The sequence below is a fragment of the Kitasatospora sp. NPDC051164 genome, from assembly GCF_044455625.1.
Lineage (GTDB): Bacteria > Actinomycetota > Actinomycetes > Streptomycetales > Streptomycetaceae > Kitasatospora.
In genome coordinates this window covers 280204-336051 of sequence record NZ_JBITFB010000006.1, presented here as the reverse complement: position 1 = coordinate 336051, position 55848 = coordinate 280204, and the positions used below count along the sequence as shown (strand labels likewise).

Below are 55848 nucleotides of genomic sequence, written 5' to 3'. Positions count from 1 at the left end.
ATGGTCAAGGGGAAGGCATCACCCGATGACCCCTCCCTGACTGACTATTGGGCAACTCGGCGCAAGAAGGTCAAGCCGCCGCTCGACAAGTACACGCTCCGCCTGCTCACCAAGCAGGAAGCGCGTTGTCCACTGTGCGGCGACCATCTCCTCTTCGCCGAACAACCCCCTGAGTCTCCTGAGCAATGGGAGCGATGGTGGCTGCGGATCGCCCGCCAGGCGATCACGGCCGACTACCTCGTTCACCATGGGAGACCAGGCTTGCGGTCAAACGATGACGGGACCCGGCTCGTACACGCTTCCTGTCGCCGCGGATATCTCATCCGCCAACGCAGGAGCACAGCACAGCTCTCCTGAATCGCCCCTGTGGGGCTTGCATGAGCCGTGTGCCGCGAGGAGTGGCTCGCACGGTTCTGAGGGGGGAGCGGCGGGGTGACCCGCCGCTCCTACCCGGCAATGCCTGCGGTCCGGAGCCGTGGTGGGTCTCCGGACCTGGCATCAGCCGCCGTGTATGGCGTGCAAATCGTTCAGACCTGTTCGAAGTGGAATGCCTTGATGAAGCAGTCGCGGGGCTGGGTGACTGCGAAGAGGATGCACTCCACGAGTGAGTGCGCGGTGAGGGCGTCCTTGGATTCGCGTGGGGTGGTTTCCCACTCCTCGGAGAGCGGGTCGGCGTTGTCGAAGTCGGGCGGGTAGAGAGATATCACCCGAACTCCTCGGGGTCGCAGGCGCTTGGAGAGGATCTCAGTGAAGCCTGCCTGGGCGCTCTTGGCGGCGTAGAAGGCGTCGTGAGCGTCCGACCGGTAGTGGCCCGGTGTTCCGCACGTGGAGACCATGGTCACGACATCTGGCATGTCCGAGTTGAGCAGGAGAGGGAGGAAGTTCTTCACGGTCAGGACTGTGCCGGTGACGCCGGAGGCGATGGTGTCGACAACGTCGGCGTCGGTTGCGGACAGCAGGTTCGGCCCTTCCAGCCAGCGGGCGCCGTTATTTATGAGCACGTCGACGCGGTCCGTGTGTTCCGCGACGCTGGAGGCGAAGTCGCGGATTGAGGCGGGGTCCGTCAGATTGCAGGCGAAGGCGTGCACCCGCTGATGGCCGCGGTCGCGAATCTCGTCGCGGACTCGTTGAGCGGCGGCGAGTTCGCGTGCTGAGAGGAAGACCTCAGCGCCGAGGTCCGCGAGGCGGACGGCCAGGGTTCGCCCGAAGTCGCGGCCGGCGGCCGTGATGACGACACGGTGGTTGTCCAATCTCATGATGTGGCTCCCGGTTCGTGGATCGATTGGTGCGGTGCATTGCGGTGGGTGACCTGCACCGTTGGTGCTGCTCCGCGGAAGTTCGTGGACGGGTGATGGTCAGATGGGGCGATCGGCTGAGGTGGAGGTCGCCTGCGCACGGCCGGCATGGTCGCGGCAGCCGCCGGCGCCCAGGTCCGAGTCAGTGGGCGTGACGACTCGCCGACGCCGCCGCAAGGCGTGGCAGCCGTAGGAGGCGGCGGCGAGGGCGGCTGTGAGGATCATGGCGAGGCCACAACCGCTCAGCAGGACCGGCGTGGCCACACGGTTCACGAGCAGCCCGCCGAGCGTGGCACCCAGTGGCGAGGCCGTGATGAGCACCGCGCTGCGAGCAGCGAGCACAGTGGTGAGCGAGCCGCTCGGCGCCCTGCTTTGGATCAGCGCGAGGGACAGCACGGAGTACGGTCCGTAGATGACCCCCGCCGCGGCGAAGCCGATCAGTGACGGCACGGCGGTGTGGGCGGCCGCGAAGGGCAGCAGGGCGATGCCGTGGCCCGCGACGATGGCGAGCATGGTCGGCCACAGTGGCAGTCGCCTGGCCACTCCGGCACCGAGCGCCCCGATGACGGCTCCTGCGCCGAACACGGCCCAGTAGGCGCCGAGCAGGCCCGCGCCGTCGTTCAGGGAGCGTACGACGAACAGCGGCAGCGCGACCTCGACCGGGCCGTAGGCGAGGTTGAACAGCCACGTCAGCAGCAGCAGTCCGAGCAGGTCCGGGTGGTGCCAGAGCACGCCCAGCCCCTGCCGCGCGGTGCCGGCAACGGACGGCCCGGCCGGTGCCGCCGGCAGGGCGATCCGGCCGGCCTGTACCGCGAGCACGGCGAAGGTGACCGCGTCCAGGCCGATGATCCACGCCGGCGACACCGTGCCCGCCAGCAGGCCCGCCAGCGCGGGGCCGAGCACAGTCGCACTCGACATGCTGGTGCTCAGCACGCTGTTCGCGGCCAGCCGCAGACCGTCGTCCAGCAGCGGGGCGAACAGCGCGTACTTGCCGGCCTTGCCCCAGGCGTGGAAGAGCGAGGAGACGGCCAGCAGTATGACGTAGCCGGTCGGGCTGAGCATGCCGGTCAGGCGCGCGACCGGGATCGCGCCCAGCAGCAGGGACCGCAGGACGGCGTCGGCGACCAGCAGCCGCTGTGCCGACAGCCGCCGCAGCCAGCGACCCAGTACCAGTGCGCCGAGCGCGCCCGGCAGCGTGTAGGCGGCGACGCTGATCCCGACCAGCGTGCCCTGCCCATCGTGCGGGGCCAGTGAAAGCGCCAGCCAGGCAACGGCAATGGTGCTCATGCCGTCCCCCAGGTCCGACAGAGCGAAGACGGGCAGCAGTTGGCGGAACGGGCGGACGGCGAGCAGCGGGCGGTAGGCCCCGGGCAGCACGCGCCCCAGAGATGAGAGCATGCACGTCACACTCGTGCTTCAAGCGCGCGTGAAGTCAAGCCGGCCAGGGGGAGCGTTGGCGTGCGGTATCTGGGGATCGGCGAACTGGCCCGAACAGCACGGGTGCGGGCGTCCGCGCTGCGCTACTGGGAGGAGCGCGGGCTGCTGCCGGGCGCCCGTCGCGAGGCGGGCCGACGGGTCTGGCCGGTCAGCACGGTCCGGCGGGTCGCGCTCATCCGGATGGCGCAGCGGGCCGGCTTCACCCTCGCCGAGATCGCCCGCCTGTTGAACGGTGACGCCTCACCAGGGGCCACCCGCCAGTGGCGCGAGCTGGCCGCTCGCAAACTCCCCGAACTCGACGAACACATCACCCGGACACAGGCGCTGCGCCGGGCGGTCGCGGACTGCATGGCGTGCGGCTGCATGAACTTCGATCAGTGCGTGCTCCTGGCGCTCTAGCCACTCGGGCGGCCCGGCTGCCAGGGGGGGTGACGTTCATGGCTGACGTGGTTCCGCAGTGTCGGCGAGGCCGCCGGCGCGCGCGGTGAGGTAGGTGGTCCAGTCGCGTTGAGCGTGACGGGCCCACTTCAGTGCGGTGTGGATGTGGACGTCGAGGAGATCGGCCAGCACTGGTGCGGGCAGGTCGGTGGCGAGGGCGATCAGGGCTGCGGTGCGCGCCGCTCTGGTGTGGACGCCCTGATGTACGAGCTGGTCGTTGGACGCTTTGCGGCTGAGTGGCTGGCCAGGCACGACGCCGGGGAACAGCCACGGGGTTTGGTCGGTGAGGGTTCGGGTCAGGGCAGAGCGCTGGCGTGGCGCGTCGGCGAGTTGGTGAAGGAGTTCGGCCAGGCGGGGTGGGATCCACAGTCTCGCTTGGCCGAGTTTGAGGAACGTCTTTCCCATTGTGGTGCCGTGGATCTGGTCGGTGGTCAGGTGTCGCAGGCGTTCGCCGGGGATGCCGTAGAGGAGGACGAGGGAGCCGGCGACGCGAACCTCCAGCGGTAGGGCGGTGTCGGTGAGGCAGTGGCGGAGCTGTTGCCAGCGTTCTTCCTCCGTGAGGACCGGGGCAGCGGTGGCGGTGGGTGGCGTGGCGACCGTGTGCGGGGCGGTGAGGCCGTGTTGGGCGGCCCAGTTGAGGAACGGTTTGATCTCGTAGCGGGAGCGATTCGCGGCGAGCCAGGTGTCCAGCTGGTCTTGGTCGAGGTGGAGCAGGTCGATGTGGTGGGCGTCGAGCCAGTCCAGGAATACGAGGACTTGGTGGACGCGGCGGCGGATCTGCTGGGCTGCGGAGGTGGTGTGCAGGCGGCCGGCGGCTTGGCGGCGGGCTCGGCGGAGTAGGACCCAGGTGGTGAACGGGCGGAGGAGTCGGCCGTGGTGCGGGGGTCTTTCGGCGAGCTGGGTGTCGAGCCAGACGGGGATGCGTTCAAGGTCGTCGTTGCGGGGCGGGAGGACGCCGGTGGCGATCAGGGTGTGGCGAAGGTGGCGTTCGGCGTGCCCGTGGGGCAGTTCGTCCAGCAGGTCGTGGCTGATCGGACGGGTTTCGGCGGCGAGGTGGGTCAGGAGTCGGGCGGGTAGCAGACCGAGTCCGCGATGTCGATCTCGCTGCCGTCGACCACGATGGGCATGCCGCCGAAGAGCTGCAGTTTCAGCCCCGTGGCGGTGACGATGATGTCCGCTTCCAGTTCCTCACCCGAGCTCAGCACGATGCCGCGGCTGCTGAACCGCGTGATCGTGTCGGTGACGACGGTCGCGGAACCCTTCTTGATCGCGTCGAAGAAGTCGCCGTCCGGCGCCAGACACAGCCGCTGGTCCCACGGGTCGTACGGCGGGTTGAAGTGCTTGTCGACGTCGAACCCCTTGGGCAGCCGCTTGAGGTTCTCGCGCCGGATCAACCGGCGCCCGGCCTTCGGGAACGTCCGCAGTCCCTTGACGACGGCGCGGTCGATCCAGATGTTCTTGAACCTCGTCACGGCGTACCCGCGCTTCTGCCCGACCACCTTCGTGAGCGCCAGGGCGACCCCGTCGACGCGAGGCAGCGCCAGGACGTACGTCGGGGTGCGCTGCAGCATCGTCACGTGCCGTGCGGCGCCCGGCCCGGCGGTCATCGCCGGCACCAGCGTGATCGCGGTCGCGCCGCTGCCGATGACGACGACCTTCTTGCCGCTGTAGTCGAGCGTCTCGGGCCAGTGCTGCGGATGGACGACCGTGCCTTCGAAGTCGTCGCGTCCCGGGAACTGCGGGGAGAACCCTTCGTCGTACCGGTAGTAGCCGGTGGCGGCGAACACCCATCCGGCACGGATCGTCTTGGTGACGGTCCCTCCGCCGGCGGGGTCGGCTGCCTCGACGGTGAGGGTCCACCGCGAGTCGCCCGAGGACCATTCGGCCCGGACGACCCGGTGGCGCAGCCTGATGAGACGCTCCAGGTGGTTCTCCTCGACCGTCTCCCGGAGGTAGTCGCGGATCAGCGGCGCATCGGCGATCGCGGCTTCGTGACGCCACGGCTTGAACTCGTAGCCGAACGTGTGGAGGTCCGAGTCCGAGCGGATGCCCGGGTAGCGGAAGAGATCCCACGTGCCGCCGATGTTGTCGCGGCCCTCGAGCACGAGCAGGGACTTGCCGGGGAGTTCTCGGCTGAAATGGCTGGCCGCACCGATTCCGGAGATCCCCGCTCCGATGACGACCACGTCGAACTCCTCGACGGCGTCAAGCACCTCAGTTGTCATGGCATTTCCTCGCTGTTCCCGCGGTGGTGACCTCACTGTCACCAGCTGTCGGCAACGGTTGAAACGAGGGCCACGGACGGCGGATCAAAAGCGGGTCACTTCGTGATCTCTTGATCATCCTGACTTCACTGGTACGGGAGTCAGGAGGGAAGAGGTGATTGGGGTGGAGGACTGGGCTGAGATCCGTCGGCTGCATCGAGCCGAGGGGTTGTCGGCGCGGGCTGTGGCCCGGCAGTTGGGGATCTCCCGGGGCACGGTGGCGCGGGCTCTGGCCTCGGACCGGCCACCGGTCTACCAGCGATCTCGTCTCCCGTGGCATCGCGCCCGACTTCGCCGGTGCCTGGCGTGTGGCACTGGGGATCGGATGGCGGCGGTGGCTGGAGGAATGCGCGGCGACTGCGCCGACCGTGACCTTCTCGTGGGCGTCCTGGACGTGTCGGCGCAGTCGCTGGTGCAGTACGCCCTCGACTCGGTCCTGGCCCTGCGCGAAGCCGGCCTCGCCGCTGCGATGGGCAATGCGGATGCCGAGGCGATCGCACTGATCCAGCTGATCGCCAGCGGGGCGCCGATGGCGGAGGATCTCGCCGAGGGGCGCCTGCACTACCGGATGGCGCGGTGGCACGTAGGTCTCGTGCTGTGGATCGATGATCCTCTGCAGGTCGACGCGCTGGACGAAGCGATCGCGGCCGTGCGCTCCGCCGCCGCAGGTCGAAGCGCCCTGGTGGCGCGTGCCGGCGCCACGTCGCGTTGGATCTGGCTCTCGGGGTCGGGTATCCCGGACCTTCACCACGTGGAGAAGGCCATGGCGACGGCTGACGAGGTCCGCGCGGCGGTGGGAAAGCCCGGACGCGGACTCGAAGGGTTCAGGTCGAGCCACCAGGACGCTCTCGCGGCGCAGGCGCTGGTCATCCGGCTCGGCTCCGACCGGCGATTCACCGCCTACGCCGACGTCGAGCTGATCGACGCGCTCACCAAGGACCGTGCCGGCGCACGCCGGTTCGTCATCGGCACTCTCGGGCCGCTGGCCGAAGCCGACATCCCCCTGCGGCGGGCGCTCCTCACCTACCTGCAGTGCGGCTTCAACACCACCCGCGCAGCCGCCAACCTCTACGCACATCGGAACACCGTCGAACGGCGGGTATCACGCGCCAACGAGCTCTCGGCGGTCAAGGTGGAGGACAACCCGACCCACGTGGCGGCGGCGCTCCTCGTGCTGGACATCGCGCCCGACATCATCGCGACCAGTCCGAGCTGAACTCGCAGCGCGGGGTCGTCCTGGTACTCGAGCTTCCTGAACCAGCGAAGTGCCGGGACGGCGAGCACGGTAGCGGCCAACAGGGCCGCGAACGCGATCGCCGGGCGGGTGACGAACAGTCCGACTGCCGTCGCCAGCAGTACTCCTCCCAGATTGCCCGCCATCCAGATGAGTCCGGCCGCCGTGCTCTCGGCTTCGGGCGACCACAAGGGCCGGACGCAGAAACCGGTCGAGCGCGATGCCGGCAGGGATGGCAAGGAGGACGTAGATCAGCGGGAAGACCTGGGACAGCCAGCCGATCCTCTTGTTGTTCAAATTAAAACCAGTAGCTATCGTCGAAGCGATTCAGTTCGAGTTTGAACCTCGCAAGGAGAAAGCCCATGCCGGTACGCCGCCTCAACCACGCGGTGCTCTACGTCCGCGACGTCGCGACCTCGGTCGCGTTCTACACCGAGGCGCTGGGCTTCAAGGTCGACACCGAGTTCCCCGGGCGGGCCGCCTTCCTCAGCGCCCAGGAGACGCTCAACGACCACGACCTCGGCCTGTTCGCGATCGGCGCCGACGCACCCGGCCCGCAGCCGGGCCGGGTCGGCCTCTACCACCTGGCCTGGGAGGTCGGGACGCTGGGCGAGCTGGCCGAGATCGGCCGGACACTCAGCGAGCGCGGGGCGCTGGTCGGCGCCACCGACCACCACCACTCCATGTCCTTCTACGCCAAGGACCCGGACGGCAACGAGTTCGAGGTGATGTGGCGAGTCCCGCGCGAGGACTGGTCGGCGGCCGGCGAAGCGCCGAAGACGGGCCCCCTGGACCTGGAGGCGGCCATCGCCCGCTGGGGCACCGACCTGGCCACCGGCGCTGCCGCCGGCTCCGCCACCTGAGGCCCGCCCCGGAACCGACGGGCTTGCCCGCCCGGGGTACCACGGAGGCACCAGGGTCTGCCCTCGGGGCCCTGGCGCCCCGGCCGCCGAGCGCGTAGGCAGGAAGGGTCGCTGGTCCTTCGCGGGAAGAGGCCCCATTTGCATGCCCCCTTGCACGCCCGAGAGAACGCCCGGGCCCAGGCCGCCGGACGCGCCGGTACACCGGCCCGCTCTCCCCGCGGCGGCGGCCGGAGCGCCCGGCCGGACCTGATGGGGGTGCAGGCCACCGCCGGGAACCGGGCCGTCCTCCAGATGCTCCGCCAGGCAGGGGCGGGAGGACCGGGCGGGCGGGCCGGCGGGGTGGGGCCCCGGCCGACGGTGCAGCGCTCCGCCGTCCACGACGTGCTGAGCACGCCCGGCCGTCCACTGGACGCCGCCGTCCGCTCCGAGATGGAGGGCCGGATGGGCGCCGACTTCTCCGACGTCCGCCTCCACGACGGCAGTGCCGCCCGCGCCTCCGCCGCCGAGGTCGGCGCCCGCGCCTATACCTCCGGCAACCACGTCGTCATCGGGGAGGGCGGCGGCGACCGGCACACCCTGGCCCACGAGCTCACCCATGTCCTCCAGCAGCGCCGGGGCCCGGTCGCGGGCGCCGACAACGGCTCCGGGCTCAGGGTCTCCGACCCGTCCGACCGGTTCGAGCGCGAGGCCGAGGCGAACGCCGTCCGGGTGATGCGCAGGGCGGTGGCCGGCGCCGGGCCCGCCACGGCGGAGCCGGCCGAGGAGCACGCGGACGGGCACGGCGCGTGCCCGCACACCGGGGAGGCCGTGCTGCAGCGGGCGGCCGCCTTCACGCCGTTCGCCACGATGACGCCCAGCGGCGCGACGCTCGGCAACCTCCAGACCGATGTGCTGAACGGGGCCGGCCTGGTCTACCCCGGAGGCGGCACCCTCGGGAACTCGCTGTACCTGGAGCGACTGCTCAACAACGGCGGTGGCGGTTCGTCACCCGGCGAGCCCTCGGACTTCACCGTCATGAAGGCGGCCGACCGCAACCTGGTGCGCGCCAACGGCCAGCAGAACGCGGCCACCGCGATGCACGCGATCAACGGAGACTTCGTCGCGGGCGCCAACGACACCGCCTGGAACATCTTCCTGGGCTCCGCCAAGTCCAACACCAACGAGCACTTCCACAAGGTCGAGAACCCCATCCGCACCGCGATGCAGAGCGGTACCAACGGCCTGGCCGCGGACTACGAGCAGTGGATCGCGGCCAACCATCCGATCGACCTCGGCGGCGACATGATCGGCTTCGCCGCCCCCGGGCAGCAGGTCCGGGGGACCGCCACGAGCGCGGCCGCGCTGAAGCCGTACCAGGACGCGCACCCGACCGTCACCCACGTCCTGGACAAGAAGGCGCCGCTGAAGAACCCCAACGCCGGGTGGCCCAAGCTGATCCACTACCGGGTGACACCGCACTACACGTACAGCAACGATCCCGCACAGTGGCCGCAGTTCCTGAAGGACAACCTCGCGGCGGCCCAGGCCCTGGTGGACGAGGAGAAAGCCAAGCCGGCGGCCGAACAGGACCAGCAGGGGCTGGCCAACGAGCTCGCGGCCATGGACATCCTGAGGCAGCGGGCGCACCAGCTGTTCCCCGAGACGTACACCTGCGAGGCGGACTACTACCTCGCCTCCTACGACCCGAAGGCCCCCTGGCACCACGGCCGCGACCAGGAAACGTACGAAGCGGAGATCTGAGGTACCGATGCACGACGACAAGCACCACGACAGGCACCACGACAGGCACGACGACAGGCACGGCGACACCGAGGGGCGGAAGCGCCCCGGGGTCTTCCTCGCCCACGCGCCCGCGGACGCCGACCGGGCCACCGACCTGGACGCCCGGCTGCGCGCCGGGGGTGCCCGGACCGCCCTGGACGAGTCCCGCGACCTCTCCGACGGCCTGCCCGCCGAGCCGGTACTGCAGGAGCTGGGGGCCTGCGACCTGTTCCTGCTCCTGTGGTCCCGGGACGCCGCCGAGGACCCGCACGTCCGGGCGCAGCGCGAGTACGCGGCCTCGTTCGACAAGCCCTGCCTGGTCTGGCCGCTCGACGCGACGGCCCTGCCGCCGGGGCAGGGCCGGGTGGAACAACTGCCGCCCGGCGATGACGCCCGGGAGGCGGACGCCGCGGTCCACCGGATGCTGGACACCCGGCCCGCCGACGCCCGGCCCGGCGGCCCCGGAGCGGACCCGTCGGGCGGTGCGGCGGTGGAGCCCGGCCGCTGGACGATCGAGAGCGACGCCCAGCACGGCGAGTCCCTGGACCTGGAGCTCACCCCCTCGGCCGGCCCGGCGGACGCGGCGGCACCGGACGGCTCCGTCGAGGGCGGCGACCTGACGGGCACCCACCTCCGGGCCGGCCTGAAGGGCAAGGTCACCGGCCACTGGTCGTTCGCCCGCACCGAGGGCCGGCTCGACCTGGAGCTGACGTCCTCCTTCGGGCTGCGCCCGGTGCACGAGCCGCGGCACCTGCGGATGCTCGGCGGCGACGGCGACACCCTCACCGCCGAGGACCTGCACGGCATCGCCGACCCCCGGCGCTACCGCCTCACCCGCGGCCGCACCGGCTGACCCGCCGTCGGCCCGTCCCGCCGTTCGGCTGACCGGTGGACTTTCCCGCCACACACCGTCAGCACGCCGACCGGTACCGAGAAGTACGTCGTCCGGGTTCCTACGATCCGCCCCATGAGCAGCCGGTCCGCAGCCGGTCCGCACCTGCCTGCGACGGGTCTGCCGAACCCCAGAGACGACGACGGGACGCACACATGAGACGAACGATCCGCGGCCGCCTGCTGGCCTGGGCCGCCGCCGGAGCGACGTTGGCCGCCGTGGCGGGCACCACCGCCGCGCCCCCGGCCGCGGCGCACGACGACGACCTCGGGCCCGCCATCGAGGCGATCATGCACAAGCCCGGATACGAGCACGCGCAGTGGGGCGTGCTGGAGACCGACCCCGCGACCGGCCAGGTGTTCCACTCCCGGTTCGCGAACCAGTTCTTCGTCCCCGGCTCGACCGTCAAGCTCGTCACCATCTCGGGCGCCTGGCACACGCTCGGCCCCGACCACCACTTCACCACCCCGCTCCTCGCCACCGGCACGCGCACCGGCTCGACCCTCGACGGCAACCTCGCGCTCGTCGCCCAGGGCGACCTCACGATGGGCGGCCGGACCAGGCCCGACGGGACCGTCGACTACACCGCCATCGACCACACCAGCGCCAACGATCTGCCCGGCGCCACCCTCACCCCCGAGGACCCGCTCGCCGGGCTGGACATGATCGCCCACCAGGTCCGCGACGCGGGCATCACGCGGGTCGACGGTGACGTCGTCGTCGACGCGAGGCTGTTCGCGCCCCCGGCGCTGGACCCGCAGCCCACCCCGCTGATCATCAACGACAACGTCATCGACCTCCTCACCACCCCCACCGCCCCCGGCCAGACCGCCCAGCTCACCTGGCGCCCCCAGGTCGCCCCCTACCGGGTCACCTCCACCGTGCAGACGGTGGCGGCCGGCGGCCCGACGAACATCCAGGTCTCCGCCTCCCCCGACGGCACGCAGATCACCCTCAGCGGCACCATCGCCGCCGACGCGCAGCCCGTCCTGCGCATCTCCGACGTCCAGGACCCGAACGCCTTCGGCCGCACCGCCCTGATCGAGGCGCTCGCCCGCGCCGGCGTCAGCGTCACCGCCGACCCGACCGGCCCGAACCCGGACGGCAAGCTGCCCGCCTCCTACGACGGCGACCCGCAGGTGGCCGCGTACGTCTCCCCGCCGTACAGCCAGTACGCCAAGCTGATCCTCAAGGTCAGCCACAACCTCGGCGCCAACCTGGCCCTGTGCAACATGGCCGTCACGCGCGGGAGCAAGGACTGCTTCGACGGCTTCGGCGTCGAACACGACTTCCTCGTCGACGTGGCGCACGTCGACCCGACCCAGTTCCAGCTCGCCGACGGACGCGGCGGTGTCTTCCAGGACCGCGCCACCCCCACCGGCCTCGACCAGCTCCTCGCCTACTGGCTGCACACCCCCGACGCGGACGCCTTCCGCCACTCCCTGCCGATCCTCGGCGTCGACGGCTCGCTCGCGATCTCCTGCGCGACCGACTGCCCGGCCAAGGGCAAGGTCTTCGCCAAGCCCGGCACCATCGTGGGTGCCGACGACCTCAACCAGCGGATCGCCTACAACGCCGAGAACCTGGCCGGCTACCTGGAGACGGACGACGGCTGTCTGCACCTGTTCTTCGTCGGCGTGAACGGCGCTTCGGCCACCGACATCAACGACGTCATCCGCATCTTCGACGACGTCAACCAGGTCGCCGCACTGCTCCAGGAGCAGGCCTCGGCCGGGCACCGCGCCCCGGAGGGCCGGAACGCCCCCTGATCCTGCCGCACTCCGGTCCTTCCGCACTCCGATCCTGCCGGACTCCGGCGCCCGGGGAGGCGCGTGGTCGACGCCGACCACGCGCCTCCCCGGCGTCTGCGACCTCCGGCCGATCGCCGCCGCGGGCCTGACGTCAGGCCGGTCCTTGCGCCCGCTGCGCCTGCTCGTACGCCGCCAGCACCGCGCGGTAGCGCCGCCGCACGTCCTCCCGGTCGGCCGGCTCGGTCACAGACTCCCGGCTGAGGCGCTCGATCATCCTGGCCTGGGCCAGGAGCACCTGCCGCTGCTGTTCGGTCCTCGTCTCGGCCATGATCTCCGCCAGCGCGTCGAGCTGGCGGATCAGCACGGCCGGCATCCCGGGAGCGGCCTGTCGGATCTTCTCGAACGCGCGCTGGACGAGCCGCTCGTAGCTGACGGGCACGGTCATCACCCGGATGTACCCGGCGTCGTCCCGGTGGACCGGGTTCGGGCTCCAGCGGGCGGCGATCCGGCACAGGCCCTCGCCGAGCCAGTCGATGCAGGTCAGGGCGGTGAAGGTGTCGTTCACCGCGGTGGACAGCGCGCGGATGGCGATCTCCACGAGCTGGTCGACCGCGAAGGCGATGTCCTGGGCGATCGTGCGCGTCGAGCCCGCGACGTGGGCGCGCGCGAAGCTGCGGGCCACCTCGGGCGCCGCGCCGGGGGGCCAGACGGTGGCCAGTTGGTGGCCCTGGACCAGGAAGTGCCCGGGCCGGTGGTCCAGCCGGATGACGGCGTCCAGCTCGGTCGCCATCCGCACCAGCGTGCGGTGCCGGACGAACTGGAGGTACCCGCTGGCCGGCGCCGGAACGGCCGCCCCCTCGGTGTCCAGCCGGACGCTCAGCTCCTCGGCCGTCGGCCCCCGCGCGGCGCCCGCCGGCTCCGCCCCGCCCGCGCTCGCCTCGATCGCCTCGGACAGCTCGGCCGCGATGCTCGCGATCACCCGGGGCAGCTGGATCGAGGTGGCGATGTGGTGGATGAAGAAGATCAGCACGGCGAGGTCGGCGAGCACCAGGACCATGCACACGGTGATCGACAGGTGCGGCACGAAGTCGCCGTACGGGCCCGGCCCGATGACGACCAGCGCGAGGATCGCGTAGACGAACGTCCCGACGAAGGTGCCCAGCGTGAGCTGCGTGGTGCGGTCGCGGATGAAGGTGCGCAGCATGCGCGGCCCGAACTGGGTGGAGGCCAGTGTCAGCGTCACGATCATGATCGAGAACACCACGCCCACCACCGTGATGAGCGACGCGGCGATCGCCGCCAGGACCTGCCGCGCCGCGTCCGCCGCCCCGCTGACCACCCACGACGGCAGCTCCAGGTCTCGGTGGTACGCCGCCTGGTCCAGCGACACGGTGATCGCGAACAGCGCCCCGGCGAGCACCACCTCCAGGATCGGCACGAGCCACAGATTCGTCCGAAGCGCCTCCTGCCGCCACTGCGCCTCCAGGTGGACCCCACGGATCACAGCGCCCACCTCCCGTACACCGGCCCGGATTCACCCCGTGCTCCCGCATACCAACCCTAAACAACCGAACCCGGATATCACGGTTGAAAGGCGGCACCGGCCTGCTCGCTCCGGCGCTCCGGGCAGCGGCCCGAGACCGGCACCAGCTCCGGTGCCGCCCCCTCGCCGGCCGGTGCGCGCGCCTCTGACGTCGATCAGCCGGTTCCGGCGTCGACCGGTGGCACCAGGTGCCGACGGGTGTCGGCCGGCGTCAACCGGCGTCCTGCGGCGCGGCGGTGGCCCGGGCGTACGCGGCGGCGCGGATCTGCGAGGGGCCACAGGCCCAGACCATGATCCGACCGCCGGTCCGCGCCAGCGGGCGGTCCCAGCAGGCGCGGACCAACCAGGGCCGCCGTACGCCGAGTTCGGCCCTGGCCCAGGACGGCAGCAGGTCGATCGAGGCGTTCGTCAGCACCCGGACGGCGGCACGCTCGCGGCGGCTGCGGCCGAAGCCGCGCAGCAGCCGGAGCACGTCCAGGGCCGGCGGCGTGACCCGCAACTGCGGCCGGATCCCGGCCAGGTAGGCCCCCACCTCGGCGCGGGACCGGGGGACGTCGCGCGCGCCCAGCCGTTCGGCGACGCGCCTCGCCTCGGCGTAGTAGCGGTCGCACTCGGCGGCGGACAGCGGGGTGGCGGCGTAGGCCTGGTAGCCGGTCAGGAAGCTGTACACCTCGGCCGTGTGCACCCAGGTGAGCAGTTCCGGATCGTCGGCGCGGTAGGGGCGGCCGTCCGGTGCCGTGCCGCTGATCCGGGGGTGGATCCTGCGTACGCCCGCGATCGCCTGCTCGGCCGCCGCCGTCGACCCGAGCGTGGTGGTGGTGACGAACCGGGCCGTCCGGTTCAGCCGCCCGGTCGGGTCGACCCGGAAGTCCGAGTGTGCGTCGACGGCGGCCATCGCGAGGGGGTGCAGGGACTGCAGCAGCAGCGCCGCGAAGCCGCCCACCAGCATCCCGGCCGGGTGCCCGTGCACCCGCCACACCACGCTGTCCGGGCCGAAGAGACCCGGGTCGCCGGCCGGGCGGTCGTAGCGTTCCAGGTGCAGGTCCTGGCCGTGCACGGTCGCGTTGATCTCGGCCAGCAGCCTGGCGCGCAGCGCGGCGAGCGGCGTCCGCCGCCCGGTCGGCCCGGTTTCCGTCCCCACCATGCCCACCCCTCCTCGCCCCGGCCACCACCGTACCGACGGGGCCCACCGCCTTCGACGCCGGACCCCGCCTCTACGGCGGGCCGCCCTCGCCGGTGCAGGCCCTCTGCCCGAACTTGTCTGACCAAGTTCCACCAACATTCTTCCGCCGGACAGCCCGACCCGATACCTATGTCCCACCCCATGGCGCACCGCCATGGCTCCCACCCTCACCACGACACGAGGTATCCCCATGGCACTGCGCTGGAGCACCCTCGGCGGGCTGCTCGCCACCCTCCCCCTCGTCGGCGCACTGACCGTCGCCACCCCCGGCACCGCCCAGGCGGCGGGCGGCAGCGGCAACCTGATCGTCAACGGCGACGCGGAGACCGGCGGTTACTGCACCAACGACTGGAGCGCGGCCAGTACCGTCCCCGGCTGGACGGTCCAGGCCGGTGGCATCGACTCCGTGTGCCATTCGGTGGGCTCCTTCGGCCTGCCGACCGACGGCCGGACGCCCGGCAAGGCCTTCTTCGGGCCGGGCAACTTCGGGGACGGCTCGATGGCGCAGACCGTCGACGTCTCCTCGGCGGCCACCGCGATCGACGGCGGCGCGGTGCACTACAACCTCTCCGGCTGGCTGGGCGGTTGGGCCGCCTACAGCGGCTACGTCGCCGTCAGCCTGCACTTCCGGGACAGCGGCGGCCGCCCGCTCGGCGCGACCGCCAAGCTGCCGACCGTCTCCGCGACCGACCGCGGCCTGAGCACCCAGTTCCTCTCCCGCAGCGCCACCGGGGCCGTCCCGGCCGGCACCCGGTCCGTCCAGGTCGAGGTCCAGTTCCTCTCCACCTCGAACGAGACCGGCTACCTGGACAACCTCTCGCTCACCCTCGACACCCCGGTCACCGCGCCCGCGCCGGTCACGCCGCCCGCCTCGGCCGTACCGGGCTACGACCACGTGTTCGTCGTCATGATGGAGAACACCGACTACTCCCAGATCATGAACGACCCGGCGGACACGCCGTTCATCCACAGCCTGATGTCCCAGGGCGCCACCCTCACCGACTCCCACGGCGTCTACCACCCGAGCGACGAGAACTACCTCGCCGTCGCCGGCGGCGACACCTACACCAAGGGCGCCACCTACTGGCCCAACATCAACTCACCCCAGCGCAACCTCGGTGACACCATCGAGGAGGCCGGCAAGAGCTGGAAGGCCTACGAGCAGGGCATGGTCACGCCCTGCAACACCAACAAGAACAACGACAGCTACTACGAGCCCGACGACGCGCCGTTCATCAACTACACGGACATCAGCGGCAATCCGGCCCGCTGCGCGGCGCACCTCTTCGACACCTCGCAGCTCACCACCGACCTGCAGTCGGCCGCCACCACCCCGAACTTCTCCTGGATCGCGGCCGACGACTACTACGACGGCGAGGCCTCCGGCAACGGCAACGCCACCAGCCTGAAGGCCCAGGACGGCTGGCTGAAGCAGACCCTCGCCCCCGTGCTCGCCTCCCCGGCCTGGACCCAGCAGCGCTCGCTGCTCCTGCTGACCTGGGACGAGAGCGAGAGCGAGGGCTACAACCACCTCGCCACCGTCGTCGTCGGCTCGCAGGGCACCGTCCCGGCCGCCACCAGCAGCCCGCTGCACTACGACCACTACGGCATCGGCCGCACCGTCGAGGCCGCCCTCGGGCTGCCGGGGCTGACCGGCAACGACACCTACGCGACGCCCCTCAACGCCGCCTTCGCGCCGTCCACCGCGACCCGGCCGACCCTGACCGGCGACCTCGCCGCCGTGACAAACGGAGGCAACGCCACCCTCCGCTACGCCCTGCCGAACACCTCGCAGGTCAGCGCGAAGAACTGGGTCGGCGTCTACCCGGCGGGCGTCATTCCCGGCTCGCGGTCCGCGCTGACCTGGGCCTACACGCCGAACCAGAGCGGCGCCGTCACCCTGTCCACCGGCAAGCTCAACGGCGCGGGCACGTACGACGCGTACTACCTCGCCAACGACGGCTACTCGGTGCTGGCCGGCCCGTTCCCCCTGACCGTCGGCTGACGCCCCCGGCGGCCGACGCCCCGGGCCGCCCCCGGCCCTCACTGGGCGTGCACGACGAACGGCGACGGCTCGGCGCGGTGATCGCGCCGAGCCGTCGCCGTCGGTGCGGGCGACGCGGTTTCAGCCGAGGGGCTTGTCGACGACGGCCTTGGCGTGGCTGAACGTCTCGATCGAGTACTCGCCGTGGTAGCGGCCCATGCCGCTCTCGCCGACACCGCCGAAAGGCAGGTCGGGCATCGCCAGGTGCGAGACCGGCAGGCCGAAGCTGAGCGCGCCCGAGGAGGTCTCCTCGGTCAGCCGCCGCTTGGTGTCCGCGGACTCGGTGAAGGCGTACAGGGCGAGCGGCTTGTCGCGCTCGTTGATGAACGCGATCGCCGCGTCGAGGTCGGGGACGGCCAGGACGGGCAGGATCGGGCCGAAGATCTCGGCGCTCATCACCGGGGCGGTCGCGGGGACCTCGGTGAGGACGGTCGGGGCGAGGTAGCGGGTGTCGCGGTCGTGCTCGCCACCGATGACGGTCCGCCCGTCGCCGAGCAGCGCGCTGAGGCGGTCGAAGTGGCGCTCGTTGACGATCCGCCCGTAGTCCGCGCTCTCGGCCGGGTTCTCGCCGAACAACTCCCGTACCGCGTCCGCCAGTTCCCGCTCCAGGGTGGCGGCCGTGTCGCCGACGGCGAGGACGTAGTCGGGGGCGACGCAGGTCTGGCCGGCGTTGAGGAACTTGCCGCGGGCGATCCGCCGGGCGGTGACGGCGAGGTCGGCGCCGGGATCGACCACGACCGGGCTCTTGCCGCCGAGCTCCAGGGTGACCGGGGTGAGGTGCTTGGCGGCGGCAGCCATGACGATCCGCCCGACCGCGCCGTTGCCGGTGTAGAAGATGTGGTCGAAGCGCTGCTCCAGCAGGGCGGTGGTCTCCGGGACGGCGCCCTCGACGACCGCGACGGTCTCCTCGCCGAGGTAGCGCGGCAGCAGCTCGGCGATGGCCGCGGAGGTCGCGGGGGCGAGCTCGCTGGGCTTGACGAGGACGGTGTTCCCGGCGGCCAGGGCGCCGACCACCGGGGCCAGGGCCAGCTGGAGCGGGTAGTTCCAGGGCGCGATGATCAGCACCACGCCCAGCGGGTCGCGGACGACCCGGGCGTCGGCCGGGCGGAAGACCTCCGGTACGGCGGCCGACCTCGGGTGCAGCCACTCCGCCAGGTGCGTCACGGTGTGGTCGAGTTCGTTGAGCGTGAAGCCGATCTCGGTGCGGTACGCCTCGGTGGCGCTCTTGCCGAGGTCGGCGTGGAGGGCCTGCTGGAAGACCTCGGCCTGCTCGGTGAGCAGGGCGCGCAGGGCGGCCAGCTTGTCCAGGCGCCAGGCGAGCGGCCTGGTCCGGCCGGAGTCGAACTCGGCCCGCAGTCGGGCGACCACTGAAGGAATGCTGTCGTGCATGGGGGGCTCGCGGTCCTTGAGGGGTGGTGCGCAACGTGCACACATGGAAGTTTCATCACCTGAAGCAATGAACAAGAGCGACACTAAGGATGGAAGGTTGAGTTTGTCAAGCATTTGCCCCGGCGCCGCACGGTGAATCCGGCGGATCCGGCGACTCCGGGCTCACCCGATTCGGGCTCACCCGCTCCTGCCTCACCGCTCCGGCTCACCGCTCGGGGAAGCTGAAGGTGTAGCCGTTGGCCTTGAGCCAGGGCAGGAGCTGCTCCAGGGCCTCCACGGTCTGCGTACGGTTGCCGCCGCCGTCGTGGAGGAGGATGGTTGGGCCGCGGCGCAGCTGCTCCTTGGCGGTCTCGACGATCCTGTCGGCGCCGGGACGTTCGAAGTCACGGGTGTCGACGTTCCAACCGAGCGGGCGCAGGCCGTTGGCCGCCGCTATCTGCCGGCTCTCGGGGGTGAACGCGCCACCGGGCGCCCGGTAGTAGTCCACCGCGGCACCACCGGTGGCCTCCCGGATCATCCGCAGGCCGTCGACGATCTCCTTCTCCTGATAGCCGACGTCCTTGTGGTCCATGGCCGTGTCGTGGCTGACGGAGTGGTCGCACAGCCGGTGCCCGGCCGCGACGACCTGCCAGGCGAGGTCGGGGTGGGCCAGGGCGTTGGGGCCCAGCATGCAGAAGACGGCCTTGGCGCCGTTGCGCGCCAGGACGTCCAGGACGCGGGGCGTCCACAGCGGGTCGGGGCCGTCGTCGATGGTGAGGCTCACCGCCCCCAGCGAACTGCGGCTGCTGGAGCCGGCCGCCTCCCCCGGGCGGGTGTTCAGCCGCGAGCACCTGCTCGAGTCGGTGTGGGGGCTGGGCCGCCGGGACGACATCCGCCTGGTCGACGCCGGGGTGAACCGGCTGCGCGCCAGGATCGAGGACAGCCCGTCCGCGCCCCGTGAACTCGACCGGCCGGCCGGGGAGTTGTCCGGCACCGGCGGCTTCCGCAATTGTTCCTCGCGGAGGACCGGACATGACCGCTCGCCCTCGCCTCCTGCCCCTGGCCGCTGCCGCCGCGCTGCTGCCGGTGCTGTCGCTGCTCGGCGGCTGCTCGATCGCCACCACCGACCCTGTGAAGAGCGGCCGGCCGGCCACCGGGATCCAGCCGGGGACCAGGCTCTACTTCCTCGACCAGCACGGCATCCGCCTGACCATCCGGCCCGGCGCCCAGCGCGAGAGCCTCCAGCAGACCCTCGACACCCTGGTCACCGGCCCCGACCGGGCCGAGCAGCACACCGGCCTCTACAGCGACCTGCCCCCCAACGCCCGTGTCCAGGCGACGGCCGCACCGGGCACCGTCACCCTGCGGCTGTCCTGGCCCGCCGCGCAGCTGTCCGCGCCCGCCATCCGGCAACTCGTCTGCACCGCCGAGGACGCCCCCGCGGAGGCCGGACCGCCGCCGAAGATCGCCATCGTCAGCAGCGACGCACCCTCCGCCTTCCAGCAGCAGTGCGACCTGCACCGCACCGGCTGACCGGCACCCGCGCCCGCACCGACGGGCCCGGCGCGCCGCCCGTTGCCCGGCGCCCGGCATGAGGCCGGGCCCCTCCCCCGCGGCAGGGGCCCGGCCGGCTCGGGCGGTCCGGGCCGGTCAGGCCAGCGCCCGGCGGGCCTCGGCGATCCGGCCCGGATCCCAGCCGCGGCGCGGGACGGAGTCCAACAGCAGCCGGGTGTAGGCGTGTTGCGGCTCGGTGAGCACCCGGACGGTCGGCCCGGTCTCGACGACCCGACCGGCCCGCAGGACGGCGACCTCGTCGGTCAGGTGCCGCACCACCGCGAGGTCGTGGCTGACGAACAGGAAGGCGATCCCGGACTCGCGGCGGATCCCGGCGAGCAGGTCCAGAATCTGCGCCTGGATCGACACGTCGAGCGCGGCCACCGCCTCGTCCAGGATCAGCACCCGCGGTTCGGCGGCCAACGCCCGTGCGATGGCGACGCGTTGGCGCTGTCCGCCGGAGAGCCGACGGGGCAGGGCGGCGGCCTCGCGCTCGCCGAGGCCGACCTGGTCGAGGAGTTCGGCGACCCGGCGGCGGCGGGCGGCCGGATCGAGCGCGCAGTGCAGCCGCAGCACCTCCTCGACGCAGGCGCCGACCGGGATCCGCGGGTCGAGGGACACGTACGGGTCCTGGAAGACCAGTTGGACGCCGCGGGCCCGGGCCAGTCGCTCGGCGCGGCCCCGGGGCCGCGCCGAGCGGTCCGCGCCGTCCAGGTGGACGGTGCCCCCGTCGGGTCGCTCCAGCCCGACGAGCATACGGGCGGTGGTGGTCTTGCCGCAGCCGGACTCCCCGACGATGCCGAGCGAGCCGCCGGGCGGCAGGGTGAAGGAGACTCCGTCCACCACCGCGCGGGCGCCGAAGTTCTTGCGAAGTCCCCTGACCACCAGGCCGGTCGAGTCGGTCACGGCAGGATCCCCTCGTCGGCGCGCAGGCAGGCGGCGAGGCCGTCGCCGCACGGGCGGAGCGCGGGCCGTTCGGCCGAGCAGCGCGGTTCGGCGAAGGCACAGCGCGCGGCGAACGCGCAGCCGGGTGGTGCCTCGGCGAGCGAGAGCGGGCGGCCGGGGACCGGTTCGGGGGGTGGGGCGTCGGGGTCGATCCGGGGGGTGCAGGCGAGCAGCCCGGCGGTGTAGGGGTGGCGGGGGTGCGCGAACAGGTCGTCGGTCGCCCGGGTCTCGACGATCCGGCCGGCGTACATGACGTGGATCCGGTCGCAGACGGCGGCGGCGAGTTCCAGGTCGTGGGTGACGAACAGCAGTCCGGTGCCGCGCTCGGCCTGCAGGCGGGTGAGGATGGCGATCACCTCGGCCTGGGTGGTGACGTCCAGGGCGGTGGTGGGTTCGTCGGCGATCAGCAGTTCGGGTTCGCCGGCGAGGGCGGCGGCGATGACGACCCGTTGGAGCATGCCGCCGGAGAACTCGTGCGGGTGGCGGCGCAGGGCGCCGCGCGGGTCCTCGATGCCGACGGCGTCGAGGAGTTGCTCGGCCCGGGCGGTGGCCCGGTCGGTGGGGGTGCCCGCGGCGCGCAGGCCCTCGGTGAGGAAGTCGCCGATCCGGCGCAGCGGGTTGACGGCGGCGCGCGGGTCCTGGAACACCATGGCGACCTGGCGGGCTCGGAGTTCGCGCAGGCCGGGGCGGTCCAGGGTGAGCACGTCGCGGCCGCGGACCCGGACCTGTCCCTCGGCGCGGGCGCCTTCGGGCAGCAGGCCGAGGATGCTGCGGCAGGCGACGGACTTGCCGGAGCCGGACTCGCCGACCAGGCCGACGGTTTCCCCCGCGGCGACGTGCAGCGAGACGCCGTCCAGGATCGGCCGGGCGGCCCGGCCGGCGGGCAGCAGGACGCTCAGGCCGTCGATCTCCAGCAGCGGGCGGTCCTGCCGAGACGTCACGTCAGCGTTCCTCATGTCAGCGTTCCTGATGTCAGCGCTCCTCATGTCGGCGCTCCTCATGTCAGCGCTCCCGTCGGGCGAGCCGGTCGGCGATGCCCTCGCCGACGATGCCGAAGGCGACGACGGCCAGCACGATGCACACCGATGGTGCGAGTGCGGGCAGCATGGCGCCCTGCTGGAGCGCGGCCTCGCCGTCGTTGATCATCGCGCCCCAGTCGGCGGCGGGCGGCTGAACGCCGAAGCCGAGGAAGGAGAGTGCGGCGAGGTCCATCAGGGCGTAGCCGAAGTTGATCGCCGACTGCGCGAGCACGGTCGGCGCGATGTTGGGCAGCAGGTGCCGGGTGCAGATCGTCCACCCGGACCAGCCCTGCACCCGGTAGGACTCCAGGTACGGCCGGGCCTTCTCCTGCCGGGCGAGCCCGCGCACCAGGCGGCCCACGTACGGGGTGTAAGCGACGGACATGGCGATCACGGGCGCGGTCAGGCCCGTTCCGCCGACGGCCACGAACATGATCGCGAGCAGCAGCCCGGGGACCGAGAAGACCAGGTCCAGCGCCCGGGACAGCAGGGCGTCGACCCAGCCGCCACGCCAGCCGGCCACCGTGCCGAGCAGCAGGCCGAGCGCCGTGGAGAGGCCGACGACCAGCAGCGGGCCGAGCAGTCCGGTGCGCGCGCCGTACAGCAGGCGGGAGAGTACGTCCCGCCCCGACTGGTCGGTGCCGAGCAGGTGGTCGGCACTGCTGCCGAGCAGCGAGGACTGCAGGTCCAGCGCCTCCGGGTCGTACGGGGCGATCAGCGGCGCCAGGGCGGTGACCAGGACGAGCGCGCCGAGCAGGAGTACGGCGGCGGTGAACAGCGGTCCGTTGCCGAGGAGTTGCAGGCGGCGCGGCCACGGGCGGCGCAGCGGTCGGACGGGCGCGGTGGCGGTCATGCGGCACCTCCTCGGGCCAGGGACACGCGCGGGTCGATCAGCGGGGCGAGCAGGTCGACCACCAGGTTGACGAGGACGAAGCCGAGGACGGTCAGCAGGGTGACGGCCTGGACGACCGGGAAGTCCTTGGCCGTCACCGACTGCACCAGCAGCTGGCCGACGCCGGTCACGTTGAAGGCGGTCTCCACGATCGACGTGCTGACCAGCAGCCCGGCCAGCGTCGTCCCGCCGACGGTGACGATCGGCCCGAGGGCGCCTCGCAGCACGTGCCGACGGATCACCGTGGGCTCGGGGACGCCGCGCGAGCGGGCCACCTCCACGTGCTCGCGGCCGAGTTCGTCCAGCATCGCCGAGCGGGTCACCCGGGCGAGCAGTCCGGCGAGGGTGACGGCGAGGGCGACGGCGGGCAGGGTCAGGTGGTAGAGCCGGTCACCGAACCCGGTGCCGGTGGAGCCCGGGCCGGGGAACCAGCCGAGCTGCACGGCGAACAGCGAGACCAGGCCGATCGCGGTGACGAACGGCGGGGTGGCGGTGGCCACGCCGGTGCCGATCAGTACCACCCGGTCGGCGACGCCGGGCCGCAGCGCCGCCAGCACGCCGGTCAGCACGCCGCCGACGCAGACCAGCACCGCCGCGTACCCGACCAGCAGCGCGGTGCCGGGCAGCCGGGAGCCGATCAGCGAGCCGACGTCCTGGCGGAACTGGACCGAGCGGCCGAAGTCGCCGTGCAGCACGTTGCCGAGCCACTTCAGGTACTGCACGAGGAAGGGCTCGTCCAGGTGGTACTGGGCGGCGATGGCGGCCCTGGCCTCCGGTGTCGCCGGATGGCCCTTGAGCAGGAAGGACACCGGGTCCCCGGGGGCGAGGTGCACGGCACTGAAGACCAGGAAGGAGGTCACCAGCAGCACCGCCGCCAGCCCGAGGAGCCGGCCGAGCAGGTATCCGGTCATCAGCGCGCGGAGCCGATCGTCGCGGCCCACGGGTAGTAGAGCTGGGCGATGCCGGCCGGGGCGCCGGTGATCCGGCTGCCGAGGAAGACGGAGAACGGCGCCTCGTACAGCGGGATGGAGGGCAGTTCGCGGACGGCGATCTGCTGCAGCTTGGCGGTGAGGTCGGCGCGGGCGCCGGGGTCGGTCGCGGCGACGGCCTGGTCGTAGAGGGCGTCGAACTCGGGGTCCGACCAGTTGGCGTAGTTGCCGAAGTCCCCGGTGTGCAGGGACTGGTAGAACTCCAGCGGGTCCGGGGTGTTGTCGTAGCCGTTGGTGACGACCAGGTCGAGGCCGGCCCGGGCGGCGGGGTCGGTGAACAGCGCCGAGTAGGCGTCCGGCGAGACCGGCCGCAGTTCGACGTCCAGGCCGATCTGCCGGCCGGCGGCCTGTACGGCGTTGCCGACGACGCTGATCTCGGGGGCGAGCGAACTGGTCGCCATCACCACCTTCTTGCCGCTCGCGCCGGCGTCCCGGACGAGCTTGCGGGCGCCGTCCACGTCGTGGACCGGGGCGGGCAGGGCGGCGAAGTAGCCGGCCGTACGCTCCGGCGCGATCCCCCAAGCCCCTTGTGCGGCCGGGGCCTTGGCGGGAACGCCGATGCCGCCGGCGGCGGACTTGATGATGCCGTCGCGGTCCAGCGCCATGGAGAGTGCCTGGCGGACCCTCAGATCGCCGAGTGTGCCATGGAGGTCGAGCACGGCGAGGTCGGCGGCAGCGGTGTTGGGGCCGAAGTAGACCTTGCCTCGGGAGGAGCCCTGGATCTGCACCAGCGAGCTGGACGGCACCATGTAGCCGCCGTCCACGGCGCCGGAGAGCCAGCCGCTCGCGCGGGCGGAGGCGTCCGCGATGAACACGAACTTCACGCTGTCGGCCTTCGGGGCAAGGGAGTTGTCCCAGTAGGCCGGGTTCCTCTTCAGGGTGATGCTCTCGCCCTGGGCCCAGGTGTCGATCGCGTACGGGCCGGTGCAGTCCACCCCGCCCTTCGGGCTGCCGTAGTCCTTGCCGGCCCTGGCGAGGTAGGCGGCGCTCTCGATGGTGCCGGGCGAGGCGGCGAGCAGTTCGTTGAGCAGCACGTCGGGCTTGGTGAGCGTGATGGTGACTTCCAGCGGCCCGGACTTGGTGATCGAGGCGACGTTCTTGAAGGCGCTGGCCCAGGAGGAGCCGGTGGCCGGGTCCATCTGCCGGGTCAGCGAGGCGACCACGTCGTCGGCGGTCATCGTCGCGCCGTCGTGGAACTTCACGCCCTCGCGCAGGGTGTACACCCAGGTCAGCGGATCCGGGTTGGCGGACTTCAGGGCGAGGCCGGGCTCGATCTTCATGTCCGGTGTGACGCGGAAGAGTTGTTCGCAGACGTTGGCCAGCACGGTGTTCGGCGGGTAGTCGTAGGCGAGCGCGTAGTCGAGCGACTGCGGCTCGGCGTAGAGCGACCAACTGAACGACGGGAGCGAGCCCTTGGCCGGCGGGGTGAGGGCGGCGACCTGGTAGCCGGAGGTGCCGTCGGCGTTCGCGGCGTGCTTGGCGGTGGCGCCGGAACAGGCGGTCGCGGCCATCGCGACCAGGAGCGAACCGGCGGCGAGCAAGGTGGTGGATCTGGAGCGGCGCGGGAGAAGGCGCACGGCAAGCCCACCCCTTTCTGAGTCGTGGGGGCTGGGAGTTGCAGTGGAGTATTGATGCGGGAACGTTCCCGCACAAGCCTTTGCGGGAACGATTTTCCAAAGGTCGCGACTCTGAAGCGACCTGTGCCCGACCACTGACGCGACCACTGCCACGACCACTGACGCGACCACTGCCACGGCTACTGACGCGACTCTGCCGCGACTACTGCGTCGACTACTGACGAACGCCCGTCCGGACTGGCAGCATCGGCACATGACGCACACCCCGCGCGGCGGCGACCCGACCTCCGCACCCCGGATCCGCCTGGTCGATGTCGCCCGCGAGGCCGGCCTCTCCAAGACCACCGTCTCCGCCGCGCTCAACGGCACCGGCCGGATGTCCGACACCGTCCGCGAACGCGCCCGCGAGGCCGCCCGCCGCCTCGGCTACCGGCCCAACGCCGCCGCCCGACTGCTGCGCGCCGGCCACGCCCGGCTGATCGGCTACGCCGTCGGCGAGTACGCGCGCGACCCCGGGTCGTACATGAGCTCCCCCTACTTCGCCCAACTCACCAGCGCCACCGCCCACGCGGCGCTCCGGCACGGCTACGCCCTGGTCCTGCTGCCCGCCCGCTCCGCACCGGAGGAGTGGGCCGACCTGCCGCTCGACGCCGCCATCGTCGCCGACCCCCTCGACGACGACCCGCTCGTCGAGGACTTCATCGCCGCCCGCATCCCGCTGTGCACCGACCGCTCCGTCGAGGGCCGCCCCGGCGCCCACTGGGTCGACGTGGACGCCGACGGCGCGATCCGCGAAGTCCTCGACCACCTGCGGGAACAGGGCGCGCGCCGGATCGCCGTCGTCCTGCCCGGCACCGTCACCCGCTTCCACACCGCCGTCGCGGACACCTACCGGTGCTGGTGCGGCGAGCACGGCGCCGAGCCCCGGCTCGTGCGGACCGACGGGCCCGGGGACGGGCCGGTGGTCGCCGCCCTCGAACGGCTGCTGAACGGCCCCGGGCGGTCGACCGGCGCCGGGCCCGACGCCCTCTTCGTCCTCGCCGAGGCCACGCCGCCGCTCGTCCTCGACGCCGTCCGGCGGACCGGACTGACCGTCCCCGGCGACCTGCTGCTGGCCTGCGCGAGCGAGGAGGCCTCTGCCGCCCACACCCACCCGCCGGTCACCACGCTCAGCCTCAAACCCGCGCTCATCGCAGAGAAGGGCATCGAGCTGCTGATGGCCGCCCTGGAGAGCGGCAGCCGGGAACCCACCGGCGTGCTCGTCCCCACCCGGTTGGACATCCGCGCCTCCTCGCTGCTGCGCGACGGCGGTTGAGCCGGCGCCCCGCGTCCGCCCCGACACGGTCCGGCCCCGGGGAGACGCAGGCTCCACCGGGGCCAGACACGACAGCCGGCCGGTCGCCGGCCCGACTGTCACGGGTACTGCCGTCAGGGGCAGTGCTTCCAGGCGAGGTGGTAGACGGTGTTGATGTCGCCGTCCGTCGAGTCCATGGTCATGAAGCTGGTGGTGTGGTTCGGGTCCGAGCTCCCGGCCGCGACCCGCAGCTCGGTGTTGATGTTGAAGTTGCGCTCCTCGCCGCAGGGCGCGAAGACCAGGGCCGCGATGTCGACGGTGTCGGTCGCCTGCCAGCTGTCGTCCCTCGGGCCGGCGAAGCGGTGGTTCTGGTAGGTGGTCTCGGACTGGCCCTGGAAGTAGTAACTCGCCCGCTGGGTACCGGTCGAGCCCTTCTCCAGGTGGGCGAAGCCGCGGTAGTCGGCGGAGGCGATCGCGTAGGTGAAGCCCTGGGGTACGTGCACGCGGAGGTTGAGCTGGCAGTTCTTCCGGAAGTCGGTCGGCTTGGAGCCCACCCCCACCTGGGCGAGGTAGTCGCTGTAGGTGACGGTGAAGGCGGTGTTGTCCGGGGAGACGGCCACGGCGGCCGTTCCCGCCGGACAGCCGGAGCCGTTGACGGTGGCGACGTCGATGACGATCCGGTCCGGCGGGGTCGGGAGCGAGTCGACGCCGAAGGCCGACGGGCCGGACAGCGATGCGGCGACGGCGGTCGCGACGGCCAGCGCGCGGAGCAGCATGGGCTTCCCCTTCGATCGTGCACGGAGTCGGGGCCGGCGCGGTGCGGTGCGGGCCGAGCGGAGCCCCTGATTTGACATGGATATGTCAGCACATTCGAAGGCCGACGCCTAGGGTCGCGACACGGGCGTGCCCGACCATCCGGCACCGGCCGCCCCGCAGGGCGAACTCCGCCTCAGGAGCCCGAGTTGACGGACCAACGGCGCACGGTGGCGAGGTCCTCGGCGATCGCCGCGGCGGCCTCCCGCAGGGGCGGCAGGAAGGTGGCGAGCATCTCGGCCGGGGTGCCCCGGCCCGCGTGCAGCGCGAGGTTGACGGCGGCGACGACCCGGCCGCGCCCGTCGTGGACGGGGGCGGCGAGGGAGCGCAGCCCTTCCTCCAGCTCCTGGTCGACCAGGGCGTAGCCGTCGCGGGCGGCGGACCGGATGGCCGCGGTGAGTGCGCCGGGATCCGTCACGGTGCCCTCGGTGAACCGACTGAGCGTCACATGAGCGAGCTGGCGGGCCAGTTCCTCCTCACTCAAGGCGCCGAGCAGGACCCGCCCCATCGAGGTCGGGTACGCCGGGAGCCGGGTGCCGACGGCGAGGTCGAGGCGCATGATGCGGGTGGTGGGGACGCGGGCGACGTAGCGGATGTCCGGGCCGTCCAGGACGGCCATCGAGGCCGATTCGTGGACACGGCGCACCAGGTCGATCAGGTGCGGCTCGGCGATCTCGGCCGGAGCGAGGCCCGACAGTCTCGCGTAGCCGAGGTCGAGCACTCGCGGCAGGAGGCGGAACCCCTCGCCGTCGGCCGCCACGTAGCCGAGGTGCTGGAGGGTGATCAGGGACCGGCGGGCGGTGGCGCGCGGCAGGCCGGTCGCGCGGGCCACGGCGGCGAGCGGCCGGCCGCCGGGCGCGGTGCCGAGGGTGAGCAGCACGTCGAGCCCGCGGGCGAGTGACTGGAGGAAGCCGGAGCCGAGCTCCTCCTTGAGCCGACGGCCCGGCGGGAGCGGCGCGAGCACGGCCGCGACCGGCGCCGGTCGGACCAGTCGCTGCTCCATCTCCCGCGCCGAATCCAGGAGTTGGGGCTGGGCGTACGCAGCGAGCGAGTCGGCGTCGTGCCGGCTGGTGTGGCTGACGACGCTGACCGCGCAGACGACCGCACCGGCCGGGTCGAGGACCGGCACGGCGACGGCGACCAGCCCGGGTTCGATCAGCTGGTCGTCGACCGACCGGCCCCGCGCACCGGCGGACCGCGCCCGCTCCCGGAACTCGGCCTCGTCGACGTCCCGCGCGGGCACCACCGCGAAGCCCTCGCCGGCCGGAGCGGCCCCGTCGGCCGGACCGCCGCCGAAGGCCGGATCGCCCTGACGGCGCCGCAGCCACGCGTCCCACTGCGCGTCGTCCCACCCGGCGGCGAACAGCGCACCCGGGGCGCAGCGTTCGGCCGGCAGCAGGTCGCCGATGCGGAAGGAGACGGCCATGGTGCGGCGCCGGGTGGCCTGGACGACGAAGCGGGCGCCGTCCTGGTCGGGGACGGCGATCGAGACGGACTCGTCGAGGCGGTCGGCGAGTTCGACGGCGAGCGGGCCAAGGAGTTCCGGAAGGCGGCTGCCGGCCAGGTAGGCGTTGCCGAACTCGGCCGCCCGGGGCGCCAGGACGAGGTCGCGCCCGTCGGACCGCAGGTACCCGAGCCGGACCAGCGTGGTGGCGATCCGGTCGACGGTGGAACGGGCGAGGCCGGTGGCGCGGGCCAGATCGCTGGGGCGCTGACGCGGGGCCGGGTCGACGGCCATGGCGCGCAGCAGGGCGAGGCCGCGCTCCAGCGGGCCGACGGCCTCCTCGGGCGCGGCAGCGGGCGCGGCGGTGGGAGCGGCAGCGGAGGCGGTGGGCACAAAAGCAGGCTCGGAGGCGACTTCGGGCTGCAACGGATTCTCCTCACACGCCCATTGACAGGCATCGGACCCGGGCGCACACTCTGCGCACTCACAATTCCGAACGATAGTTCACCAGGCGAACAGGGGCAAGGAATGGACAAACTGGTGGCCTCACCCGAGGAGGCCGTCGCCGACATCGGGGACGGCGCCTCGCTCGCCGTCGGGGGCTTCGGCCTCAGCGGCGTCCCGGACGTCCTGATCCGGGCGCTGTACGCATGCGGCTTCGGCGGGCTGAGCGTGGTGTCCAACAACTGCGGCGTGGACGGCGGCGGCCTCGGCGTGCTGCTCGCGGCCGGGCGGATCGGCCGGGTCACCGGCTCGTACGTCGGCGACAACAAGGAGTTCGCCCGCCGCTACCTCAGCGGCGAGCTGGAGCTGGAGCTCACCCCGCAGGGCACCCTCGCCGAGCGGCTGCGCGCGGGCGGCAGCGGCATCCCCGCGTTCTTCACCCCGGCGGGCGTCGGCACCCTGGTCGCCGAGGGCGGCCTGCCGTGGCGCTACGCCCCGGACGGCGGCGTCGCCGTCGCCTCCCCGCCCAAGGAGGTGCGCGAGTACGACGGCCGCGCGTACGTGCTGGAGCGCGGCATCACCACCGACTTCGCCCTGGTCCGCGCGGCCCGGGGCGACCGGCACGGCAACCTCGTCTTCTCCAGGGCGGCCCGCAACTTCAACCCGCTCGCCGCGATGGCCGGCCGGGTGACCGTCGCCGAGGTCGAGGAGCTGGTCGAGCCCGGCGAGCTGGGGCCCGACGAGATCCACCTGCCCGGCGTCTTCGTGCAGCGCGTCCTCGCGCTGACCCCGGAGCAGGCCGCCGCCAAGGGCATCGAGCGAAGGACGGTGCGCAGCGCATGAGTTGGAACAGGAACGAGATGGCGGCCCGTGCCGCGCGGGAGCTGGCCGACGGCTGGTACGTCAACCTCGGCATCGGCCTGCCCACCCTGGTGCCGGGCTTCCTGCCGCCGCACGTGGACGTCGTCCTGCACTCGGAGAACGGGCTGCTCGGCGTGGGCCCGTACCCGACCGAGGACGAGGTGCACCCGGACCTGATCAACGCGGGCAAGGAGACGGTGACGGTGCTCCCGGGCGCGTCCTTCTTCGACTCCTCGCTCTCCTTCGGCATGATCCGCGGCGGTCACATCGACGCGGCGGTCCTCGGCGCCATGCAGGTGTCGGCGGCGGGGGACCTGGCCAACTGGATGATCCCCGGGAAGACGGTCAAGGGCATGGGCGGGGCGATGGACCTGGTCCACGGCGCCCGGCGGGTGATCGTGCTGATGGAGCACACCGCCAAGGACGGCTCGCCGAAGATCGTCCCCGAGTGCACCCTGCCGTTGACCGGCCGGGGGTGCGTGGACCGGATCATCACCGACCTCGGTGTCCTGGACGTGACACCCGAGGGGCTCGTCCTGGTGGAGACCGCGCCCGGCGTGAGCGCCGAGGACCTACGGGGACGGACCGCCGCGCCGGTGCGGATCGAGGTGCCGCGATGACCCGCCCGGCTCACGAAGGGAATCCGGTATGACCCCCACCCCCACCCAGCACGAGATCTCCGCGCAGATCGCCGCCCGCGCCGAGGCCGCCCGCAGCGCCGCCCACCACCCCGACCGCGACTACCCGCCCTACCGCAGCAGCGCCCTGCGCCACCCCCGGCAGCCGCTCGTCCCGGTCCACGACCCGGAGGCGGTCGAGCTGTCCGGCCCGGCCTTCGGCCGCACCGACGTCACCGACCTCGACCACGACCTGACCCGGCAGCACACCGGCGAACCGCTCGGCGAGCGGATCACCGTCACCGGCCGGGTCCTCGACCGCACCGGACGGCCCGTCACCGGCCAGCTGGTGGAGATCTGGCAGGCCAACGCCGCCGGCCGCTACGCCCACCAGCGCGACCGGCACCCGGCGCCGCTGGACCCCAACTTCACCGGCGTCGGGCGCTGCCTGACCGACGACCGGGGCCACTACCGGTTCACCACCGTGAAGCCGGGCGCCTACCCGTGGGGCAACCACACCAACGCCTGGCGCCCCGCGCACATCCACTTCTCCCTGTTCGGCACCGCGTTCACCCAGCGCCTGGTCACCCAGCTCTACTTCCCGGGCGATCCGCTGCTGCCGTACGACCCGATCCTGCAGTCCGTCACCGACCCCGACGGCCGCGCCCGCCTGGTCGCCGCGTACGACCACGAGCTGTCCGTCCCCGAGTGGTCGCTCGGCTACCGCTGGGACATCGTCCTGGACGGGCCGGGCGCCACCCGGTTCGAGGAAGGCCGCTGATGCCCTCGCCCCAGCACCCGACACCGCAACACCCGACGCCACAGATCCCCCCGCAGCCGGGCCACGCGCTCCACCCGACCCCCTCCCAGACCGTCGGCCCGTTCTACGGCTACGCGCTGCCGTTCCCCGGCGGCCCCGAGCCCGCGCCCGCCGGACACCCCGAGGCGCTGACCCTCCACGGCACGGTGTACGACGGCGCGGGCGAGCCGATCCCCGACGCGCTGCTGGAGCTCTGGCAGCCCGCCCCGGACGGCAGCCGCACCGGCGCCCCCGGCTCGCTGCGCCGCGACCCGACCAGCGGCGGATTCGCCGGGCGTGACGGGATGACCTTCACCGGTTTCGCCCGGGTCGCCACCGACGCCGACGGGCGGTGGGCCGTCCGCACCCTGCCGCCCGGCGGGGTGCCGTACCTGTCGCTGTGCGTCTTCGCGCGCGGCCTGCTGCACCACCTGTACACCCGGATCTACCTGCCCGGGCCCGCCACCGGGGCCGACCCACTGCTGGCCGCGGTCGCCCCCGAGCGCCGCCCCACCCTGCTCGCCCGCGAGACGGCCCCGCGCGCCTACCGCTTCGACGTCCGGCTGCAGGGGCCCGAGGAGACGGTCTTCCTTGACTTCCACTGAGACTTCCACTGGGACTTCCGCTGCCCCCTCCGCCGACACCCCCTCGGCCGACACCCCCTCGGCTCCCGACGGCGCCGACCTCGGCCTGCTCTCCCCCGCCCGGGCCGGTACGGCGGTCGAGGCGGCCACCGGCGACCGGGCCTTCCTGCGCGCGCTGCTGGACGCCGAGGCCGCCCTGACCCGCGCCCAGGCCGGCCTCGGCCAGGCCCCGGCGGCGGCCGCCGAGGCCGTGACGGCCGCCGCCGCCCACGTTGAGCACTTCGACCCGCACAGCCTCGCACTCCGCGCCCGGACCGGCGGCAACCCGGTGATCCCGCTGGTCGCCGACCTCACCGCGGCCGTACCCGCCGAGGCGGCCCCGTACGTCCACCGGGGTGCGACCAGCCAGGACGTCCTGGACACCGCCACCATGCTGGTCGCCGTCCGCTGCCTCCCGGTGATCACCGCCGACCTGCACCGGACCGCCGATGCTCTCGGCCGGCTCGCCGCCGAACACCGGCTGACCCCGATGGCCGGCCGCACGCTCACCCAGCACGCCGTCCCGACCACCTTCGGGCTCAAGGCGGCGGGCTGGCGCAGCCTCGTGCTGGACTCCGCCGACCGGCTCGCCGCCGTCCGGCTGCCCGCCCAACTCGGCGGCGCGGCCGGCACCCTGGCGGCCTTCGACGCCCCGGACGGGACCGCCCTGATCGCCGGCTACGCCCGCGAACTCGGCCTGACCGAACCACAGTTGCCCTGGCACACGCTGCGCACCCCGATCGCCGACCTGGCCGCCGCGCTGGCCTTCACCACCGGCGCGCTCGGCAAACTCGCCGCCGACGTCCTGGTGCTGAGCCGCACCGAGATCGGCGAACTCGCCGAGGGCCGGGGCGGCGGATCCTCCGCGATGCCGCACAAGGCCAACCCGGTGGCGGCCGCCCTGATCGCCTCGGCCGCCCGGCAGGCCCCGGCCCTGGCCGCCGTCCTGCTCGGTGCGCTCGTCGCGGAGGACGAACGCCCGGCCGGCGCCTGGCACGCCGAGTGGCAGCCGCTGCGCGAACTGCTCCGGCTGACCGGGGGCGCGGCCGACCGGGCCGCCGAACTCTGCGGCGGCCTCCGGGTGTTCGCCGACCGGATGGGCGACAACCTCCGTCTCACCCGGGGCCTGGTGGTCAGCGAACGCCTGACCGGCGAACTCGGCGCGGTCATCGGCCGCGGCCCGGCCCGGCACCTGCTGGAGCGCGCCGCCCGCCGGGCCGCCGAGGAGGAGTCGAACCTCGCCGACGTCCTGGCGAAGGAAGCCGCCCTGGACGGCCTGATCACCGCCGACCGGCTGCGCGAGCTGACCGACCCCGCCCACTACCTCGGGGCCGCCGGCCCGCTCGTCGACCGCGCACTGCTGCGCCGTCCCGCTCCCCCCGCCCAGGAGAACCCCTCGTGACCGCACTACTGCACCACCGGATCGACGGCCCCCCGGACGCCCCGGTGCTGTTCCTCGGCCCCTCGCTCGGCACCTCGCTGGCCGTCTGGGACGCCCAACTGCCCGCGCTGTCCCGCCACCACCGGGTGATCCGCTTCGACCTGCCCGGCCACGGCGGCACCCCCGCCGGGATCCTGCCCGACCTGCGCGCCACCACCGTCGCGGACCTCGCCGACCTCGTCCTCGCCCTCGCCGACCACCTCGGCGTACGGCGCTTCGGCTACGCGGGCCTCTCGCTCGGCGGCGCGATCGGTGCCCACCTGGCCGTCCACCACCCCGAACGGGTCACCGCGCTCGCCCTGGTCTGCTCCTCGGCCCGCTTCGGCCCGGCCGACGGCTGGCGCGCACGCGCCGAACTCGTCCGCGCCAAGGGCCCCGAGGCACTCGCCACGACCGCGCCCGGCCGGTGGTTCACCCCCGCCTTCGCCGGCTCACCGGCCGCCGCCGCGCAGGTCGCGGACCTCTGCCGCACGGCCCGCAGCGGCTACGCCGCCTGCTGCGAGGCACTCGCCGCGTACGACCTGCGCGCCGAACTCGCCCGGATCACCGCGCCGACCCTGGTGATCGGCGGCCGCCGCGACCCGGCCACGCCACCGGCCCACGCCCGCGAACTCGCCGACGGCATCCCCGACGCCGGCCTGCTGGAACTCGCCGACGCCTCCCACCTCGCGCCCGTCGAACAGCCCCAGGCCGTCCTCACCGCCCTGCTCGGCCACTTCAGCACCCCCGGCGACGACCAGTCCCGGCACCGCGCGGGCACCGCCGTACGCCGCCAGGTCCTGGGGGACGCCCATGTGGACCGCGCCACCGCCCGGACCACCGACTTCACCGCCGGGTTCCAGGACTTCATCACCCGCTACGCCTGGGGCGAGATCTGGACCCGCCCCGGCCTCGACCGGCGCACCCGCAGCTGCGTCACGCTCACCGCCCTCACCGCCCGCGGCCATCTGGAGGAGCTGGCACTGCACGTCCGCGCCGCCGTCCGCAACGGCCTCACCCCCGAGGAGATCGGCGAGGTGCTGCTGCAGACCGCCGTCTACTGCGGGGTGCCGGCCGCCAACGCGGCCTTCGCCACCGCCCAGCGCGTCCTCGCGGACCTCACTGACCTCACGGATCTCGGGCATCTCGCCGACTCCGCCGACCACTGACGCCCCTGACCGACACCACCGGAAGGCACACCCGCATGCGCACCAGCGTCGGCATCATCGGCGCCGGCCCGGCCGGCCTCCTGCTCTCCCACCTGCTGCACACCCAGGGCATCGACAACGTCGTCCTGGAACTGCGCGACCGCGCCTACGTCGAGCGCCGTCAGCGCGCCGGCATACTCGAACAGGCCACCGTCGACGTCCTGCGCTCCTCCGGCGCCGGCGAACGGATGGACCGCCAGGGCCTGCCGCACCACGGCATCGAGCTGCGCTTCGACCGTCGCTCCCACCGGATCGACTTCCCCTCGCTCGCGGACGGCCGGTCCGTGATGGTCTACGCCCAGACGGAGGTGGTCAAGGACCTCATCGCGCTGCGCGAGGCGGCCGGCGGCACCGTGCTGTTCGAGGCCGAGGCCCTCTCCGTCGACGGCGTCGACACCGCTGCGCCCGGCATCCGCTACCGGCACGACGGCGCCGAACACACCCTGGACTGCGAGCTCGTGGTCGCCTGCGACGGCTTCCACGGCATCGGCCGCCGCGCGATGCCCGAGGGCCTGCTGACGGTCAGCGAGCGGACGTACCCGTTCTCCTGGCTCGGCATCCTGGCCGACGTCCCGCCCTCCTGCGAGGAGTTGATCTACGCGCACCACGAGCGCGGCTTCGCCCTGCACAGCATGCGCTCCCCGCAGGTCAGCCGGCTCTACCTGCAGGTCGACCCGGACGACACGGTGGAGAACTGGCCGGACGCGCGGATCTGGGACGAGCTGGACACCCGCTTCGCGGTCGACGGCGACTGGCGGCTCGCCCGCGGCCCGATCACCGAGAAGTCCGTCACCCCGATGCGCAGCTTCGTCGCCGAACCCCTGCGCCACGGCCGGCTGTTCCTGACCGGCGACGCCGCCCACATCGTCCCGCCCACCGGCGCCAAGGGCCTCAACCTGGCCGTCGCGGACGTCACCCTGCTCGCCCGGGCGATCGGCCGCTGGTCCCTGGACCGGGACGAGTCGCTGCTCGACGCCTACTCGGAGACGGCGCTGCGCCGGGTCTGGCGCGCCGAGCACTTCTCGTACACCATGACCACCCTGCTCCACCCGGCCCCCGGCGAGAGCGAGTTCGACCGCCGGCTCCGGCTCTCCCACCTGCGCTACCTGGCCTCCTCCCCGGCCGGCTCCGCCTCGCTGGCGGAGAACTACGTCGGGCTGCCGCTGGTCTGACGCGAGTACCCCGAAGGGGGCGGCTGCTGTGGACAGCAGCCGCCCCCTTCGGGGTTCTCCGGAACGAGGCTCAGGCGTAGAAGCGGTAGACCGCCTGGGCGACGCACGCGGGCTTGGCGGAACCGTCGATCTCCACGGTGAGGTCGACCACGACCTCCACGCCGCCGCCCTTGACGTCCTCCACCGAGACGACGGCGCCGTGCGCGCGGATCTTCGCGCCGACCGGCACCGGCGCGGGGAAACGGACCTTGTTGAGGCCGTAGTTGACGGCCATCGAGACGCCCTCGACCACCAGCAGCTCGCTCCAGAGCGGGATGAGCAGCGAGAGGGTGAGGTAGCCGTGCGCGATGGTGCCGCCGAACGGGCCGGTCCTGGCCCGTTCGACATCGGTGTGGATCCACTGGTGGTCGTCGGTGGCGTCGGCGAACAGGTCGACGCGCGGCTGCGCGATCTCGCGCCAGGCGGTGTGGCCGAGGTCGGTGCCGGCCTGGGCCCTGATCTCCTCGATGCCGTGGGCGGTGGTGGACATACGGGTGCTCCTCGTCGGTCGTGCGGACGGTGCAAGGGGTCGGTCAGTCGGAGAACTGCGCCCGGATCGGGCCCTTGAGCAGCTTTCCGGTGGCGTTGCGCGGCAGTTCGGGCGCGAGGACGACAGACTTCGGGATCTTGTAGCGGGCCAGCCGCCCGTCCAGGTGGGCGAGCAGGTCGGCGGGTTCGACGGCGGCGTCCTCGCGCAGGACCACCACGGCCCGTCCGACCTCGCCCCAGACCGGGTGGGCGACCCCGATGACGGCGCACTCGGCGACGGCCGGGTGTTCCAGCAGGGCGTCCTCCACCTCGGCGGGGTAGATGTTCTCCCCGCCCGAGATGATCATGTCCTTGACCCGGTCGACCAGGCGGACGTAGCCCTCGGCGTCGGCCACCGCGACATCACCGGAGCGGAACCAGCCGCCCTCGTGGAAGGCCTCCGCCGTGGCGTCGGGCAGGTTCCAGTACCCGGGGGTCACGTTGGGCCCGGCGACCAGCACCTCGCCCTCCGTGCCCGGCTCGGTCTCCTCGCCGAGCGGGTCCACCACGCGGACCTCGGTGAAGAAGTGCGGCACCCCGGCCGTACCGGCGTGGGCCTGCGCGTCGGCGCGGTGCAGGATCAGCGCGCCGGGCGAGGCCTCCGTCATGCCGTAGCCCTGGACGAAGGCGAGCCCGCGGTCGAGGTAGGCGCGCGCGGTGCGGGCCGGCACGGGTGCGCCGCCGCACAGCAGGTTCCGCAGGCTGGACAGGTCGGCCCGCGCCCAGCCGGGGGCGGCGGCCACCGCGTCGTACATGGTCGGTACGCCGAACATGCAGGTGATGCGGTGGCGTTCGACCAGTTCCAGGGTGCGGGCGGCGTCGAAGGTCGACTCCAGGACGACCGTGCCACCCTTGAGCAGCACCGGCAGGCAGCTCATGTTGAGCGCACCGGTGTGGAACAGCGGCGCGCTGACCAGGGCCACCTCGTCGCTCGCGAGGTCGGTGTCGACCAGCACGTTGAGGCTGTTCCAGAGGATGTTGCCGTGGGTGAGGACGGCTCCCTTGGCCCGGCCGGTGGTGCCCGAGGTGTACATGATCAGGCAGGGGTCGTCCGGGCCGACCTCCTCGTCGATCGGCTCCCGGGGCGCGGCGGCGAGCAGCTGCTCGTACGCCTCACCCTCCGCCTGCCAGATCTCGGCCCCGTCGGCCAACGGGCGCACGACCCCGCTGTCCTGACGTATGGTCAGGAGAATGACGCTGCCCGAGTCGGCCAGCTGGTACCGGAGTTCGGGCGCCGCGAGGCGGGTGTTGAGCGGCACGAAGACGGCGCCCAGCAGGCCGGCGGCGAACAGGGTCTCCAGGTACGCCGGGTGGTTCGGGCCGAGGAAGGCCACCCGGTCGCCGCGCCGGACGCCCGCCTGGCGCAGCGCGTGCGCCAGGCGGGTGCACCGCTCGTGCAGCCGGGCGTAGTCGACGGCCTCCCCCTCGTGGACCAGCGCGGTGCGCCGGGGTGAGCGGCGGGCGCGGCGACCGGGCCAGGAGCCGATGCCCTGGTTCCCCGCGGGTGCGCGCATGGGCTCCCTCACTTCCCGTCGGGGCCGGCCGACAGGCCGAGCAGCCGCGCCGCGTTCTCCTTGAGGATCTTCGGGCGGACCTCGTCCTTGATCGGCAGCTCGGCGAAGTCGGCGAGCCAGCGGTCCGGGGAGATCAGCGGGTAGTCGGAGCCGAACAGCACCTTGTCCTTGAGCAGGCTGTTGGCGTACCGGACGAGCTGCGGCGGGAAGTACTTCGGCGACCAGCCGGACAGGTCGATGTACACCTGCGGCTTGTGGGTGGCCACCGCCAACGCCTCGTCCTGCCAGGGGAAGGACGGGTGGGCGAGGATGATCGGCATCCCGGGGAAGTCGGCGGCGACGTCGTCCACGTCCATCGGGTTGGAGTACTTCAGCCGGATGCCGCCGCCCCCGGGCGCGCCCGCGCCGATCCCGGTCTGACCGGTGTGGAAGACGGCGATCGCGCCGGCCTCCTCGATCGCCTCGTACAGCGGGTAGGCGAGCCGGTCGTTGGGGTGGAAGGCCTGGATGTTCGGGTGGAACTTGAAGCCCCTGACCCCGAACTCCCGGACCAGGCGGCGGATCTGGCGCACCGCGGCCTTCCCCTTGTACGGGTCGACCCCGGCGAAGGGGATGATCACGTCGGGGTGCTCCAGCGCGGCCTCGGCGATCTCCTCGTTCGGCACCGGCGGGGTGCCGGTGGCGGACTCGGCGTCGACGGTGAAGACGACGCAGGCCATCCTCCGCTCGCGGTAGTGGGCGGCGATCTCCGGCAGGGTGGGGTGGCGGTGCTCGGCCTTGAAGTAGGCCCCCGCGGCGCCGTCCAGTTCGGCCGACAGGGAGGCCGCGCCCTTCGCGGAGACCTCGGCGTGGGTGTGGACGTCGATCGCCACGAGGTCGTCGAGGTTCATCGCGGCGCCGTTCGGCTCGGCTCCCGTCACGGCTGCGGTGCCCGTCACAGCTGCGGGGCCGGGATGCCGTAGGTCTGCTGCACCCGGCCGACCGAGACCGGCCAGGCGGCGGCGATCGCCTCCGCGCTCCAGCCGCCGTCGGCGTAGGCCACCGCGACCTCCTCCGGGTGCGACCACAGGGCCAGCTTGTCGCCGCCGACGCCGACGCACTGGCCGGTGATCCCGGCGGAGGCCTCGGAGGCGAGGAAGGCGACCAGACCGGCGACGTCCTCGGGGGTGCCGAAGCCCTCGCCCTTGCGCAGGCTGTCCGGGAAGGGCGTGCCGTGCTGCTCCAGCGCCTCGACGTGCGGGGCGAAGACGGGGATGGTCTTGGTCATGGCGGTCGCGGCGACCGGGATGACAGCGTTGGCGGTGATGCCGGCCCGGGCCAGTTCCATCGCCCAGGTGCGCACCATGGCGGCGATCCCGGCCTTGGCGGCGGCGTAGTTGGTCTGGCCGAAGTTGCCGCGCTGCCCGGCCGGGGAGCCGGCGACGATGATCCGGCCGCCCTCGCCCTGCTCGCGCATCCGCTCGACGGCGGCGCGCACGCAGGTGAAGGTGCCGCGCAGGTGCACCCGGACGACGGTGTCGAAGTCCTCGTCGGTCATCTTCCAGAGCACCTTGTCCCGCAGCACGCCGGCGTTGGTGACCATCGCGTCCAGTCGCCCGAAGTGCTCGACCGCGCACGCGACCAGTGCCTCGGCGGCTTCGGCGGTGCCGACCGGCACGGCCAGCGAGGCGGCCCGGCCGCCGGCGTCGGCGATCAGCTCGACAGCGTCAGCGGCGGCCTGCGGGTCGACGTCGTTGACGACCACGGCCGCTCCGGCGGCGGCCAGCGCCCTGGCGTAGGCGAGGCCGAGCCCGCGTCCGCTGCCGGTGACGACGGCCACCTTGCCGGAGAGGTCGATGCGGTCCCTGCGATCCATGGGGAGGTCCTTTCGCCCGGCCGGGGCGGAGGCGCGTGTTCGCGACCAGGCATCGCCACCGGCGGCTGCTGAAGAAAGTAGGCATAATTCTGTCGACGGTCAACAGACTGCCGAACATTGCCGCTGACTACGCTGTTGCCCCGACCCACCCGACCCTGCCCTGCCCCTGCCCGACACCCACCCGATGCCCGCCCCATCCCCGTCCGGACTCCAGGAGGAAGACCGTGCCCGCCGACCAGGACACCGCTGCGCCGCGACCGCAGTCCCTGATGCTGAGCTTCTTCGGCATCCACGTGCTCGGCCGGGACATCGCCCTGTCCTCCGGGAGCGTGATCGACGCCTTCGCCCGGGTCCACATCAGCGAGGAGGCCGTCCGCTCGACCCTCACCCGCATGGTGGGCCGGGGCCTGCTGGAGCGTCACCGCCGGGGGCGGAAAATGTACTTCGCCCTGACCGGGCGCGCCAGGGCCGTGCTCACCGACGGCCAGGACCGGATCTGGCGCACCGGCGCCGTCAACCGGGCCTGGGACGGCAGCTGGACGGTCGTCGGCTTCTCGCTCCCCGACGCCTGGCGCCGCGAGCGCCACGACCTGCGCTCCCGGCTGGTCTGGGGCGGGTTCGCACCGCTGCAGAGCGGGCTCTGGACGGCACCCGGCGAGGTCGACGTGGCCGCCCTGGTCGACGGGCTCGGACTGGAGGGCCACCTGCGGGTCTTCCACGGCCGGGCCGCCGCCCCCACCGACGCCGCCGACCTGCTCGCCGCCTTCGACGTCCCGGCCATCGCGGCCCGCTACCGCGCCTTCCTCGACCGCTGGCACGACCCCGAGGCCGGCGACTCCGGGCCCGGCGATCCCCAGCCCGGCAACCCCGCCGAGGCCCACCTGCCCGAGGACCGCCTGGCCCGCCAGCTGCTGCTGCACACCGACTGGCTGGACGTGGTCCGGGGCGATCCGCACCTGCCGGCCGAGCACCTGCCCGCCGACTGGCCCGCCGAGGCGGCCGAGCAGCTGTTCCACACCCTGGCGCACCGCTACCAGCCGGGCGCCGAGGCGATCGCCGCCGAGATCCTGGACCGGATCGAGATCACGCCCGCCTGAGGCTCACGCCCGCTCCAGCCTTATGTCAACAGCCTTATGTCAACACCATTGACGTTATGCGCGACGCGGCGGTCTGATGGCGGCATCCGGAGGCCCGACCCTCCATGCACCGAAGGAGCCGCCCGCCATGGCCGACCCCGTCCGCGCCCTCCAGGACGCCCAGCCCGTACCGTTCTGGCTCGACGACCCCGACCGGCCGTCGGCCGCGTCCGCCCTGGTCGGGGACGCACGGTGCGACCTGCTCGTGGTCGGCGGCGGCTACAGCGGCCTGTGGACCGCGCTCATCGCCAAGGAGCGCGACCCCTCGCTCGACGTCGTCCTCATCGAGGCGCAGGAGACCGGCTGGGCCGCCTCCGGCCGCAACGGCGGCTTCTGCGAGGCCAGCCTGACCCACGGCCTCGCCAACGGGCACCAGCGCTGGCCCGACGAACTCCACACGCTCGAACGGCTCGGCGCCGCGAACCTCCAGGCCATGGAGGACACCGTCAAGCGCTACGGCATCGACTGCCACTGGGAGCGCACCGGCTCCCTCACCGTCGCCACCGAGCGCTACCAGGTCGACGGCCTGCGGGAGTTCGCCGACCTCGCCGCCCGCTACGGCAGCCGGCTCGACGTCCTCGACCGCGAGGCCGTCCGCGCCGAGATCGACTCCCCCACCTTCCTCGGCGGCCTCCGCGACCGCGACGGCGTCGCCATGCTCAACCCCGCCCGCCTCGCCTGGGGGCTCCGGCAGGCCTGCCTCGACCAGGGCGTGCGCATCCACGAGCACACCCGGGCGACCGGCCTCACCGGCTCCCCGCGCGGAATCACCGTCCGCACCCCGTACGGCCGCGTCGGCGCCCGCCGCGTCGCGCTCGCCACCAACGCCTTCCCCTCCCTGCTGCGCCGCCACCGCCCGTACACCGTGCCGGTCTACGACTACGCGCTGATGACCGAGCCGCTGACCGAAGAGCAGCTCGCCTCGGTCGGCTGGCAGGGCCGCCAGGGCTTCTCCGACAGCGCCAACCACTTCCACTACGTCCGGCTCTCCGCCGACAACCGCATCCTGTTCGGCGGCTACGACGTCGTCCACCAGTACCGCAGCCGGGTGCGCGCCGAACGCGACCAGCGCCCGGAGACCTTCGCCACCCTCGCCCGGCACTTCTTCCGGACCTTCCCGCAGCTGGAAGGCGTCCGGTTCAGCCACGCCTGGGGCGGCGCGATCGACACCTGCACCCGGTTCAGCGCCTTCTTCGACCTCTCCCACGACGGCCGGGTCGCCTACGCCGCCGGCTACACCGGCCTGGGCGTCGGCGCCACCCGCTTCGGCGCCGAGGTGATACTCGACCTCCTGGACGGCGCCCGCACCGAACGCACCGCGCTGCAGCTGGTCCGCCGCAAGCCGCTGCCCTTCCCACCCGAGCCCGCCCGCTCGATCGGCATCGGCATCACCCAGCGGGCCCTCACCCGCGCCGACGCCAACGCCGGCCACCGCAACCTCTGGCTGCGCACCCTCGACCGCGTCGGCCTCGGCTTCGACTCCTGAACGCCCCTCCCGACATCGTCCACCAGCCGTGCCGGCCCGTCCCTCAGGTCCGCGGCAGGAACTGCTCGGCCCAGATGATCTTTCCCTCCGGGGTGTACCGGACGCCCCAGCGTTCGGTGAGCCGGGCGACGAGGAACAGGCCGCGGCCGCCCTCGTCCTCCTCGACCGCGTAGCGCAGGTGCGGGGCGGTGCTGCTGGTGTCGGAGACCTCGCAGATCAGCGTGCGGTCGCACAGCAGCCGCACCCTGATCGGTCCGGTCCCGTAGCGGATGGCATTGGTCACCAGTTCGCTGAGCACCAGTTCGGTGACGAACACGGCCTCGTCCAGGCCCCACGCGACGAGCCGTCGGGTGGCCTCGGCCCGGGCCTCGGCCACCGCCTCCGGAGCCGAGGCCACCTCCCACTCGGTGGTCCGGTCGGGGTCCAGCACCCGGGTGCGGGCGACGAGGAGGGCGATGTCGTCGGTCTGGCGCACGGGCAGCAGGGCCTCGAGCACGGCCTCGCAGACCTCCTCGGGCGACCGGCCCGGGTGGGCCAGGACGGCCGTGAGGACCTCCAGGCCGACACCGATGTCGCGGGTGCGGTCCTCGACCAGGCCGTCCGTGTAGAGGATCAGGCTGCTGCCCTGCGGCAGACTCACCTCCGCGGCTTCGAAGGGCATCCCTCCCACCCCGAGCGGCGGACCGGCGGGCAGGTCGAGCAGCTCCACCGTGCCGTCCGGTCGGACGACGGCGGGCGGGGGATGTCCCGCCCGGGCCAGCGCGCAGCCGGCGGTGCTGGGGTCGTAGATCGCGTAGAGGCAGGTGGCGCCGGTGATCGCGAGCTCACCCCCGGCTGCCGCCGCCTCCTGGTCGATGTGGGCGACCAGTTCGTCCAGGTGTCCGAGCAGCTCGTCCGGCGGCAGGTCGAGGGTGGAGAAGGTCTGGACGGCGGTGCGCAGGCGGCCCATGGTCGCGGCGGCGTGCATGCCGTGGCCGACCACGTCGCCGACGACGAGCGCGACCCGGGCACCCGGCAGCGGGATGACGTCGAACCAGTCGCCGCCGACCCCCGCCTGGGCGGGCAGGTAGCGGTGGGCGACGTCGAGGGCGCTCTGCTCGGGCAACGCGCGCGGCAGCAGGCTGTGCTGCAGGGTGACGGCCATCGTGTGCTCGCGCGTGAAGCGGCGGGCGTTGTCGACGGACACGGCGGCCCGGGCGGCCAGCTCCTCGGCCAGGGACAGGTCCTCCTCCTCGAACGGGCCCCTGCCCCGGCCACGCCAGAAGCAGGCGATGCCGGTGAGCACACCCCGCGCCGTCAGCGGAACGGCGATCAGCGACGCCAGACCGAACTCGAGCACCGCCTGCGTGCGCTCGGCATCCTGCCGGCGCCACCCGGCATCGGTCGCCAGCTCGGGGACCAGCGCGGATCGCCCGCTGACGAATCCCGCCGCCTGCGGGGTACTGCCCGCCCACCGGACCAGCGTCCCCTGGGGGTACAGCGGCGAATCGTCCCGGAGGCCCGTGACCGCCACCCGCCGCAGCTCCACCGTCGAGCCGACCGCCAGGGTCCGCGGTTCCTCGCCGCGCAGGACCTCCTCGGCGAGGTCGACGGTGACGTAGTCGCAGAATTCCCGAGCGGCCAGCCCGGCGAGCTCCTCCGCGGTGCGCCGGACGTCCAGGGTGGTACCGATGGCCATGCTCGCGTCGTACAGCAACCTGAGCCGGGCGCGGGCGACCTCGGCCTTCCCGGCGAGGGCGCGCAGTTCGGTGGAGTCACGCAGGGTGGTCACGCTGCCGGGCGGGCCGGGCGGGCCGCCGCCGGCGGCGATGGGGCGGTTGTTGACGGCCAGCAGCCGGTCGCCCACGAGGAGCACCTCGTCGGTGACCGCACTGTCGGAGAGCAGCAGTCCGGTCGTCCGCGGGTCGAGACCGAGGTCCGTGACGGCACGTCCCTCGGCATCGGGGGGCAGGTCCAGCAGTCGGCCGGCCTCGTCGTTGGCGAGCAGGACCCGGCCGTCGCCGCTGACGATGGCCACGCCCTCGCGCACCGCGTGCAGGACCGCGTCGTGGTGCTCGTACATCCGGGTCATCTCCTCCGGCCCCAGACCGTGGGTCTGGCGCAGGAGCCGCCGGCCCACCAGCGCCGTTCCGGCCGTGGCCAGGCCGAGCGCGACGGCGCCGGCACCCAGGACGACCGGGAGCTGGCGGTCGAACGCACTGCTCACGTTGGCGACCTTCATCCCGGAGGACACGATGCCCACGACCGCACCGTGATCGTCCTCCACCGGGACCACCACCTGGTACTCCAGGCCGAGCGGGCCGTGCACCTGCTCGACGGTGACCCGGCCCTGCAGCGACGGCCCGATCGTGCCGACGAACTTCTTGCCGATCTGCTCCGGCTCGGGGTGGGTGTAGCGGATGCCGTTCCGGTCGGTCACCACGATGAAGTCGACGTGGGCCTCCTTGCGGGCCGCTTCGGTCAGCGGCTGGAGCACCGCGCTGGGATCGGGGCCCTGCATCGTCGCCACCAGGCCGGGGCCGTGGGCGAAGGCCTGGGCAGCGGCGAGCGAGCGGTCACGCGCCGCGTCGAACCGGTCGCTGCGGGACTGGATCAGCAGCGCGACGACGGCCGCCACCACGAGCAACAGCACGATCAGCACCTGCAGGACGAACATCTGCCCGGCGACACTCCGGATGCTCATCATCGACCGCAGGCGCTGCGGCGACGATCCCCACGGCAGCGGGCGTGAGTCTCGCCGCCCACGACGGCTTTCGGATCGGCGTGGGGGCGGCCGGAGAGGGCGGCCCGTGGTTCTGGCCATACGCCCATAGTCCCGCGCGGAACGCTGGACCAGGACACCACGGCACCCCCGATCGCGGCCCGGCCGGCACCGTACGTCCCGTCGCGTCCGCCGACACGACCGAGCCGGGGCGCCCGATGACACCACTGCTACGTCGGCATCACCGGCCCCGTAGCCACCCCGCCGTTGGACGGACGCGCCCGAAACCGGTCGCCCGCTGGACGGTTGTCAGGTCTGGAGCGGAAGCCCGGCGGGCATATCACCGACATCTGGCGACGGGCCCGGCTGAAACTCCCCCACGAGTTCAACCGGGCCCCAGCCGGCCACCGGGCCTGGGCGCGACTCCCCCCACGGAGCAGCGGCTGGGCCCGCATGCTGTTCAACCAGCGACACGCAGCGTACATGCCATCTCTACCCAGCGCTACCTCGGGCGGCCGATCACCTCAGCACGGCCGGAACCATGCGCCTTCGATGCCCCCGATGCCACCCACGGCCCGACAGCTGACGATCGGCGAGGGGGTGCCGGCGCCTCCCGCTTGCCGGTGCGTCGGAAGGCGCAGTCCGGCGGGTCCGCTCGTAGCGCCTGCGTGACGATCGGCAGGACGGCACCCCCGTGCGCCGGCCACCCCGGAGAAGGGCGCGCCATGACCATCGACCGACGACGCTTCCTCACCACCCTCGGCGCCGCCGCCATGGTGACGGCCGGCGCCACTCCCGCCCGCGCGCCGGCCGCCTTCCCGGCCCGGTCCCGGGTCTGGGCGGACGCACCCCCGCACTGGCGGGCGCTGCGGGACCGCCTGGGCAGTCGGCTGGTGCTCCCGGCCGACCCCGGGTACGGGACCGCCCGGCTCGGCTACAACAAGCTGAACGACGGTCAGCTCCCGGCCGCCGTGGCGCAGTGCGTGTCGGCCGACGACGTGCGGGCCTGCCTGGACGTGGCGCGCGGGCACGGGATCCCGATCGCGGCCCGCAGCGGCGGCCACGGGTACCTCGGCTACAGCATCCCCGCCCAGGGCCTGGTGATCGACCTCCGCGGAGTGGCCGACATCCGGGTGCACCCCGACGGCACCGCCGAGGTCGGCGCCGGCGCCCGCCTCATCGAGGTGTACGCGGCGCTCGCCCAGGCGGGCCGGCTGCTCCCGGGCGGCAGCTGCCCGACCGTCGGGGTCAGCGGCCTGACCCTCGGCGGCGGCATCGGCGTGCTGACCCGCAGGTACGGGCTCACCTGCGACCGGCTGGCCGCCGCCGACATGGTGACCGCCGACTCGCGCCTGCTCACCGCCTCGCCTACCCAGGAGCCCGACCTGTACTGGGCGCTGCGCGGCGGCGGTGGCGGCAACTTCGGAGTGGTCACCCGGTTCAGCTTCGCCACCGCCCCCGCGCCCGGCCTGACCGTCTTCGTGCTCGGCTTCCCGGCCGGCTCGGTGACCCAGGTGCTCGGGGCCTGGCAGCAGTGGGTGGCCGGGGCCCCGTTCGAACTCTGGGCCAGCTGCCAGATCTCCGGCGGCTCCCCGCCCACCTGCCGGATCGTCGGCTGCTACGTGGGCGGTCCCGACGGCGCCGACGTCCTGCTCGACCGCCTGGTGAAGGCGGCCGGCACCACCCCGAGCTCGCGCACCGTCTCCCCCAAGGACTACCTGGGCGCGATGAAGTTCATGGCGGGCTGCTCGAACGACACCATCGCCCAGTGCCACCCCACCTGGGAGGGCGGCGTCCTGCCCCGGGCCGGCTTCGTCGCGGTCTCCCGGATGCTGGGCCCGGCACCGCTGGATCCGGCGAAGGTCACGGCGCTGATGGCCGGCCGCCCCGGCGTCGACCTGCTGCTCGACTCCCTCGGCGGCGCCGTCGGCGAACTCGCCCCCGGAGCCACCGCCTTCCCCCACCGCGACTCGCTCGCCAGCGCCCAGGTCTACGCCAGTGCCACGCCGCTCACGAGGACCGGGTCCGCGCCACCGTGGACGCGATCCGCGACGGACTGGCCGGGCTCGGCGCGCACGGTGCGTACGTCAACTACATCGACAACACGCTGCCGGACTGGGGCAGCGCCTACTACGGCAGGAACCTGACCCGGCTGAAGGACGTGGCCCACCACTACGACCCGGACGGCGTCTTCGCCTTTCCCCAGTCCGTGACAGCCAGTCCGTGACAGCCAGTCCGTGACAGCCGGTCCGCGCCCGCCGGCCGATCTTGTTTCCTTTCGCGTCGTGCGTCGCCCGATTGCAAAATGGGGACTTCTCCACTTAACGTGAGGTCAAGTGGAGGACTCCCCATTTTGTGCCATGGGTCGCCCTTCCGGCTGCTCACCTGCGGAAAGGAACAAATGCCCATGTCGGGAATCGAAGGCAAGGTCGTGGCGATCACCGGAGCCAGCAGCGGCATCGGAGCGGCGACGGCGATCCATCTCGCCGGGAGAGGGGCCCGGCTCGTGCTCGGGGCGCGACGCCAGGACCGGCTGGACGCGGTCGTGGCGCAGATCGCGGCGCAGGGCGGCAGCGCCGTCGGGACCGTCGTCGACGTGACGCGCCGCGAGGACCTGCGGCGCCTGACGGACACGGCGCTCGACCGGTACGGCCGGCTCGACGTGCTGGTCTCCAACGCCGGCACCATGGCGGTGTCCCCGTTCGACGAGCTGCGTCAGGACGACTGGGACGCCATGGTCGCCACCCACATCACCGGCCTGCTCAACGGGATCGCGGCGGCGTTGCCCGTCTTCCGGGAACAGCGCTCCGGCCAGTTCGTCAACATCGCCTCCACCGCGGCCTACGTCGTCAAGTCCCCCCAGGCCGTCTACGCGGCGACCAAGACGGCGGTGAAGGTCCTGACCGAGGGCCTGCGGCAGGAATCGGGGCCCGACCTGCGCGTCACCCTCGTCTCACCGGGCTTCACCGACACCGAGGGCGTGGGCAAGGGAGCCAGCCCCGAAGTGGCGGCCGCGCTGGCCCGGCAGCGCGACGAGATCGCCATGCCGCCCTCCGCCGTCGCCTCCGCGATCGGCTACGCCATCGAACAGCCCGAGGGCGTCGACGTCAGTGAGATAGTCGTCCGGCCCACGGTGCAGGCCTGACACCCGGGCAGGACGCCCGGACAGAACGCGCGGGCGTACGCCGGATCGCCGCCACCGTCCGGACCGACGGCGTCCGCTAGCGCCCACAAGGCCACCGTGGCGGACGGCGGGTGGGTGGGTGCCGGCTTCAGTCGTCCAGGGAGGTCAGCAGTTCGCGCAGCAGGTCGTTGAGTTGGGCGGCCCGTTCGGGGCCGAGGGCGTCCACGGCGCGGCGCTGGACGGCGAGGCCGGCGGTCACCGCGCCGTCGATGGTGGAGCGACCCTCGGGGGTGAGGCTGATCCGCAGGCCGCGGCGGTCGTTCGGGTCGGGGGAACGGGTGACCAGGCCGGCCCGCTCCAGCTTGTCCAGGCGGCCGGTCATGCCGCCGGTGGTCAGCATCAGGGTGGCGGTCAGCTCGCGCGGCGAGAGCGAGAACGGCTCACCGGCCCGGCGCAGGGTGGCCAGCACGTCGAACTCGCCACGCCCGATGCCGAACGGGGCGTACGCGCGCTCCATGCGATCGCCCATGCCGCGCGCGAGCCGGTAGATCCGCCCGAAGGCCTCCATGGCCTGCAGGCTCTCCCCCAGGTCGGGCCGCTCCTGGCGCCACTGGGCGGCGATCGCGTCCACCGGGTCGGCGGTGGTGGGGTGCGGGTTCGGGGCGGAATCTGCGGTGCTCGTCATGGGTTCAGTGTGGCACAAGATTGCTTGTCACAAAGAAGCTTGATTTTAACTAGCTTACTGCTAAGTTACTTACATGCTTTCAAAAAGGAGCCCGGGCTTCCCCGGCGAACGCAGCCTGATGGCGGCCCTGGCCATCGACGCCCTCGGCAACGGCATGTACGTGCCCTTCAGCCTGGTCTTCTTCCGCCACGTCACCGGCCTGCCGTTGGCCGTCATCGGCTTGGTGCTCACCGCCACCGGCCTGCTGGCGATGGTCGCGCTCCCGCTCGTCGGCACCGCCGTCGACCGGTTCGGCGCCCGCCGCATGCAGATCGCCCTCCACCTGATCCGGGCTGCCGGATTCGCCGTCTACCCCTTCGCCTCGGCCCTGCCCGCCTTCGTCGCCGTCACCCTGGTCACCGCCGTGGCGACCCGCGGCTACCCCGCCGTCCAGCAGGCCAGGATCGGCGAACTCGCCTCCGGCACCAGCCTGGAGCGCATCAACGCCCTCGGCCGCAGCCTCGCCAACGCCGGCCTCGGCGCCGGCAGCATGCTCGCCGCCCTGCTGGTCGGCCTGGCCGGCGACGGCGGCTACACCGTCGCCGCACTGCTCAACGCCGCCAGCTTCCTGGCCGCCGCCGCCCTGGTCCGCCGCGTCCCGGACCGCAGCGCCGAGGCCGTCGACAGCCCCGCCCCGCGCGACACCGGACAGGTCGGCTACCGCGCGGTCCTGGCCGACCGGCCGTTCCTCGGCCTGGCCACCGCCAACCTGCTGATCTCCCTCGGCTACGCCTCGCTCGCGGTACTGCTCCCGGTGTACGTGACCGGTGCCCTGCACGCCTCCGCCACGCTGCCCGGCCTCGCCTTCGCCGTCAACACCGTGCTCTGCGCCGCCCTCGGCGTCCCCGCCGGGCTCGCCGTCCGCCGGTTCACCACCCGCAACCGGGCCGCCGCCACCGGCGCCGCGCTGTTCGCCGCCGGATTCCTCGCCCAGGCGCTGCTGGTGCCCGCCGCCGGACGCTTCACCACCGCCGGCCTGCTGGCCGTGGTGGTCGTGATCACCCTCGGCGAGATCGTCCACAACCCCGCCGCCTCGGCCCTGGTCACCGCCACCGCCCCGGCCGCCGTCCGCGGCCGGTACATGGCCACCTACCAGCTCTCCTGGTCGCTCTCCGCGGCGCTCGCCCCCTCCCTGCTCACCGGCCTGCTGGCCCTCGACAGCCGGCTGCCCTGGCTGGTGCTCGCCGCCACCGCACTGGCCGGAGCCGGCCTCCTGCTCCGCCTGGAGCGCCGACTGCCGGCCCAGGCCGTCCGTCCCGAGCCGCAGAAGGCCGCTCTGACCACCGCAGCCTGAAGCACCGCGAGCCCCAGCACCGCAAGCCCCGCAGGCCGAACTCACAGAGGAGACGGCGGTCGGGGCTGCGGCGCGTTCCCGCTTGACGGCCACTCACCATGGCGCCCGGCCTGCCGATGGACCCGAATCCTGGGCGCAGCGGCCGGGAGGAGTTCCCCCACGGCTTCCCCGGGGCTTCACCCAGGGCAGAACGCCGCTCCCTTCCCCCGGCGCCCCGAATCCCTAGGCTGAAGGGGTGAGCACTCATGCGCCGAACGAAGCCCGCGTCATCCCCCTGCGCCCGCAGGCCTCGCCGCCCGTTTCCGGTGGGGCGACCCGCGCCCCGCAACGACCGGCCGGAACTCCCCGGGCACCCCTGACACCCGCGCCGAAGGAACCCCTGTGGCGCGACCTCGTCGGCGATGCGCTGCGGCGCGAGCGGCTCGCGCAGGAGCGCACGCTGAAGGACGTCGCGGAGGCGGCCCGGATCTCGGTGCCGTACCTGTCGGAGCTGGAGCGCGGACGCAAGGAGGCCTCCTCCGAGGTGCTCGCGGCCGCCGCCCGGGCCCTCGGGCTCGGTCTCGCCGACCTGCTCTCGCTCGCCCAGGACGAACTGGCCCGGTACGCCCCGAGCCCGGTGGGCCGGAGCCGGGTGAGCCAGAGCCAGGTGAGCCAGAGCCAGGTGAGCCGGAGCCAGGTGGGTCGCGGCCGTACGTCGCCGACGGCGCGGTACGACGGCCTCTGCCTCGCCGCCTGACCGAACCGGAGGAAGGCACGACAGCGGGCACGACGGCCGGTACGGCGGGGCGCCCCACCGCCGTACCGGCCACGGCCGCGCGCAGTCAGCCGAACGCGTGCCGTCGGCTCAGTACCTCGTCGGCGATCCCGTAGGAGACGGCCTCCTCGGCGGTGAGCACTTTGTCCCGGTCCATGTCCGCGCGCAGCGTCGCCACGTCGTGCTGCGTGTGCCGGGACAGGACCTCCTCCACCTGCGAGCGGATGCGGACCATCTCCTTGGCCGCGAGGCTGAGGTCGGAGACCGTCCCCTGTCGGCCGCCGCTGGCCGGCTGGCCGAGCAGCACCCGCGCGTGCTGGAGCACGAACCGTCGCCCGGGATCTCCCCCGGCCAGCAGCACCGCCGCCGTCGACGCCGCCTGACCGACGCAGAAGGTGGAGATCGGCGCCTGCACGAAGGTCATCGTGTCGTAGATCGCCATCAGCGAAGTGAACGATCCCCCGGGCGAGTTGAGGTAGATCGAGATCTCGCGCTCCGGGTTCTCCGACTCCAGGTGCAGGAGTTGCGCGATGACCACATTGGCGACCCCGTCGTCGATCTCGGTGCCGAGAAAAATGATCCGCTCGTTCAGCAGCCGGCTGAACACGTCGTAGGACCGCTCGCCCTGGGCGGTCCGCTCGATCACGTAGGGAACCGTGTACGACCCCATGTCACAGCCCCATCCGTCGGCGCGACGCGGCCGGGCGGATGTCGGCGAACGACTCCACCACCCGGTCGACGATCCCGTAATCCCTGGCCTGCTCGGCCGTGAACCAGCGGTCCCGGTCGCCGTCCCGCGCGATCGTCTCCTCGCTCTGCCCGGTGTGCTCGGCGGTGATCCGCTCGATGGCCTTCTTGGTGAACTGCAGGTTCTCCGCCTGGATCTCGATGTCCGCGGCGGTGCCGCCGATGCCCGCCGAGGGCTGGTGCATCATGATCCGCGCGTTCGGCAGCGCGAACCGCTTGCCGGACGCCCCCACGGTCAGCAGGAACTGGCCCATGCTGGCGGCGAACCCCATCGCCAGGGTCGAGACGTCGTTCGGGATGAGCCGCATGGTGTCGTAGATGGCGAGGCCCGCGGTGACCGACCCGCCGGGGCTGTTGATGTACAGGCAGATGTCGGTGCGCGGGTCCTCCGCCGACAGCAGCAGCAGTTGCGCGCACACCCGGTTGGCCGACACGTCGTCGACCTGGGTGCCGAGGAGGACGATCCGCTGGGCGAGCAGCTGGCCCGCGAGATGGTCGTCGAAGGGGCTGGGCGGGGTGCCGCCCTCGTCCGCGCGGGGCGGGAGCGAGGTGAGTGGAGTCATCAGGTCTCCTTGTCGAGGCGGGGATGCCGTCAGCTCCACTCTTGCCCCGGGGAGGTCCCCGAACGTGGTTTCTCTGCCCACCGCAGATTCGCCACCGGCAGAGCCGGCGGCTCAGCCGTTCTCGTGCGGCGGCCGGAAGAACGCCCGAGCCCGTTCGACCGGCGTGACCTCACTCCCGGCCGTCTCGTCCACCACGTCGCCGCTCCGCGGTGCGCCAGGCCGCGGTGACGGCGCGGTGGGCGGTGGCCGTCGCCTCGGTGATGTCGCCCTCCAGGTGGACCGGGGCGCCGAGGTGGACGTACAGGGCGGGGCGCCGCAGCGGGGCGGTGGCGAACCCGGCGAGCTGCTTGGCGGTGCTGCCCGAGCTCAGGCGGCGGGCGCCGCACTGGCCGAGCGGCACCACCGGGGCGCCGCTCGCCGCCGCGAGCCGGGCCAGGCCGGTGCGGAAGGCGCCGGGCTCCGCGTCACGGGAGTCCCGGTGCTTCGGCAGGCCGCCCTCGCCGTAGATCAGCACGACCCGGCCGGCCGCGAGCGCCGCCGCGGCCGAGTCGAGGGCTTCGGCCGCCCGGGCCGTCCCACGATGGACCGGGATGTGGCCGCCGGCCCGCAGCACTCCGCCGAGCACGGGCACCCGCCAGAGCCCGGCGGTCGCCATCACGACCGGCTCGGTGCCCAGCCGGCCCAGTGCGGCCAGCACCACGCCCGGGTCGGCGAGCGAACTGTGGTTGGCCGCGACGATGCTGCCCGGGGCGACCGGGCCCGCCACCTCGCAGGTGACGGTCAGACGACCGAGGACGGGCACCAGTGCGCTGGCGATCCGGCTGATCATGGGCGGGTTCCTTCGTGGCCTTCGGCGAAGTGGTTCCGCCATCCTCGCGGAGCCCGCCGCCCGGCCGCCTGAGTAGCGGTACTCAGACCGGGTCGGCGCGGCAGGCCCGCCGGCCGTGCTCAGGGAGCGGCGAACAGCCCGGGGAAGGCCGGGGCCAGCCACGGCCGGCGGCCCCAGGCGAGCACCTTGCCCCGGGTGAGGGCGGCGGTCGCGGTGCAGCGGCCCAGCGCGATGAGGAGGAACGCCACCGGCTCGATGAGGATCGTGCAGTCCGGGCGCCGCGGTGGCTCCTGGCTCACCACGGCGGCGCCGTCCGTGAAGGTCACCGTGAACCCGCCCAGGCCGCGCACCCGCAGCCGGTAGCAGGCGTGGTGGCCGGCCGCGGCGCGGGCGTCCACCACCCACGGCATGGCCGCCCGCAGGAACGGCATCGTCAGGTGGACGCGGTGCCGGTCGATCGGGTGCGGCCGCCGCAGGGCGACGGCGATGTCGTAGAGGTGGCCCAGCATGTGGGTCAGCAGGTAGGCGCCGAGGGTGTCCAGGTCCATCGGGCCGAGCGGGGTCAGCACCGGCTCGGTGCCGGCCCGCGGGCCGGCTGCCGCCGTGAACTCCCTTGCCCACCGGGCGATCTCCCCCGCGAGCACGCCCGGGTCCCGCTCCGGCCGCGCGGCCAGCGAGGCCGCGTTCGCCGCGGCCAGCGAGCCCGGGGTGCCGTCCCCGTAGCGCCGTTCCTTGCCGGCGGCCAGTGCCGCCATCAGCTCGTTGGCCATCGCCAGGTGGGCGGCGGCCTCGGCGACCGTCCACTCGGCGCCGGGTATCGGGGTGTCGCCACGGCAGCCGGCGAGGAGGGCGACGGCGTCGTCTCCGACGGCGGCGACCGCCTCGAAGAGCGCGCTGCGCGCGGCGCCGGGGCGGTGCTCAGGGAGCGGGATGGTCATGGTGGTGAACACTGGCCAACTCCCGCACGGCTGTCCAGACATCGCGAGCACGTCGCCACCGCCGAGCCGGAGCGCCATGCTCACCAGCCACCGGACTGGCTGGGCGTCAACTACCACGCGCCCGCCGTCGTCTCCGCGACCGCCGAGCGCACCGCCCCCGCCCACGCCCCCGCTCCCGAGAGCGGCGCGAGGGGCCGCGAAGCGGCCGGAATTACGCGCGGCCGGGATTCGGCGCCCCCTTACCGAGGTAATGCCGCAGACAGCTGCCCGGCCATTACCGTTCGATCGATCGCCGTACGGAGCGGTAGGTTCACCGAATTCACCGGGGCCGACGATTTCATTCCGATTCATTCCGGGGGCTGTCCGAAAATCCTCTTGGGGCCTAGGCTGCGGCCCGTGTCATTCCTCCGAAGAATTCGCGCCGCCTCCCCCGGCCTGCGCCCCGAGCTCGACGACGTCGAACTCGGCCGTGTCCGGCGACAGCTCAAGTCCTCGGGCCTGCCTGGTCAGAGCTCCATCCAGGCCGACCAGGTCGAACGGCTGCTGCGGGACACCGGCACGGACTGGGACCGTCGCGGGCACCGTTTGGGCGTGCTCGCCGAGACGGCGGCGCCCTCCGCCCTCGCGCGCAACTGGCGATTGCGTCGCCCGCGGAATGCGGACGCGCTGATTTTCGAGGCGTGGGTCGAACTCTTCCGCGGCCGGTACGCGGGACGGATGGAAGATCCCCGCGCGGCAGCCGAGAACTGCTATGACGCGGCCGACCTCCTGCCCGAAGATCCGACGCCGTGGGTGGTACTGCTCGGAATTCTGCGCCTGATGCGTGCCGAATCACGCGAGTTGATCGCCGTCTGGCACGAGGCCGCCGCACGCGACCCGTGGAACCGCGAGGCGCACCTGCAGATGCTGCGCTACCTGTCACCGGAGGAGTGCGGGTCCCGCAGCGCCCAGCTCAACTTCGTGGACACGGTCCGGGCCTCGGCGCCGCCGACCGCGCCGACCGCCGGTGTGGAACTGACGGCACTGGTGGACGAACACACCCGCACGGCGGCCGGGGGCGGCGTCGAGGCCCTGCTGGTCCGCCGCCAGTGGACGCACAACCGGGCGGTCAAGGCGCTCGACACCGCTCTGCACGAGTGGCCGCGGCTCGGCGGACTGGTCCACGCTGCGGCGCTGGCCGATCTCAATCTGCTGGCCTTCGCCCTGGTCCAGGCGGGCCGCCCGAGCGAGAGCGGTGACGCGTTCCGCCGGATCGACAACACGGTGACCGCCTGGCCGTGGACGCTCATCGGCGATCCGCTCCAGCAGTTCACCTACTGGCAGTCGCGCGCGGCGGCCTGACACCCACCACACCGCGCGGGCTCCGCACCGCGCGGCCGCGGCCGACAGGCCACCGGACGGGGCGGCAGCCCGCCGGCCGGGACATCAGGCCGCCGGACGGGACCTCAGGCCGAAGCCCGGGGCGCTCGCCGTTCGGCGGCACTCAGCCACGCCACGGCCGCCACGATGACCACGGCGAGGACGAGACTGACCGGCCCGGTGCCGAGGTCCAGACCCCCGCGTTCCCGGCTGACACCGGCCCAGTCCGCGAAGCAGGCACCGAGCGGCCGGGTGAGGACGTAGGCCCACCAGAAGGTCAGGACCGGCGACAGCCCGGAGAAGCGGCGGGCGAGCGCGGGCACCACGATCAGGGCGGCGAACAGCAGCCCGGAGGGCAGGTAGCCCCAGCCGAGGGTGGCCGCGGTCAGATCGCCGACGGCCGTGCCGAGGGCGAAGGTGGCCATGACCGCGCACCAGTAGAAGACCTCGCGCCGTCCGCCCGCGACCGTCTCCACCGCGAGCGTCCCCTCCGTCCGCCGCCACACGGCGAAC

The 55848-nt window shown here is 73.0% G+C and carries 52 protein-coding genes and 3 pseudogenes (1 of these 55 only partly in view); 29 read left to right on the top strand and 26 right to left on the bottom strand.

Annotated elements, in window-relative coordinates:
* Window positions 1-357 (top strand): annotated as a pseudogene (locus ACIBEC_RS12020) (group II intron reverse transcriptase/maturase); the annotation flags it as partial.
* A 170-nt stretch (window positions 358-527) separates the two neighbouring features.
* Here the strand turns inward: ACIBEC_RS12020 and ACIBEC_RS12015 are convergent.
* The gene (locus tag ACIBEC_RS12015; RefSeq protein ID WP_360509639.1) at window positions 528-1256 is read right to left on the bottom strand and encodes an SDR family oxidoreductase; all 729 of its coding nucleotides are present in this window, start codon (window positions 1254-1256) and stop codon (window positions 528-530) included.
* A 99-nt stretch (window positions 1257-1355) separates the two neighbouring features.
* Window positions 1356-2693, bottom strand: a complete 1338-nt coding sequence (locus ACIBEC_RS12010) for an MFS transporter (protein ID WP_360509637.1) — start codon at window positions 2691-2693, stop codon at window positions 1356-1358.
* Between the two features lie 60 nt (window positions 2694-2753).
* Here ACIBEC_RS12010 and ACIBEC_RS12005 point away from each other — a divergent pair, with 60 nt between their 5' ends.
* Entirely contained in the window at window positions 2754-3131 is a 378-nt protein-coding gene (locus ACIBEC_RS12005) for a MerR family transcriptional regulator (RefSeq protein ID WP_360509635.1), read from the top strand.
* Window positions 3132-3167: 36 nt separating this feature from the next.
* Here ACIBEC_RS12005 and ACIBEC_RS12000 read toward each other — a convergent pair whose 3' ends face one another.
* On the bottom strand, window positions 3168-3575 hold the full coding sequence (locus ACIBEC_RS12000) for a hypothetical protein (protein WP_396287891.1): 408 nt from the start codon (window positions 3573-3575) through the stop codon (window positions 3168-3170).
* Between the two features lie 120 nt (window positions 3576-3695).
* Here ACIBEC_RS12000 and ACIBEC_RS11995 point away from each other — a divergent pair, with 120 nt between their 5' ends.
* Window positions 3696-4010: a hypothetical protein gene (locus ACIBEC_RS11995; protein ID WP_360509632.1), complete on the top strand. Its 315-nt coding sequence runs from the start codon at window positions 3696-3698 to the stop codon at window positions 4008-4010.
* 33 nt (window positions 4011-4043) lie between these two features.
* Window positions 4044-4247 (top strand): hypothetical protein, encoded by a 204-nt coding sequence (locus tag ACIBEC_RS11990; RefSeq protein ID WP_360509630.1) that lies wholly within the window; start codon window positions 4044-4046, stop codon window positions 4245-4247.
* Here ACIBEC_RS11990 and ACIBEC_RS11985 read toward each other — a convergent pair.
* The gene (locus ACIBEC_RS11985; protein ID WP_360509628.1) at window positions 4229-5395 is read right to left on the bottom strand and encodes an NAD(P)/FAD-dependent oxidoreductase; all 1167 of its coding nucleotides are present in this window, start codon (window positions 5393-5395) and stop codon (window positions 4229-4231) included. The genes ACIBEC_RS11990 and ACIBEC_RS11985 overlap by 19 nt on opposite strands.
* Before the next feature lie 154 nt (window positions 5396-5549).
* Here ACIBEC_RS11985 and ACIBEC_RS11980 point away from each other — a divergent pair.
* From ACIBEC_RS11980 to dacB, 6 genes and pseudogenes are all read left to right on the top strand, one after another.
* Window positions 5550-5699 (top strand): annotated as a pseudogene (locus tag ACIBEC_RS11980) (helix-turn-helix domain-containing protein); the annotation flags it as partial.
* Window positions 5700-5768: 69 nt separating this feature from the next.
* A complete protein-coding gene (locus ACIBEC_RS11975; RefSeq protein WP_396287900.1) occupies window positions 5769-6650 on the top strand; it encodes a PucR family transcriptional regulator in 882 nt (293 codons plus the stop codon).
* A gap of 380 nt (window positions 6651-7030) precedes the next feature.
* Window positions 7031-7531 carry a VOC family protein gene (locus ACIBEC_RS11970; protein WP_360509626.1) on the top strand — a complete coding sequence of 167 codons (501 nt, stop codon included), beginning with the start codon at window positions 7031-7033 and terminating at the stop codon, window positions 7529-7531.
* 150 nt (window positions 7532-7681) lie between these two features.
* Window positions 7682-9271: a DUF4157 domain-containing protein gene (locus tag ACIBEC_RS11965; RefSeq protein ID WP_396287890.1), complete on the top strand. Its 1590-nt coding sequence runs from the start codon at window positions 7682-7684 to the stop codon at window positions 9269-9271.
* Between the two features lie 7 nt (window positions 9272-9278).
* Window positions 9279-10145 (top strand): toll/interleukin-1 receptor domain-containing protein, encoded by an 867-nt coding sequence (locus tag ACIBEC_RS11960; RefSeq protein WP_360509624.1) that lies wholly within the window; start codon window positions 9279-9281, stop codon window positions 10143-10145.
* A gap of 194 nt (window positions 10146-10339) precedes the next feature.
* The gene (gene dacB, locus ACIBEC_RS11955; RefSeq protein WP_360509622.1) at window positions 10340-11953 is read left to right on the top strand and encodes a D-alanyl-D-alanine carboxypeptidase/D-alanyl-D-alanine-endopeptidase; all 1614 of its coding nucleotides are present in this window, start codon (window positions 10340-10342) and stop codon (window positions 11951-11953) included.
* A gap of 133 nt (window positions 11954-12086) precedes the next feature.
* Here dacB and ACIBEC_RS11950 read toward each other — a convergent pair whose 3' ends face one another.
* Both ACIBEC_RS11950 and ACIBEC_RS11945 read right to left on the bottom strand, forming a co-directional pair.
* Window positions 12087-13439: a DUF2254 domain-containing protein gene (locus ACIBEC_RS11950; RefSeq protein ID WP_360509620.1), complete on the bottom strand. Its 1353-nt coding sequence runs from the start codon at window positions 13437-13439 to the stop codon at window positions 12087-12089.
* Between the two features lie 250 nt (window positions 13440-13689).
* Window positions 13690-14622, bottom strand: coding sequence for an oxygenase MpaB family protein (locus ACIBEC_RS11945; RefSeq protein ID WP_360509618.1), 933 nt, complete (start codon window positions 14620-14622; stop codon window positions 13690-13692).
* Window positions 14623-14851: 229 nt separating this feature from the next.
* On the opposite strand from ACIBEC_RS11945, the gene ACIBEC_RS11940 reads away from it, so the two are divergent.
* Window positions 14852-16666 carry an alkaline phosphatase family protein gene (locus ACIBEC_RS11940; protein WP_360509616.1) on the top strand — a complete coding sequence of 605 codons (1815 nt, stop codon included), beginning with the start codon at window positions 14852-14854 and terminating at the stop codon, window positions 16664-16666.
* Window positions 16667-16786: 120 nt separating this feature from the next.
* Here the strand turns inward: ACIBEC_RS11940 and ACIBEC_RS11935 are convergent, their stop codons facing one another.
* The gene (locus ACIBEC_RS11935) at window positions 16787-18094 is read right to left on the bottom strand and encodes an aldehyde dehydrogenase family protein (RefSeq protein WP_360509614.1); all 1308 of its coding nucleotides are present in this window, start codon (window positions 18092-18094) and stop codon (window positions 16787-16789) included.
* Between the two features lie 205 nt (window positions 18095-18299).
* The gene (locus ACIBEC_RS11930; protein WP_360509640.1) at window positions 18300-18914 is read right to left on the bottom strand and encodes a polysaccharide deacetylase family protein; all 615 of its coding nucleotides are present in this window, start codon (window positions 18912-18914) and stop codon (window positions 18300-18302) included.
* Between ACIBEC_RS11930 and ACIBEC_RS11925 the strand changes: the two are divergent.
* A pseudogene (locus tag ACIBEC_RS11925) lies at window positions 18907-18975 on the top strand (hypothetical protein); the annotation flags it as partial. The gene ACIBEC_RS11930 and the pseudogene ACIBEC_RS11925 overlap by 8 nt on opposite strands.
* Window positions 18976-19105: 130 nt before the next feature.
* On the top strand, window positions 19106-19606 hold the full coding sequence (locus ACIBEC_RS11920) for a GerMN domain-containing protein (RefSeq protein WP_360509612.1): 501 nt from the start codon (window positions 19106-19108) through the stop codon (window positions 19604-19606).
* Between the two features lie 117 nt (window positions 19607-19723).
* On the opposite strand, the gene ACIBEC_RS11915 is transcribed toward ACIBEC_RS11920, so the two are convergent.
* The 5 genes from ACIBEC_RS11915 to ACIBEC_RS11895 form a co-directional block, all read right to left on the bottom strand.
* Entirely contained in the window at window positions 19724-20533 is an 810-nt protein-coding gene (locus tag ACIBEC_RS11915) for an ABC transporter ATP-binding protein (RefSeq protein WP_396287887.1), read from the bottom strand.
* Complete coding sequence (locus ACIBEC_RS11910; protein ID WP_360490775.1) at window positions 20530-21513, bottom strand: ABC transporter ATP-binding protein; 984 nt, start codon at window positions 21511-21513, stop codon at window positions 20530-20532. Before ACIBEC_RS11910 ends, ACIBEC_RS11915 begins: the two co-directional genes overlap by 4 nt.
* A 61-nt stretch (window positions 21514-21574) precedes the next feature.
* Window positions 21575-22444, bottom strand: coding sequence for an ABC transporter permease (locus ACIBEC_RS11905; RefSeq protein ID WP_360490778.1), 870 nt, complete (start codon window positions 22442-22444; stop codon window positions 21575-21577).
* Window positions 22441-23394: an ABC transporter permease gene (locus ACIBEC_RS11900; protein WP_360491544.1), complete on the bottom strand. Its 954-nt coding sequence runs from the start codon at window positions 23392-23394 to the stop codon at window positions 22441-22443. Before ACIBEC_RS11900 ends, ACIBEC_RS11905 begins: the two co-directional genes overlap by 4 nt.
* Window positions 23394-25049: an ABC transporter substrate-binding protein gene (locus tag ACIBEC_RS11895; protein ID WP_360490781.1), complete on the bottom strand. Its 1656-nt coding sequence runs from the start codon at window positions 25047-25049 to the stop codon at window positions 23394-23396. The genes ACIBEC_RS11900 and ACIBEC_RS11895 overlap by 1 nt, the downstream gene beginning before the upstream one ends.
* Window positions 25050-25302: 253 nt before the next feature.
* On the opposite strand from ACIBEC_RS11895, the gene ACIBEC_RS11890 reads away from it, so the two are divergent.
* Window positions 25303-26364: a LacI family DNA-binding transcriptional regulator gene (locus tag ACIBEC_RS11890; protein WP_360490784.1), complete on the top strand. Its 1062-nt coding sequence runs from the start codon at window positions 25303-25305 to the stop codon at window positions 26362-26364.
* 113 nt (window positions 26365-26477) lie between these two features.
* Here the strand turns inward: ACIBEC_RS11890 and ACIBEC_RS11885 are convergent, their stop codons facing one another.
* Window positions 26478-27119, bottom strand: coding sequence for a DUF4360 domain-containing protein (locus ACIBEC_RS11885; RefSeq protein ID WP_360490787.1), 642 nt, complete (start codon window positions 27117-27119; stop codon window positions 26478-26480).
* Between the two features lie 173 nt (window positions 27120-27292).
* The gene (locus tag ACIBEC_RS11880) at window positions 27293-28993 is read right to left on the bottom strand and encodes an IclR family transcriptional regulator C-terminal domain-containing protein (RefSeq protein ID WP_360490790.1); all 1701 of its coding nucleotides are present in this window, start codon (window positions 28991-28993) and stop codon (window positions 27293-27295) included.
* Between the two features lie 135 nt (window positions 28994-29128).
* On the opposite strand from ACIBEC_RS11880, the gene ACIBEC_RS11875 reads away from it, so the two are divergent.
* The 7 genes from ACIBEC_RS11875 to ACIBEC_RS11845 all read left to right on the top strand — a co-directional run bounded on the left by ACIBEC_RS11875 (window position 29129) and on the right by ACIBEC_RS11845 (window position 35744).
* Window positions 29129-29887: a CoA transferase subunit A gene (locus ACIBEC_RS11875; RefSeq protein ID WP_360490793.1), complete on the top strand. Its 759-nt coding sequence runs from the start codon at window positions 29129-29131 to the stop codon at window positions 29885-29887.
* A complete protein-coding gene (locus tag ACIBEC_RS11870) occupies window positions 29884-30525 on the top strand; it encodes a CoA transferase subunit B (protein ID WP_360490796.1) in 642 nt (213 codons plus the stop codon). Before ACIBEC_RS11875 ends, ACIBEC_RS11870 begins: the two co-directional genes overlap by 4 nt.
* Before the next feature lie 28 nt (window positions 30526-30553).
* Window positions 30554-31303: a protocatechuate 3,4-dioxygenase subunit beta gene (gene pcaH, locus ACIBEC_RS11865; RefSeq protein ID WP_360490800.1), complete on the top strand. Its 750-nt coding sequence runs from the start codon at window positions 30554-30556 to the stop codon at window positions 31301-31303.
* Window positions 31303-31926, top strand: coding sequence for a protocatechuate 3,4-dioxygenase subunit alpha (gene pcaG / locus ACIBEC_RS11860; RefSeq protein WP_360490803.1), 624 nt, complete (start codon window positions 31303-31305; stop codon window positions 31924-31926). The genes pcaH and pcaG overlap by 1 nt, the downstream gene beginning before the upstream one ends.
* A gap of 85 nt (window positions 31927-32011) precedes the next feature.
* Window positions 32012-33346 (top strand): 3-carboxy-cis,cis-muconate cycloisomerase, encoded by a 1335-nt coding sequence (gene pcaB, locus ACIBEC_RS11855; protein ID WP_360491547.1) that lies wholly within the window; start codon window positions 32012-32014, stop codon window positions 33344-33346.
* A complete protein-coding gene (gene pcaD, locus ACIBEC_RS11850) occupies window positions 33343-34533 on the top strand; it encodes a 3-oxoadipate enol-lactonase (protein WP_360490806.1) in 1191 nt (396 codons plus the stop codon). The genes pcaB and pcaD overlap by 4 nt, the downstream gene beginning before the upstream one ends.
* Window positions 34534-34568: 35 nt before the next feature.
* On the top strand, window positions 34569-35744 hold the full coding sequence (locus ACIBEC_RS11845; protein ID WP_360490809.1) for a 4-hydroxybenzoate 3-monooxygenase: 1176 nt from the start codon (window positions 34569-34571) through the stop codon (window positions 35742-35744).
* A gap of 70 nt (window positions 35745-35814) precedes the next feature.
* Here ACIBEC_RS11845 and ACIBEC_RS11840 read toward each other — a convergent pair whose 3' ends face one another.
* The 4 genes from ACIBEC_RS11840 to ACIBEC_RS11825 are packed head-to-tail and all read right to left on the bottom strand — an operon-like array spanning window position 35815 to window position 39680.
* Window positions 35815-36273: a MaoC family dehydratase gene (locus tag ACIBEC_RS11840; protein WP_360490812.1), complete on the bottom strand. Its 459-nt coding sequence runs from the start codon at window positions 36271-36273 to the stop codon at window positions 35815-35817.
* 43 nt (window positions 36274-36316) lie between these two features.
* Window positions 36317-37825, bottom strand: coding sequence for a long-chain fatty acid--CoA ligase (locus tag ACIBEC_RS11835; RefSeq protein WP_360490814.1), 1509 nt, complete (start codon window positions 37823-37825; stop codon window positions 36317-36319).
* 8 nt (window positions 37826-37833) lie between these two features.
* Window positions 37834-38715 (bottom strand): amidohydrolase family protein, encoded by an 882-nt coding sequence (locus tag ACIBEC_RS11830; protein WP_360491549.1) that lies wholly within the window; start codon window positions 38713-38715, stop codon window positions 37834-37836.
* A gap of 44 nt (window positions 38716-38759) precedes the next feature.
* Window positions 38760-39680 carry an SDR family NAD(P)-dependent oxidoreductase gene (locus ACIBEC_RS11825; RefSeq protein WP_360490817.1) on the bottom strand — a complete coding sequence of 307 codons (921 nt, stop codon included), beginning with the start codon at window positions 39678-39680 and terminating at the stop codon, window positions 38760-38762.
* 224 nt (window positions 39681-39904) lie between these two features.
* Between ACIBEC_RS11825 and ACIBEC_RS11820 the strand changes: the two genes are divergently transcribed.
* Both ACIBEC_RS11820 and ACIBEC_RS11815 read left to right on the top strand, forming a co-directional pair.
* Window positions 39905-40777: a PaaX family transcriptional regulator C-terminal domain-containing protein gene (locus tag ACIBEC_RS11820; protein ID WP_360490820.1), complete on the top strand. Its 873-nt coding sequence runs from the start codon at window positions 39905-39907 to the stop codon at window positions 40775-40777.
* Between the two features lie 127 nt (window positions 40778-40904).
* Window positions 40905-42302, top strand: a complete 1398-nt coding sequence (locus tag ACIBEC_RS11815; RefSeq protein ID WP_360490823.1) for an FAD-dependent oxidoreductase — start codon at window positions 40905-40907, stop codon at window positions 42300-42302.
* A gap of 43 nt (window positions 42303-42345) precedes the next feature.
* Here the strand turns inward: ACIBEC_RS11815 and ACIBEC_RS11810 are convergent, their stop codons facing one another.
* Window positions 42346-44988 (bottom strand): SpoIIE family protein phosphatase, encoded by a 2643-nt coding sequence (locus tag ACIBEC_RS11810; protein WP_360490826.1) that lies wholly within the window; start codon window positions 44986-44988, stop codon window positions 42346-42348.
* Window positions 44989-45728: 740 nt separating this feature from the next.
* Between ACIBEC_RS11810 and ACIBEC_RS11805 the strand changes: the two genes are divergently transcribed.
* The 3 genes from ACIBEC_RS11805 to ACIBEC_RS11795 all read left to right on the top strand — a co-directional run bounded on the left by ACIBEC_RS11805 (window position 45729) and on the right by ACIBEC_RS11795 (window position 48148).
* Window positions 45729-47150 (top strand): FAD-dependent oxidoreductase, encoded by a 1422-nt coding sequence (locus ACIBEC_RS11805; RefSeq protein ID WP_360490829.1) that lies wholly within the window; start codon window positions 45729-45731, stop codon window positions 47148-47150.
* Complete coding sequence (locus ACIBEC_RS11800; RefSeq protein WP_396287899.1) at window positions 47099-47230, top strand: BBE domain-containing protein; 132 nt, start codon at window positions 47099-47101, stop codon at window positions 47228-47230. The genes ACIBEC_RS11805 and ACIBEC_RS11800 overlap by 52 nt, the downstream gene beginning before the upstream one ends.
* A gap of 180 nt (window positions 47231-47410) precedes the next feature.
* A complete protein-coding gene (locus tag ACIBEC_RS11795; RefSeq protein ID WP_360490832.1) occupies window positions 47411-48148 on the top strand; it encodes an SDR family oxidoreductase in 738 nt (245 codons plus the stop codon).
* Between the two features lie 127 nt (window positions 48149-48275).
* Here the strand turns inward: ACIBEC_RS11795 and ACIBEC_RS11790 are convergent, their stop codons facing one another.
* On the bottom strand, window positions 48276-48812 hold the full coding sequence (locus ACIBEC_RS11790) for a MarR family transcriptional regulator (protein WP_360490835.1): 537 nt from the start codon (window positions 48810-48812) through the stop codon (window positions 48276-48278).
* 73 nt (window positions 48813-48885) lie between these two features.
* Between ACIBEC_RS11790 and ACIBEC_RS11785 the strand changes: the two genes are divergently transcribed.
* Both ACIBEC_RS11785 and ACIBEC_RS11780 read left to right on the top strand, forming a co-directional pair.
* Window positions 48886-50145, top strand: a complete 1260-nt coding sequence (locus ACIBEC_RS11785; RefSeq protein ID WP_360490838.1) for an MFS transporter — start codon at window positions 48886-48888, stop codon at window positions 50143-50145.
* Between the two features lie 235 nt (window positions 50146-50380).
* Window positions 50381-50881 (top strand): helix-turn-helix transcriptional regulator, encoded by a 501-nt coding sequence (locus ACIBEC_RS11780; RefSeq protein ID WP_360490841.1) that lies wholly within the window; start codon window positions 50381-50383, stop codon window positions 50879-50881.
* Between the two features lie 85 nt (window positions 50882-50966).
* Here the strand turns inward: ACIBEC_RS11780 and ACIBEC_RS11775 are convergent, their stop codons facing one another.
* The 4 genes from ACIBEC_RS11775 to ACIBEC_RS11760 form a co-directional block, all read right to left on the bottom strand.
* Window positions 50967-51569 carry an ATP-dependent Clp protease proteolytic subunit gene (locus tag ACIBEC_RS11775; RefSeq protein ID WP_360490844.1) on the bottom strand — a complete coding sequence of 201 codons (603 nt, stop codon included), beginning with the start codon at window positions 51567-51569 and terminating at the stop codon, window positions 50967-50969.
* Between the two features lies 1 nt (window position 51570).
* A complete protein-coding gene (locus ACIBEC_RS11770) occupies window positions 51571-52209 on the bottom strand; it encodes an ATP-dependent Clp protease proteolytic subunit (RefSeq protein ID WP_360490847.1) in 639 nt (212 codons plus the stop codon).
* A gap of 169 nt (window positions 52210-52378) precedes the next feature.
* A complete protein-coding gene (locus tag ACIBEC_RS11765) occupies window positions 52379-53038 on the bottom strand; it encodes a lysophospholipid acyltransferase family protein (protein WP_360490850.1) in 660 nt (219 codons plus the stop codon).
* Window positions 53039-53157: 119 nt separating this feature from the next.
* Window positions 53158-53988: a maleylpyruvate isomerase family mycothiol-dependent enzyme gene (locus ACIBEC_RS11760; protein WP_360490853.1), complete on the bottom strand. Its 831-nt coding sequence runs from the start codon at window positions 53986-53988 to the stop codon at window positions 53158-53160.
* 384 nt (window positions 53989-54372) lie between these two features.
* Here ACIBEC_RS11760 and ACIBEC_RS11755 point away from each other — a divergent pair, with 384 nt between their 5' ends.
* Window positions 54373-55317 (top strand): hypothetical protein, encoded by a 945-nt coding sequence (locus ACIBEC_RS11755; RefSeq protein WP_360490856.1) that lies wholly within the window; start codon window positions 54373-54375, stop codon window positions 55315-55317.
* A 104-nt stretch (window positions 55318-55421) separates the two neighbouring features.
* Here ACIBEC_RS11755 and ACIBEC_RS11750 read toward each other — a convergent pair whose 3' ends face one another.
* Window positions 55422-55848 carry the 3' portion of a hypothetical protein gene (locus ACIBEC_RS11750; protein WP_360490859.1) on the bottom strand. It continues 389 nt past the right edge of the window, so the window shows 427 of its 816 coding nt (coding positions 390-816); its start codon lies off the right edge, out of view; it ends in the stop codon at window positions 55422-55424.

Bases quoted from the DNA above. Each gene is read 5' to 3' on its own strand.
- ACIBEC_RS12015 (WP_360509639.1), bottom strand. From the start codon at position 1,256: ATGAGATTGGACAACCACCGTGTCGTCATCACGGCCGCCGGCCGCGAC.
- ACIBEC_RS12010 (WP_360509637.1), bottom strand. From the start codon at position 2,693: ATGCTCTCATCTCTGGGGCGCGTGCTGCCCGGGGCCTACCGCCCGCTG.
- ACIBEC_RS12000 (WP_396287891.1), bottom strand. From the start codon at position 3,575: ATGGGAAAGACGTTCCTCAAACTCGGCCAAGCGAGACTGTGGATCCCA.
- ACIBEC_RS11985 (WP_360509628.1), bottom strand. From the start codon at position 5,395: ATGACAACTGAGGTGCTTGACGCCGTCGAGGAGTTCGACGTGGTCGTC.
- ACIBEC_RS11970 (WP_360509626.1), top strand. From the start codon at position 7,031: ATGCCGGTACGCCGCCTCAACCACGCGGTGCTCTACGTCCGCGACGTC.
- ACIBEC_RS11960 (WP_360509624.1), top strand. From the start codon at position 9,279: ATGCACGACGACAAGCACCACGACAGGCACCACGACAGGCACGACGAC.
- dacB (WP_360509622.1), top strand. From the start codon at position 10,340: ATGAGACGAACGATCCGCGGCCGCCTGCTGGCCTGGGCCGCCGCCGGA.
- ACIBEC_RS11945 (WP_360509618.1), bottom strand. From the start codon at position 14,622: ATGGTGGGGACGGAAACCGGGCCGACCGGGCGGCGGACGCCGCTCGCC.
- ACIBEC_RS11940 (WP_360509616.1), top strand. From the start codon at position 14,852: ATGGCACTGCGCTGGAGCACCCTCGGCGGGCTGCTCGCCACCCTCCCC.
- ACIBEC_RS11935 (WP_360509614.1), bottom strand. From the start codon at position 18,094: ATGCACGACAGCATTCCTTCAGTGGTCGCCCGACTGCGGGCCGAGTTC.
- ACIBEC_RS11920 (WP_360509612.1), top strand. From the start codon at position 19,106: ATGACCGCTCGCCCTCGCCTCCTGCCCCTGGCCGCTGCCGCCGCGCTG.
- ACIBEC_RS11905 (WP_360490778.1), bottom strand. From the start codon at position 22,444: ATGACCGCCACCGCGCCCGTCCGACCGCTGCGCCGCCCGTGGCCGCGC.
- ACIBEC_RS11900 (WP_360491544.1), bottom strand. From the start codon at position 23,394: ATGACCGGATACCTGCTCGGCCGGCTCCTCGGGCTGGCGGCGGTGCTG.
- ACIBEC_RS11890 (WP_360490784.1), top strand. From the start codon at position 25,303: ATGACGCACACCCCGCGCGGCGGCGACCCGACCTCCGCACCCCGGATC.
- ACIBEC_RS11885 (WP_360490787.1), bottom strand. From the start codon at position 27,119: ATGCTGCTCCGCGCGCTGGCCGTCGCGACCGCCGTCGCCGCATCGCTG.
- ACIBEC_RS11875 (WP_360490793.1), top strand. From the start codon at position 29,129: ATGGACAAACTGGTGGCCTCACCCGAGGAGGCCGTCGCCGACATCGGG.
- ACIBEC_RS11870 (WP_360490796.1), top strand. From the start codon at position 29,884: ATGAGTTGGAACAGGAACGAGATGGCGGCCCGTGCCGCGCGGGAGCTG.
- pcaH (WP_360490800.1), top strand. From the start codon at position 30,554: ATGACCCCCACCCCCACCCAGCACGAGATCTCCGCGCAGATCGCCGCC.
- pcaG (WP_360490803.1), top strand. From the start codon at position 31,303: ATGCCCTCGCCCCAGCACCCGACACCGCAACACCCGACGCCACAGATC.
- ACIBEC_RS11845 (WP_360490809.1), top strand. From the start codon at position 34,569: ATGCGCACCAGCGTCGGCATCATCGGCGCCGGCCCGGCCGGCCTCCTG.
- ACIBEC_RS11840 (WP_360490812.1), bottom strand. From the start codon at position 36,273: ATGTCCACCACCGCCCACGGCATCGAGGAGATCAGGGCCCAGGCCGGC.
- ACIBEC_RS11835 (WP_360490814.1), bottom strand. From the start codon at position 37,825: ATGCGCGCACCCGCGGGGAACCAGGGCATCGGCTCCTGGCCCGGTCGC.
- ACIBEC_RS11830 (WP_360491549.1), bottom strand. From the start codon at position 38,715: ATGAACCTCGACGACCTCGTGGCGATCGACGTCCACACCCACGCCGAG.
- ACIBEC_RS11825 (WP_360490817.1), bottom strand. From the start codon at position 39,680: ATGGATCGCAGGGACCGCATCGACCTCTCCGGCAAGGTGGCCGTCGTC.
- ACIBEC_RS11815 (WP_360490823.1), top strand. From the start codon at position 40,905: ATGGCCGACCCCGTCCGCGCCCTCCAGGACGCCCAGCCCGTACCGTTC.
- ACIBEC_RS11810 (WP_360490826.1), bottom strand. From the start codon at position 44,988: ATGATGAGCATCCGGAGTGTCGCCGGGCAGATGTTCGTCCTGCAGGTG.
- ACIBEC_RS11805 (WP_360490829.1), top strand. From the start codon at position 45,729: ATGACCATCGACCGACGACGCTTCCTCACCACCCTCGGCGCCGCCGCC.
- ACIBEC_RS11795 (WP_360490832.1), top strand. From the start codon at position 47,411: ATGTCGGGAATCGAAGGCAAGGTCGTGGCGATCACCGGAGCCAGCAGC.
- ACIBEC_RS11790 (WP_360490835.1), bottom strand. From the start codon at position 48,812: ATGACGAGCACCGCAGATTCCGCCCCGAACCCGCACCCCACCACCGCC.
- ACIBEC_RS11785 (WP_360490838.1), top strand. From the start codon at position 48,886: ATGCTTTCAAAAAGGAGCCCGGGCTTCCCCGGCGAACGCAGCCTGATG.
- ACIBEC_RS11775 (WP_360490844.1), bottom strand. From the start codon at position 51,569: ATGGGGTCGTACACGGTTCCCTACGTGATCGAGCGGACCGCCCAGGGC.
- ACIBEC_RS11770 (WP_360490847.1), bottom strand. From the start codon at position 52,209: ATGACTCCACTCACCTCGCTCCCGCCCCGCGCGGACGAGGGCGGCACC.
- ACIBEC_RS11765 (WP_360490850.1), bottom strand. From the start codon at position 53,038: ATGATCAGCCGGATCGCCAGCGCACTGGTGCCCGTCCTCGGTCGTCTG.